Source organism: Paraburkholderia sp. GV068 (assembly GCF_003058125.1).
Lineage (GTDB): Bacteria > Pseudomonadota > Gammaproteobacteria > Burkholderiales > Burkholderiaceae > Paraburkholderia > Paraburkholderia graminis.
Genome location: NZ_QBUB01000003.1, coordinates 515,623 through 559,721 on the forward strand (window position 1 = coordinate 515,623; position 44,099 = coordinate 559,721).

The 44,099-nt window shown below is 64.2% G+C and carries 37 protein-coding genes (1 of these 37 running past the window's edge); 9 read left to right on the forward strand and 28 right to left on the reverse strand.

Annotated elements, in window-relative coordinates:
• From pdxA to C8K18_RS09870, 3 genes are all read right to left on the reverse strand, one after another.
• On the reverse strand, window positions 1-763 hold the 5' portion of the coding sequence (gene pdxA, locus C8K18_RS09860) for a 4-hydroxythreonine-4-phosphate dehydrogenase PdxA (protein ID WP_107707336.1). It extends 248 nt beyond the left edge of the window; 763 of the gene's 1,011 nt are visible here — the first part of the coding sequence; its start codon is at window positions 761-763; its stop codon lies beyond the left edge, outside the window.
• Window positions 764-768: 5 nt separating this feature from the next.
• Complete coding sequence (locus tag C8K18_RS09865) at window positions 769-2,130, reverse strand: peptidylprolyl isomerase (protein ID WP_181324842.1); 1,362 nt, start codon at window positions 2,128-2,130, stop codon at window positions 769-771.
• A 67-nt stretch (window positions 2,131-2,197) separates the two neighbouring features.
• Window positions 2,198-4,564 carry an LPS-assembly protein LptD gene (locus C8K18_RS09870; protein ID WP_029970463.1) on the reverse strand — a complete coding sequence of 789 codons (2,367 nt, stop codon included), beginning with the start codon at window positions 4,562-4,564 and terminating at the stop codon, window positions 2,198-2,200.
• A 220-nt stretch (window positions 4,565-4,784) separates the two neighbouring features.
• Here C8K18_RS09870 and C8K18_RS09875 point away from each other — a divergent pair, with 220 nt between their 5' ends.
• Together C8K18_RS09875 and murU are read left to right on the forward strand one after the other, a co-directional pair.
• Window positions 4,785-5,897 carry an aminoglycoside phosphotransferase family protein gene (locus C8K18_RS09875; protein ID WP_107707338.1) on the forward strand — a complete coding sequence of 371 codons (1,113 nt, stop codon included), beginning with the start codon at window positions 4,785-4,787 and terminating at the stop codon, window positions 5,895-5,897.
• 9 nt (window positions 5,898-5,906) lie between these two features.
• On the forward strand, window positions 5,907-6,614 hold the full coding sequence (gene murU, locus C8K18_RS09880; protein ID WP_107707339.1) for an N-acetylmuramate alpha-1-phosphate uridylyltransferase MurU: 708 nt from the start codon (window positions 5,907-5,909) through the stop codon (window positions 6,612-6,614).
• Between the two features lie 30 nt (window positions 6,615-6,644).
• On the opposite strand, the gene C8K18_RS09885 is transcribed toward murU, so the two are convergent.
• On the reverse strand, window positions 6,645-8,555 hold the full coding sequence (locus C8K18_RS09885) for an ABC transporter ATP-binding protein/permease (RefSeq protein ID WP_029970467.1): 1,911 nt from the start codon (window positions 8,553-8,555) through the stop codon (window positions 6,645-6,647).
• 294 nt (window positions 8,556-8,849) lie between these two features.
• Between C8K18_RS09885 and C8K18_RS09890 the strand changes: the two genes are divergently transcribed.
• Window positions 8,850-9,245: an acyl-CoA thioesterase gene (locus tag C8K18_RS09890; protein ID WP_107707340.1), complete on the forward strand. Its 396-nt coding sequence runs from the start codon at window positions 8,850-8,852 to the stop codon at window positions 9,243-9,245.
• 52 nt (window positions 9,246-9,297) lie between these two features.
• On the opposite strand, the gene C8K18_RS09895 is transcribed toward C8K18_RS09890, so the two are convergent.
• Window positions 9,298-10,218, reverse strand: a complete 921-nt coding sequence (locus C8K18_RS09895; protein ID WP_107707341.1) for a LysR substrate-binding domain-containing protein — start codon at window positions 10,216-10,218, stop codon at window positions 9,298-9,300.
• A 168-nt stretch (window positions 10,219-10,386) separates the two neighbouring features.
• On the opposite strand from C8K18_RS09895, the gene C8K18_RS09900 reads away from it, so the two are divergent.
• The gene (locus C8K18_RS09900) at window positions 10,387-11,001 is read left to right on the forward strand and encodes a glutathione S-transferase (protein ID WP_107707342.1); all 615 of its coding nucleotides are present in this window, start codon (window positions 10,387-10,389) and stop codon (window positions 10,999-11,001) included.
• A gap of 27 nt (window positions 11,002-11,028) precedes the next feature.
• On the opposite strand, the gene C8K18_RS09905 is transcribed toward C8K18_RS09900, so the two are convergent.
• Both C8K18_RS09905 and C8K18_RS09910 read right to left on the reverse strand, forming a co-directional pair.
• On the reverse strand, window positions 11,029-14,139 hold the full coding sequence (locus C8K18_RS09905) for an EAL domain-containing protein (protein ID WP_107707378.1): 3,111 nt from the start codon (window positions 14,137-14,139) through the stop codon (window positions 11,029-11,031).
• A gap of 172 nt (window positions 14,140-14,311) precedes the next feature.
• Complete coding sequence (locus C8K18_RS09910) at window positions 14,312-14,788, reverse strand: nitrate reductase associated protein (RefSeq protein ID WP_029970472.1); 477 nt, start codon at window positions 14,786-14,788, stop codon at window positions 14,312-14,314.
• A 123-nt stretch (window positions 14,789-14,911) separates the two neighbouring features.
• On the opposite strand from C8K18_RS09910, the gene fdhD reads away from it, so the two are divergent.
• Window positions 14,912-15,739 carry a formate dehydrogenase accessory sulfurtransferase FdhD gene (gene fdhD, locus C8K18_RS09915; protein ID WP_107707343.1) on the forward strand — a complete coding sequence of 276 codons (828 nt, stop codon included), beginning with the start codon at window positions 14,912-14,914 and terminating at the stop codon, window positions 15,737-15,739.
• A gap of 51 nt (window positions 15,740-15,790) precedes the next feature.
• Here the strand turns inward: fdhD and C8K18_RS09920 are convergent, their stop codons facing one another.
• From C8K18_RS09920 to C8K18_RS10025, 21 genes are all read right to left on the reverse strand, one after another.
• Entirely contained in the window at window positions 15,791-16,561 is a 771-nt protein-coding gene (locus C8K18_RS09920; RefSeq protein ID WP_107707344.1) for an enoyl-CoA hydratase, read from the reverse strand.
• Between the two features lie 123 nt (window positions 16,562-16,684).
• Window positions 16,685-17,884, reverse strand: coding sequence for an acetyl-CoA C-acyltransferase (locus tag C8K18_RS09925; protein WP_107707345.1), 1,200 nt, complete (start codon window positions 17,882-17,884; stop codon window positions 16,685-16,687).
• Window positions 17,885-17,914: 30 nt separating this feature from the next.
• Window positions 17,915-20,350, reverse strand: coding sequence for a 3-hydroxyacyl-CoA dehydrogenase/enoyl-CoA hydratase family protein (locus C8K18_RS09930; protein ID WP_107707346.1), 2,436 nt, complete (start codon window positions 20,348-20,350; stop codon window positions 17,915-17,917).
• Between the two features lie 127 nt (window positions 20,351-20,477).
• On the reverse strand, window positions 20,478-22,265 hold the full coding sequence (locus C8K18_RS09935) for an acyl-CoA dehydrogenase C-terminal domain-containing protein (protein ID WP_107707347.1): 1,788 nt from the start codon (window positions 22,263-22,265) through the stop codon (window positions 20,478-20,480).
• Between the two features lie 68 nt (window positions 22,266-22,333).
• Window positions 22,334-22,933 (reverse strand): TetR/AcrR family transcriptional regulator, encoded by a 600-nt coding sequence (locus C8K18_RS09940; RefSeq protein ID WP_006047961.1) that lies wholly within the window; start codon window positions 22,931-22,933, stop codon window positions 22,334-22,336.
• A 254-nt stretch (window positions 22,934-23,187) separates the two neighbouring features.
• Complete coding sequence (locus C8K18_RS09945; RefSeq protein ID WP_107707348.1) at window positions 23,188-24,753, reverse strand: tetratricopeptide repeat protein; 1,566 nt, start codon at window positions 24,751-24,753, stop codon at window positions 23,188-23,190.
• Between the two features lie 262 nt (window positions 24,754-25,015).
• Window positions 25,016-26,275, reverse strand: a complete 1,260-nt coding sequence (gene clsB / locus C8K18_RS09950) for a cardiolipin synthase ClsB (RefSeq protein WP_029970479.1) — start codon at window positions 26,273-26,275, stop codon at window positions 25,016-25,018.
• Window positions 26,272-26,757, reverse strand: a complete 486-nt coding sequence (nudB, locus tag C8K18_RS09955) for a dihydroneopterin triphosphate diphosphatase (RefSeq protein WP_029970480.1) — start codon at window positions 26,755-26,757, stop codon at window positions 26,272-26,274. The genes clsB and nudB overlap by 4 nt, the downstream gene beginning before the upstream one ends.
• A 176-nt stretch (window positions 26,758-26,933) precedes the next feature.
• Complete coding sequence (aspS, locus tag C8K18_RS09960) at window positions 26,934-28,733, reverse strand: aspartate--tRNA ligase (protein ID WP_006047965.1); 1,800 nt, start codon at window positions 28,731-28,733, stop codon at window positions 26,934-26,936.
• A gap of 76 nt (window positions 28,734-28,809) precedes the next feature.
• Window positions 28,810-29,463, reverse strand: coding sequence for a DUF502 domain-containing protein (locus C8K18_RS09965; protein ID WP_006047966.1), 654 nt, complete (start codon window positions 29,461-29,463; stop codon window positions 28,810-28,812).
• A gap of 72 nt (window positions 29,464-29,535) precedes the next feature.
• Entirely contained in the window at window positions 29,536-29,934 is a 399-nt protein-coding gene (locus C8K18_RS09970; protein WP_053857505.1) for an FmdB family zinc ribbon protein, read from the reverse strand.
• Window positions 29,935-30,161: 227 nt separating this feature from the next.
• Entirely contained in the window at window positions 30,162-30,785 is a 624-nt protein-coding gene (locus tag C8K18_RS09975) for a methyltransferase domain-containing protein (protein WP_107707349.1), read from the reverse strand.
• Window positions 30,786-30,824: 39 nt separating this feature from the next.
• Entirely contained in the window at window positions 30,825-32,402 is a 1,578-nt protein-coding gene (gene ubiB, locus C8K18_RS09980) for a ubiquinone biosynthesis regulatory protein kinase UbiB (RefSeq protein ID WP_029970485.1), read from the reverse strand.
• Window positions 32,403-32,417: 15 nt separating this feature from the next.
• A complete protein-coding gene (locus tag C8K18_RS09985; RefSeq protein WP_029970486.1) occupies window positions 32,418-33,062 on the reverse strand; it encodes an SCP2 domain-containing protein in 645 nt (214 codons plus the stop codon).
• A gap of 193 nt (window positions 33,063-33,255) precedes the next feature.
• The gene (locus C8K18_RS09990; protein ID WP_006047971.1) at window positions 33,256-34,254 is read right to left on the reverse strand and encodes a Tim44 domain-containing protein; all 999 of its coding nucleotides are present in this window, start codon (window positions 34,252-34,254) and stop codon (window positions 33,256-33,258) included.
• Window positions 34,255-34,292: 38 nt separating this feature from the next.
• A complete protein-coding gene (gene ubiE, locus C8K18_RS09995) occupies window positions 34,293-35,024 on the reverse strand; it encodes a bifunctional demethylmenaquinone methyltransferase/2-methoxy-6-polyprenyl-1,4-benzoquinol methylase UbiE (protein ID WP_006047972.1) in 732 nt (243 codons plus the stop codon).
• Between the two features lie 67 nt (window positions 35,025-35,091).
• Window positions 35,092-35,505 carry a gamma-butyrobetaine hydroxylase-like domain-containing protein gene (locus C8K18_RS10000; protein ID WP_006047973.1) on the reverse strand — a complete coding sequence of 138 codons (414 nt, stop codon included), beginning with the start codon at window positions 35,503-35,505 and terminating at the stop codon, window positions 35,092-35,094.
• Between the two features lie 84 nt (window positions 35,506-35,589).
• Complete coding sequence (locus C8K18_RS10005; RefSeq protein ID WP_006047974.1) at window positions 35,590-36,018, reverse strand: HIT family protein; 429 nt, start codon at window positions 36,016-36,018, stop codon at window positions 35,590-35,592.
• Between the two features lie 34 nt (window positions 36,019-36,052).
• Window positions 36,053-40,147: an FAD/FMN-binding oxidoreductase gene (locus C8K18_RS10010; protein ID WP_107707350.1), complete on the reverse strand. Its 4,095-nt coding sequence runs from the start codon at window positions 40,145-40,147 to the stop codon at window positions 36,053-36,055.
• Between the two features lie 380 nt (window positions 40,148-40,527).
• On the reverse strand, window positions 40,528-40,992 hold the full coding sequence (locus C8K18_RS10020) for a DUF2269 domain-containing protein (RefSeq protein WP_029970489.1): 465 nt from the start codon (window positions 40,990-40,992) through the stop codon (window positions 40,528-40,530).
• A 7-nt stretch (window positions 40,993-40,999) separates the two neighbouring features.
• On the reverse strand, window positions 41,000-42,376 hold the full coding sequence (locus C8K18_RS10025; RefSeq protein WP_044020513.1) for an SDR family oxidoreductase: 1,377 nt from the start codon (window positions 42,374-42,376) through the stop codon (window positions 41,000-41,002).
• Here C8K18_RS10025 and C8K18_RS10030 point away from each other — a divergent pair.
• From C8K18_RS10030 to C8K18_RS10040, 4 genes are all read left to right on the forward strand, one after another.
• A complete protein-coding gene (locus C8K18_RS10030) occupies window positions 42,375-42,917 on the forward strand; it encodes a hypothetical protein (protein ID WP_107707351.1) in 543 nt (180 codons plus the stop codon). The two genes, C8K18_RS10025 and C8K18_RS10030, sit on opposite strands and share 2 nt — an antisense overlap.
• Window positions 42,918-43,020: 103 nt before the next feature.
• Window positions 43,021-43,224: a hypothetical protein gene (locus C8K18_RS10035; RefSeq protein ID WP_006047979.1), complete on the forward strand. Its 204-nt coding sequence runs from the start codon at window positions 43,021-43,023 to the stop codon at window positions 43,222-43,224.
• A gap of 58 nt (window positions 43,225-43,282) precedes the next feature.
• Window positions 43,283-43,459, forward strand: a complete 177-nt coding sequence (locus C8K18_RS33270; protein ID WP_006047980.1) for a hypothetical protein — start codon at window positions 43,283-43,285, stop codon at window positions 43,457-43,459.
• A 44-nt stretch (window positions 43,460-43,503) separates the two neighbouring features.
• Window positions 43,504-43,875, forward strand: a complete 372-nt coding sequence (locus C8K18_RS10040) for a hypothetical protein (RefSeq protein ID WP_053857501.1) — start codon at window positions 43,504-43,506, stop codon at window positions 43,873-43,875.
• Window positions 43,876-44,099 lie beyond the last annotated feature (224 nt).

Sequence of the window (44,099 nt, forward strand, 5' to 3'; positions counted from 1 at the left end):
ACAGCGTGTCGGCCGGATAAGGACCGCGCGCGTCGATGCCTTCACCGTTCGCGAGCTTCAGCGCGGGCGAGATCACGTCGATTTCCTCGCGCCCGAGATAGCCGTTTTCGCCTGCATGCGGATTGAGCCCCGTCACGAGAATGCGCGGCGCGGGCAAGCCGAAGTGATGCCGCAAGTCGTGATCGACAATGCGCAACGTCTCGACGAGACCTTGCTGCGTCAACGCGGCGGAAACGTCTTTCAGCGGCAGATGCGTGGTCGCGAGCGCGACCCGCAACGGACGCTTGCCGGTGCCCGCCAGCATCATCACCACGCGCGGCGTGTGCGTGCGCTCGGCGAGATATTCGGTATGGCCGGTAAAGGGCACGCCGGCGTCGTTAATCGTGCTCTTTTGCAGCGGCGCGGTGACGATCGCGTCGAAGGTGCCGGCCATTGCGCCATCGATAGCGCTATCCAGCAGATCGAGCACGTAGCGCCCATTGGCCGCGTTCAGTTTGCCCGCGACCGCCGGCGCGCCGAGCGGCCGATGCTGCATGCGAATGCGCCCCGCCTGCGCGGCGAGCGCGCTCCAGTCGACACCTACCGCGCGCGCCCGTTCGGCGAGCAGCGCCGAATCGCCCAGCACCGTGAACTGTGCGCCGGGCCAATGCGTCGCCGCGCCCGCGAGCGCCTGCGCCGTCAGTTCGGGACCGACGCCGGCCGGCTCGCCGGTCGTGATCGCGATCTGCAACGGCAAGCTGGCGGACTGGGCGGCGGTGTTCATGACGATTACCGAATGCTCGACAGATCAGGCTTGACTTCGACGTACGCAGTATCGCGCAGTTCGCGCAGCCAGTCGGCGTAAGCCTGCTCGGCCTTGCGCTGACCGATCGCCTGGCGCGCAAGATCCATTTGCTGTGCAATCGAGCCTTGCGCTTCGCGGCGCTCCAGCACCTGAATCAGGTGATAACCGTATTCGCTGCGCACCGGGTCGCTGATCTGGCCGTCCTGCAGCGAGTTCATCGCGCGCTCGAATTCGGGCACCGTCTCACCGGGGCTGATCCAGCCCAGGTCGCCGCCTTGCGACGATGAACCGTCTTGCGAATAGGTGCTGGCGAACTTCGAGAAGTCGCCGCCCGCGGCGATTTCCTTCCTGATTTCGAGCAGCTTCTGACGCGCTTGCGGCTCCGACATGCCGTCGCCGACGCGCAGCAGAATGTGGCGCACATGCGTTTGCACGAGCTTGGGCGCATCCGAACTCGTGCCCTGACCGGCACGGCGATCGACGAGACGCACGACCTCGAAGCCGTCGCTGGTGCGGATCACTTCCGGATTGACCTGGCCCGGACGCAGTGCCGACACCGCCTTGACGAACTCCGGCGGCAGCTTCGACGGCGCCGCGTAGCCCATGTCGCCGCCCTTCGACGCATCCGGCGCCTGCGAATTCGACTTCGCGAGCTTTTCGAAGTTGGCGCCGCCCTTCGCTTCGGCGAGCAATGCCTCGGCCTTCTTCTGAGCCGCCTCGATGTCGGGTTGCGGCGCGTTCAGCGGCGCCTTTAGCAGAATGTGCTCCAGGTGCAGGTCGCTCGTCGCACCCGCGTTCGGGCCGCGCTGACTTGCGATGTAGTTCGCGACTTCCGCGTCCGACACCGTGACCTTGCTGTCCACTTCCTTCTCACGCAGACGCGAGAGCGTCAGTTCGGTACGCGCGTCGCTCGTGAACGTGGTCCAGGGCACGCCTTGCGCCTCGATACGCGCGCGGTAGACGTCGAGCGACAGGTTGTTCGCCTGCGCGAGCCGCTCGAGCGTTTTCTGCACGGCTGCGTCGTCGATATTGATGCCGTCTTCCTTCGCCTTCTGCAACTGGATGCGTTCCAGCACCATCTGGTTGAGCACCTGCTGACGCAACTGGTCGGCCGGCGGAATCGGCGCGTTTTGCTGGTTCAGGCGGCGCGTGATGAGGCTCACGCGTTCTTCGAGTTCACGCCGCGTGATGACACCGTTGTTGACCACTGCGGCGATCGTGTCGACCGTCTGGCCCCGGTTGCCGGCAAGCGCCTGCGCGTGCACCGGCGCCACCGACAGGAAAGACGCCACGGCGGCGAGACCTGCCGCGAGCGTTGCCAAGCGAAGCTTTTTCATGATTGCCACAGATACTCCAATGATGTCGGGCACGCCTGGCCCGTCTTTTCGCATTCGATGAACGACCGGGCGAGCGTCATTCGTAATTGATGAACCGCGACTCCGGCGGCGGCGGTGGCGGCAGCGGCGTATAGCCCGCCACGCTGCTGCGGAACGCGGCAATCAGCCCGTTGTCGACGCTCGACAAGCCCTTGAACGTCAACTGCGCGAGAAAGCGCGTGCTCGACTGGTGCTGCCCCGACGTATTCAGCCCGTTTGCGTAGCGCTGAAGACCCGCGCCGAGCGTCCAGCAATCTGCGTCGTACTGCAGACCAACGAGTCCGTCGACGATGCGATGTCCGCCCAGATCGTAATTGAAGCGCCCGACACCGAACACCCGATGCGCCAGCGGCCATTGCCCCGACACCAGCACCTGGTTGATAGGCTCGTTGTCGAGCGTGGTGTTCGCGCGCGTGTACCGATACGCGACGTTGAGCACCTTGCCGGTTGCCGGACTGAATCCGAAGCCGACGCTCGTCTTGACCAGCTGGTTGTTGTCCGCATTATATTGGAACGCAGTTTCCGACGCGAAACCGGCCCCGAGCTTGAGCGACGCGCCCACGATCAGGTCGGAATGGGTGGCCTGCGTGCTCGTCTGCGTCGGCGTCAGCGTGACGCGCTGATCGCGGAAATAGTACTGCTGCGCGATCACGAAGCGCGCGCGTTCGTCGCCCGTTGCCGGGTTGATGAAGCGCGTGGTGAGGGCCGCGGTCAGGCGGTTTGCATCCGCGATACGGTCGTTGCCGACGAACGTGTTCGGCGTGAAGATTTCGGCGAGCCCGAAGTCGGATTCGGCGGTATCGAAGAGCGGCGCTGACTGCTGGTTGCGATACGGCGTGTACACGTAGTACAGGCGCGGTTCCAGCGTCTGGATGTAATCCTCGCCGAAGAGCCGGACCGAGCGGTCGAAAATCAGACCGGTGTCGAACGTCAGCGTGGGGATCGATTCGGTGAAATTCTTCGGCGTGCCGGCGGGCACATCGTTGCTGATGTTGTTCAGGTTGTACGACGCGAAGTGCCACTGCACCTTCGGCGTGACGAAATAACCCGGCCCCACCACGGAGTACGAAATATACGGGTTGAACATCACCCGTTGACCCTGGGTCATGTCCGCGGTCGTGATGCGGAAATTCGTGTAGTCCGCTTCGGCGCCGAAGTCGAAGCCGCCCACGTTGTACTTCGCGTACCTCACGTTCAACTGCGGCTCGCGGCCATACGGCGCGACCGACGGCGTGAGCGTCTGCCAGTGCTGTTCGCGCGCGAGCACGGACCACGGGCCGTTGTTGTAGGTCAACCCGGCCTCCTGCTGATACAGGAGCTGGGTGCCGTTCATGAACTGATTCGACGACGACGACAGGTCTTCCGGATACGTATTGTCCGAAACCTTGTTGTAGTAGATGTAGCCGCCGAACCCGTTGCCGAAGTTCTGGTTGTGCTGGATATACAGCGCGTAGCGGTTGGTCTTCGTCAGCCGGTCGTTCGGCAGGTACTCGCCGGTAATCGAGCCCGAATACGTGGGCGACAGATAGCGGAAGGTGCTCTGCAACTGCACGCCGCGCTTCGAAATGATCCGCGGCGTGACCGTCAGATCGCGATTCGGCGCGATGTTGAAGTAATACGGCACCGACAGTTCGAAACCGTTCGTCGAACTGAGCGAGAAGGTGGGCGGCAAGATACCGCTGCGCCGCTCGCCCGACAGCGGAAACGACAGCCACGGCGACGCGAACACCGGCACGCCCTGGAAAAACAGCACGCTGTTGTAGGCCACGCCTTCGTCGGCGCCGGTATCGAAATCGAACTCGCTGCCCTTGATGTACCACGCCGGATTATCCGCGCACGCGCAGGCCGTGTAGGTGCCCTTCGTGAACACCGAGCGCTCGTTGTCGAGCAGATCGACGCGCTCCGCGCTGCCCGAACCGCCCGTCACGTTGAAGTGATACTTGGGCGCGGTCATGAAGCCTTCGCTCGAATCCACGCGCATGTGCGCCTCTGGCCCCGCGAAGGTTGTACCGTTGTTGCTGATGTGAACCTGGCCGTATGCATCGGCCATGTCCGAGTCCTGATCGTAATGCAGCGCGTCGGACTTGATGACGACCGTACCGCGGCGCACTTCGGCCGCGCCCTTGACGGCCATGTCCTGGTCCGTCGTGCCGTTGGTCGAATCGCCGAGCACGAACGTGGCCGGCTTCTGTCCCGGCTGCAGCACATGGTCTTCGAGTTGCGGAGCGAGTTGCATGCCCCACGGTGGATCGATTGGCTGCGGCTGCGCCGCCTCACCGACCAGTTGGGCGTGAGCAAGCGCGGGCACGAGGCCCGGTACGGCGATCAACGCCGCGACGAGCCGCCTTTTGCGCGGCATCGCGGCACAAGAGGGATTCGTTTGGGAAAGCTGTCTAGGCGGCATGTATCGTTTGGCGAATCGGCCCGTCCGTCAGCTTTTGCAGTCACGATCCACCGCCTGCACACCACGACCGTGACAGTCGGCTGCACACAATATTTACAATCTCCGAACGGTGAGGCGGGCGGTAAAGCGGAATACGCGAAAGCTGGCGTGAGTCGCGTCAAAAAAGTCGTGGGGTATTATATGGCAAGACGTTGTCCCTCTGAATTTGCCGCCGGTTTTCATGACGCTGCCCCCTTCCCAAGACTTCACACACCATCCCGCCGACAGCCGCCTCGAACGGCTCAAGGCCTGGCTGCAAGGCCACGCGGCCCGTTATGCACTCGACATCAGCACGCTCGCGCCCGCTTCGTCCGACGCGAGCTTTCGCCGCTATTTCCGGCTCGCCGGTAAGGCGGCGGAAGGCGAAAACGCCGGCACGCTGATCGCGGTCGACGCGCCGCCGCCCGAAAAATGCCGCGAGTTCGTGCAGGTCGCGCAGTTGCTCGAAGCGGCCAACGTGCATGTGCCGCGCATCCTCGAAGTGGATTTCGACGCGGGCTTGATGCTCGTCACCGATCTCGGCACCGCGTCGTACCTCGGCGCGCTCACGGCCGCGCAAAACGATAACGAGCCGCGCCGCGCACGCACGCTGATGCGCGACGCGCTCGACGCGCTGATCCGCTGGCAACTGACATCGCGCGAAGACGTGCTGCCGCCGTTCGACGAAGCGTTCCTGCGCCGCGAGATGGAGCTGATGCCGGAGTGGTTCATCGGCAGGCACCTGGGGCGCGAGGTCGACGACAATACGCGCGGCCTGCTCGACCGCACGTTCGCGCTGCTGATCGCGAGCGCGCGGGCGCAGCCGCAAGTGTTCATGCTGCGCGATTTCATGCCGCGCAATCTGATGGTGTGCGCAGCGCCAGGTGCGGCCGGCGAAGCAAGCCGCGCGGCCAACCCCGGCGTGCTCGACTTCCAGGACGCGGTATACGGTCCAATCACTTACGACGTCGCGTCCTTGTTGCGCGACGCCTTCCTCAGTTGGGACGAGGAGTTCGAGCTCGATTGCTTCGTGTACTACTGGGAACGCGCGAAGAAAGCCGGCCTGCCCGTCGATCCCGATTTCGGCGAGTTCTATCGGCAGATCGAATGGATGGGTCTGCAACGGCATATCAAGGTGCTGGGTCTCTTCTGCCGCATCAATTACCGCGACAGCAAGGCGCATTACATGAACGACTTGCCGCGCTTCATCGGCTATGCGCGCAAGGTGGCCGAACGTTATGCACCGCTGCGTCAGTTCGGCAAGCTGCTCGACGATCTCGAAGGCCGCGCGAATGAAATCGGCTACACGTTCTGAACAATCACAATGCCTCTGAAGAAAGCGATGATTTTCGCCGCGGGCCGCGGCGAGCGCATGCGTCCGTTGACGGACGCGTGTCCGAAGCCTTTACTCGAAGCGGGCGGCAAGCCGCTCATTGTCTGGCAGATCGAACGGCTCGCGCGCGCGGGCTTTGAAACCATCGTGATCAATCACGCGTGGCTCGGCGAGCAGATCGAAGCCGCGCTCGGCGACGGTTCACGCTGGCACGTCGAACTGCGCTATTCGCCCGAGCGTGAAGCACTCGAGACGGCGGGCGGCATCGTGCAGGCGCTGGCGCTGATCGAAGATAACGGGGCAAGCGAAGTGTTCGTCGCGGTGAGCGGCGACGTGTACGCGGACTTCGATTACAGCAGGTTGAGCGCGCGCGCCGACGCATTGAAGGCTTTGCCCGAGCCGGGCATGCATCTCGTCATGGTGCCGAATCCCCCGTTTCATCCGAACGGAGACTTTGCGCTCAAGGACGATGTGTTGTCGCTCGACGGCGCGCCGCGCTTCACGTTCGGCAATATCGGACTCTATGACACGCGCATGTTCCGCGATCTTCCGCGTGGCACGCGACGCGCGCTCACGCCGTATTACCGCGAAACGATCGCACGCGGTCTTGCGACCGGCGAGTTATACGAAGGCTTGTGGGAAAACGTCGGCACGCCGGCGCAGCTTCAGCAACTCGATGAGAGGTTGCGGTCGCGCTGAGATCGCGGTGCGGTCGCGCTGAGTTTGCGTTCAACGCGCCGGCAGTTCCGCGCTGTCAGGCATCGCCGCAGCGCCGGCACTCTCCACCACTTCCGACGTCTCGGCCGCGCGTTGCTGCTGCAACGCCCACATCTGCGCGAACAGGCCGTTTGCGCGCAACAGTTCGGCATGCGTGCCGCGCTCGACGATGCGCCCCTTGTCCATCACGATGATCTGCTGAGCGTGCACCACCGTCGACAGCCGGTGCGCGATGATCAGCGTCGTGCGTTCGCGCGCGATCTGATCGAGCTCGTGCTGGATCGCGCGTTCCGAACGTGAATCGAGTGCGGACGTGGCCTCGTCGAACAGTAGAATCGGCGGATTCTTCAGGATGGTCCGCGCAATCGCGACGCGCTGCTTCTCGCCGCCCGAGAGCTTCAGGCCGCGCTCGCCGACCGGCGTGTCATAGCCTTTCGGCAGTCCTTCGATGAACTCGTGGATATGCGCCGCGCGCGCCGCCGCGATCACTTCGTCGCGCGTCGCCGAAGGCCGCCCATAAGCGATGTTGTAGTAGATCGAATCGTTGAACAGCACCGTGTCCTGCGGCACCGTGCCGATCGACGCGCGCAACGACGCCTGCGCCACGTCGCGAATATCCTGACCGTCGATGGTGATTGCGCCGCCCGTCGCGCGGTCCAGATCGTAGAAGCGGAACATCAGCCGCGCGAGCGTCGACTTGCCCGAGCCGCTATGCCCGACCACGGCCGTCGTGGTGCCCGCCGCAATCGTAAAGCTCACATCGTGCAGAATCTGCCGCGCCGGCTCGTATGAAAAGTTGACGTGCTCGAAACGCACTTGCCCGCCGCTCACTCGCAGCGCGGGCGCGCCGGGCACATCGGGCACTTCCTGCGCGGCGCCGAGCAGCGTGAACATGCGGTCCATGTCGGTGAGACTTTGCTTCAGCTCGCGATACACGACGCCCAAGAAATTCAGCGGAATATAAAGCTGCAGCATGAACGTGTTGATCAGCACGAGATCGCCGAGCGTGAGGCGCCCGGCCATCACGCCTTCGGTCGCGCGCCACAGAATGAACACGAGCCCCGTGCCGATGATCGCCTGCTGCCCGAAGTTCAGCGCCGACAGCGAGCGCTGCGACTTGATCGCCGCGGTGCGATAGCGCTTCAGGTTCTCGTCGTAACGGCTCGCTTCCCACTCTTCATTGCCGAAGTATTTGACGGTTTCATAGTTGAGCAAGGAGTCGATCGCGCGCGAGTTCGCCTTCGAATCGAGCTCGTTCATCGTGCGGCGAAAATGCGTGCGCCACTCGGTTACCTTCACCGTGAAGACGATGTACACGGCCAGCGCCACGAACGTGACCGCGGCGTAATACGCCTCGTATTTGACGACGAAGAAGCCGAGCACGAGGCCGACTTCGACGAGCGTCGGCAGAATGCTGTACAGCGAATACGAAATGAGTTGCGTGATGCCGCGCGTGCCGCGTTCGATGTCGCGCGACATGCCGCCCGTTTGCCGCTCGAGATGAAAGCGCAACGACAGGCCATGCAGATGCCGGAACACCTTGAGCGCGAGTTGCCGCACGGCGCTTTCGGTGACTTTCGAAAAGAGGATTTCGCGCAACTCGGTGAAGAGCGACGTGGAGAGCCGCACCACCGCATAGGCGACCACCAGCAAGCCGACGCCGCCGAGCAGCACGATGCCCGGCGAATCGTGCGCGCGGCCAAGCGCCGTGAGATGCTGCACGGACGCGAGACTGTCGACGATCCGCTTCATCACGATCGGCACGCCGAGGTTGGCGATCTTCGCTCCGATCAGGCAGCTCAGCGCGAACGCGACACGCCATTTGTACGTGGCGAGATACGGCAGCAGAGACAGGATCGTCTGCCAGTCGTTGCGCGGCTGGGTGGAAATCGGCGAGGGTTCGGACGGAAGCGAGCGGCGCATGGATTGGGCTGGGGAGATATGGAAATGCCGGAGTTCGCAGCGGCCGCGACCGCCACGCGCGCGCCGCCAACTGCCGGCGCACGGGGCCTCGTCGCGACCTGACTGGGCGCTTTCCCGTACAATTCCTGATCGTTCTATTGTCGCAGAAGCCGGCTGGCGCCGCTTTTCATCGGCGAGGCGGCTCGTTATGGCTGGACGTTGGGCGCGGCTCTGCTGTTTGGCAATGTCCGCGGCTTGCGTCGTGAGCCGCGCCGGCCAGGCGAATCAAACCAACACGCGTTTCCAGGGTAACTGATGACCGATATTCTCGAACTCCCGCAAAAGCCTTGCGCGCTGCGCGTCATGCCGCAGCCGGCCGACGCCAATATCCACGGCGACGTGTTTGGCGGCTGGATCATGGCGCAGGTGGACATTGCCGGCTCGATCCCGGCAAGCCGGCGCGCGAACGGGCGAGTCGCCACCATTGCGGTCAATTCGTTCCTCTTCAAGCAGCCGGTGTTCGTCGGCGATCTGCTGAGCTTTTATGCGGACATCGTGAAGACGGGCAATACGTCCATCACCGTTTCCGTCGAGGTCTACGCGCAACGTATGAGCCTCGCGGAAGACATCGTCAAAGTGACGGAGGCCACGCTGACCTACGTCGCCACCGACAGCGACCGCCGTCCGCGCGCACTGCCCGCGCTCGACTGAAACGCGCCGAATCCGCCCCAACGCGCCGAACCCGCCTGACCGCAGCGCGGCGCTATTGATCCCCAAGCGCCGCATTCGCGCGCAGATACGCGTCGACCTGTCCTTCGATCCACTGCGCGAAATGCGCCTGCTGCGCAGTGAGCGTTTCGCGCTGCTGCCACACAAGCCAGTACGGATAGCGATAAGGCACGCGAACCCGCGTGATCTGCACCAGCTCGCCGCGCGCGAGCGCGTGCGCGACCAGGCTGCGCCGCTCGAGCGCAACGCCCTGGCCGAGCAATACCGCGCCGATCACCACGTTCGAATCGTTCGCGGACAACACCACGCGCGCGGCATCCGGTTGCGCGACTTTCGCCGCTTCGCACCAGTCGGCCCACGGCGCGTCGGGACTCGAAATCAGCGGACACGCGATCACCTCTTCGGCCGTCACCGGCAAGCGGCCACCTGGCGCGAGCGCGAAATGCGGCGCGGCGACCACGATCATTTCATCGTCGAATAGCTTTTGATGCGCGACGTCGGGCCAATGGCCCTGGCCCATGCGAATGCCGACATCGCTCGCACCGTGGCGCAAATCTTCAAGCTGCAAACTCGTCACGAGACGAACGCGGTAATACGGATGCGCGTCGCGAAAGTCGGGCAGACGCGGCACGAGCCAATGTTGCGCGAACGACGGCAATGTAGTGATCACCAGTTCGCTGTCGTGCGGACGCGCGAGCACGCGGCGCGTGGCCTGCGTGATGTCGCGCAGCGCAGCGCGGATTTCGAGCGCGTAGAGACGGCCTTCGTCGGTCGGACGCAGACCGCGCGCTTCGCGCACGAAAAGCGCGACGCCCATCGCCTCTTCGAGTACCTTGATCTGCTGGCTCACCGCCGAATGCGTGACGTGCAACTCGCGGGCCGCCTGCGTGACGCCGCCGAGGCGCGCGACGGCCTCGAAGCAGCGCAGAGCGGTCAAGGGCGGAATGCGTTTCATGTAAGAGATTCTGACGTAAACCGTCGCATAATTTCGCTTTTTCTGCCGCGCCGGGATGCTTAATCTATTGCGGTGAAGCGCGCCGCATCGACACGGCGGGACGCGGCGACACGCAACGAGCGCCGCGACCCCACGGCGCATGATGATAGAACGTCTAACGGGACAGACATGAAACTGATCGGAATGCTCGACTCGCCTTACGTGCGCCGGGTCGCTATCTGCATGAAGCTGCTCGGGCTCGAGTTCGAGCACGCGCCCATCTCGGTGTTCAGCACCTACGACCAGTTCGCGGCGATCAACCCGGTCGTCAAGGCGCCGACGCTCGTCGCCGATAACGGCAAGACGGTGATGGACTCGACGGTGATCCTGCAATATCTCGCGTCGCTGGCCGGTCCGAAGCAGCGGCTATTTCCGTCGCATCCGGACGACTGCCTGCGCGCCGCGCGCCTGACCGGCCTCTCGCTCGCCGCATGCGACAAGAGCGTGCAGATCGTCTACGAACGCAACCTGCGGCCGGCCGACAAGCAGCATGAACCGTGGATGGACCGTGTGCGTGCGCAAGTGCTCGCCGCCTACGCCGAGCTCGAACAGGAAGCCGCGGCGGCACCCTTGCCGACCGAGGCCGAGCGCTTCGGCGCGGCGGAAGTCACGGTCGCGGTCGCGTGGAATTTCACGCAGATGATGCTGCCGCAGATCGTCAGCGCAAGCGCGCACCCGCATTTGCAGGCGTTTTCGGCGGCGGCGGAACAGTTGCCGGTTTTCGTGAGTACGCCAGCGGTGTGAGCGCGAGGCGCAGGCGTTAGCCAGGCTTCAGGCCATCGCCGGTTCGTGCGCGGTGCCGCCTTTCATCAGCTCGGAGATCGCATCAGTCGACAAAGGCTTCGCGAAGTAGAAGCCTTGCATCTCGTCGCACGCGCGCTCTTTCAAAAAGTCGAGTTGCGCCGAGGTCTCGACGCCTTCGGCGATCACTTGCAACTTCAACGAATGCGCGAGTGCGATGATCGCCGACGTGATGGTCTCGTCGTCGCCCGAGATGCCGATGTCGGACACGAACGAGCGGTCGATCTTCAGCCGGTCCACCGGAAAGCGCTTCAGATAGCTGAGGCTCGAATAGCCGGTGCCGAAGTCGTCGATTGCGAGGCCGATGCCCAGCGCGCTCAGTTCGTTGAGCATCGACACGGCTTCTTCGGCATTGCGCATGATCGCGCTTTCGGTCAGTTCCAGTTCCAGATATCGCGGCTCGAGCCCGGTTTCGTCGAGCACCTGCATCACGAGCTTGGCAATGTCGCGCTGCTGGAACACGCGCGCCGACAGGTTCACGGAAACGCGCGCCGGCGGCAAGCCGAGGTCTTGCCACGCCTTGTTCTGACGGCACGCTTCGCGCAGCACCCATTCCGAGAGCGGCCCGATCAACCCGCTTTCTTCGGCAACGGGAATGAACGACGACGGCGGCACGAGCCCCACTTCGGGATCGCGCCAGCGCACCAGCGCCTCGGTGCCGACAATCCGCCCAGTGTGAATATCGACTTGCGGCTGGTAGTGCAGCAAGAACTGGTTGTCGCGCAGCGCGCGCCGCAGACGCCGCTCGAGGTTAAGGCGCGCGCCCGCGCTCGCGTTCATCTCGGGCTGATAGAACTGGAACGTGTTGCGCCCCATGTCCTTCGCGCGATACATCGCGAGATCGGCCTTTTTCATCAGCGTTTCGGCGTCGTCGCCGTCTTGCGGGAACAGGCTCGCGCCCAGGCTGCAGCCCACGTACAGTTCCGTTCCGTCGAGCCACACCGGTTCCGAGATCGACGCGCGCACGCGCTCCATCCACGCAATCAGCGATTGTTCGTCGACGGTATCGGTCATCACGACCACGAACTCGTCGCCGCCGTGACGCGCGACCGTATCGCTCGTGCGCGTGCAGCGCGCGAGCCGCTCGGCGACGACACCGAGCAGCCGGTCGCCGACGCTGTGGCCCAGGCTGTCGTTGACGTTCTTGAAGCCGTCGAGATCCATGAACACGACAGCCACGCCCTTGTGCTGCCGCTGCGCGACGATCAACGCATGCTGCAAGCGGTCGCGCAACAGGTTGCGATTCGGCAGGCGCGTGAGGCTGTCATAGTTGGCCTGATATTCGAGCTGTTCCTGATAGCGCATCAAGTCGGTGACATCGTTGATCACGCCGATGTGATGCGTGATGACGCCTTCGGCATCCGGCACCGGCGCGATGAAAAGCTGATTCCAGAACAGCGCGCCGTCCTTGCGATAGTTGCGCACCACCGCGCTCACTTCGCGATTCGCGGCGAGCGCCTCGCGGATCAGCGCGACGCCTTCCTGCTCGCGATCGTCGCGTTGCAGCACGCGGCAATCATGGCCGATCACCTCGGCGGGATCGTAGCCCGTGATCCGCATGAAGGCCGGGTTCACGTATTCGATCAGATTGCCCGCCGGCGAAGGCGCCGTGATCAGAATCGCGTTGACGCTCGCATCGAGCGCGCGGCTTTGCAGACGCAGCGCGAGATCCGCCCGCTTGCGCTCGGTGATGTCCGTGTACGAACCCAGCACGCCGATCACGCGGCCGTCGCCGTCGGTGAACGGCAGCTTGCTCGTGACGGTCGTGCGGTGCACGCCGTCTATCACCACGTCGACTTCGAAGTTCATCTTCGGCACGCCCGTGCCGACCACTTCCCTGTCGTGCGCGTTGAGCAATTCGGCGAACGCCCGCCACGGCATGTCGGCGTCGCTCTTGCCGACCACCTGCTCGGGATACGACAGACCCGCGTCGCGCGCGAACGCCATGTTGCAGCCGAGATAGCGCGACTCCAGGTCTTTCCAGAAAATGCGCTGCGGGATGTTGTCGATCACCGCTTCGAGCATCTGGTTCGAGCGCTGCGCCTCGGCTTCGGCGTTGATCTGCTCGGTGACGTCGTCGGCGAGAACGAAGAACGCGGCGCGGCCCATGAAGTTCAGCGCGTGATAGGAGATGTCCGCGCTTATCACCGAGCCGTCCTTGCGCCGGTGATGCCAGATGCCCGCCATCGTGCGGCCGCGCTCGGCGCTGTCGGCGCGCTGCAAATGCGACTCGAGCCGGCCGATCTCGCTATTGGGCCGGATCGCGCGAATCGTCATGTCGAGAAACTCGCTCTCCGAATAGCCGTACTGCTTGATCGCGGCCGAATTGACGGCGAGAAAGCGCAGCGTCTCGCGCTCGAAGATATACATCGGCACCGGATGATCGTCGAACAGGCTGCGAAAGCGCTCGTCGTTGCGGCCGAGCGCGCGCACGCTGTGCAGCTTCTTGCGCGCGCTGCTTTCGCGTGCGCCGAAGGTGAAGATCAGGAGCGCCGCGCCCGCCAGCATGGTCGCGATCAGAAACAGCGCCGCGTGCCGCCGCTCCTTCGACGACGCCGCGAGCGACGCCTGCAACGCGCGGCTCTCGGCTGCCCGCAGCGCGGCGAGGCCCGCTTCGACACGGTGCAGCCCGAGCCCGGCGTGCATGTACGACGCCGCCGTCCATGCGCGCGAGGCGGCCGGCTCGTCGGCGTCGCGCGTGAGCAGTGCATCGCCGATGTCGCGTTGCAGCGCGCGCCGGTCCGCGCCGACCTGGGCGAGCGTGGCGAGCATCGCGGGCTCGTCGGCCAGTTCGCCCTGCAACTTGCTTTCGAGACTCGCGAGCGTCGCGTTCATTGTCGCCGCCGCGTCGACGGGCGGCGGATCGCCCGCGGCCTCGAGGCGGCCGAGCGCGGCGAGGCCGCCGTCGAGCGCCGACTGGTACGCGTCGAGGCTCTGGCGAACGTGCGTCGAATGCAGCATGCGCGCGTCGGCCTCACGCTGGCCGGCGATCTGCAAGCATGCTGCGAACACGTTTGCGCCGAGCGCGACGGCCACGACCGCTATGTTGATCAGCAGCCGCTTCGAGATGAAAGGAGTCATGGGTTCCGAACGTCGATCGTTCTTCGGGCGGGAGCGCGAGGCCGCTTGCGATGCGTCCGGCGGCATCGATGCGAGTCTTTTACGCGCTAACCTTTGGATAACGGCAGCGTTCGGAACAGGTTGAGGGTGGGAGGTGAAAAAAAGTTGGTGGGGTGCGCCTAGCCGGCCGCACCTAGCCGGCCGCGCCAAACTCCTTCATCGCCGGGATGAAGTCGTGGTTGATCTCCTGCTTGCGCGACAACTTCGCCAGCACGTAGCGCTTGAACGGCTCGAGCTCCGCCCAGCGCGCGGCGCTCGGGCCCGCGAGGCCCGCCAGCTTCGCCTGACGCTCGACGCTTTCAGGCACGCTCGCCGTGTCGCGCCACGCGGGCGCTTCGTCCGGCGTGAACCACTCCGGTTCGACGTTCGCGTGAGTGCGCAGCATCTCGAACAGCGCGTGATCGAAGTTGGGCTCGATCTCCGCATCGTCTTCGACGGGAAAACGCGCGAGCAGCTTGCGGTCCTCCAGCGGCAGCATTTGCCATTGCGCGAGCGAAATGCGCAGCCCGAAACGATCGAGATTGAAGCGAACCGACATCGGGATATAGGTGAAATTCTCCGACGACTCCACCTCGAAGTTGAACAGCAGCGGTGCTTCGTTGAGTCCCATGACAGTTTCCTCTTGGATGACGGGCAACGCACAAGGCCAGCTTGAGGTATTTTAGAACCTTATTCGTGCGTCGGCGGCGCGGCATGGCCGGGCGCACGCACGGCATCAACGGAGTGAATCAGCGTGAACGAACTGCAAACAGGCCAGCCCGGCGCGGTGGAGCGTCAGGTGCACCGCCATCGCGGCGCGGCGGTGGAAACGGTCACTGACCACGTCGGCCAGGAGTGGCCGGTCGCGCTCGTCTTCAACGGCATCTCGCATGCGGTGATGATGTGCACGCCGCGCGATCTCGAAGCATTCGCCGTCGGCTTTGCGATTTCGGAAGGGATTGTCGAGCGCGGCAGCGACATTCAGGACATCGAGGTCGAACTGCACGACGACGGCGAATTGCCGCACGCCGAGGTGCAATTGCAGGTCGTGCAGCAGGCGTTCGTCGCACTGAAGGAAAAGCGCCGCGCGTTGGCCGGCCGCACCGGCTGCGGCGTGTGCGGCATCGAAAGCATCGATCTGCTCGATCTGAAGCCGGAACGCGTGCCCGACACCGGCTTTTTGCAGCGGCTCGCGCCCGACGCGATCGCGCGCGCGGCCCGCGATTTGCCCGTGCATCAGGCGTTGACGCGCCTCACCGGCGGTTTGCATGCGGCCGCGTGGTGCGACGCCGCGGGCGCGATCCGCTACGCGTTCGAAGACGTCGGCCGCCACAACGCGCTCGACAAACTGATCGGCCAGCTCGTGCTCGATCGCGCGGATACCAAAGAGGGCTTCGTGTTTCTGTCGAGCCGCGCGAGCTATGAACTCGTGCGCAAAGCCGCGCGCGTCGACGTGCCGATGCTCGCGACGATCTCCGCGCCGTCGTCGCTGGCGATTGCGATTGCCCGCAAGGCCGGCGTGCGGCTCGTCAGCTTCTGCCGCGAAACCAGCTACGTCGATTACGACACCGCCCAGCCCTGAGCGGCTCGTGTGAACAGGGCCAAGTGGGCGCTTTGCAGCCGCCCCGCTCGTTCAGTCGAATTGCCGGAAGTCCGGCTTGCGCTTCTCGAAGAACGCCTTGAACGCCTCACGCGCTTCGGGCGCGATCAGCATCTTGCCGAAGTGCAGCGCTTCCTCCGACATCTGCGTTTGCAGTTCCTGGTGGCTTGCGCGCTTCATCAGGCTCTTGGTCACGCGCAATGACGACGCCGGCAACGCGGCGAGCTTCGCGGCTTGCGATGCCGCGAACGCGTCGACTTCCGCAGCGGGCAACACGCGATTCACGAAGCCCATGCGGTGCGCTTCGGCGGCATCGAACGCCTCGCCGAGCAGCAGCTTTTCCGCCGCGGCCTGATAGCCCGCGACGCGTTGCAGCAGCAAACTCGACGCCGCTTCGGGACACAGCCCGAGTTGCGCGAACGGCAACGAGAAGCTCGCCGAATCGGCGGCATAGACCAGATCGCAATGCAGCAGCAGCGTCGTGCCGATGCCCACCGCCGGCCCCGCGACCGACGCCACCACCGGCTTTTCCGCCGAACTGATCGCGCGCAGGAACTGGAAGACGGGCGCGTTTTCGCCCATCGGCGGCGCCTTCATGAAGTCTTCGAGATCGTTGCCCGCGCTGAAAATGCCCGCGCTGCCGCGAAACAGAATGGCGCGCACGGACGCATCGGCTTGCGCGTCGACCAAAGTGTCGGCCATCGTCTGATACATCGCGGCCGTGATCGCGTTCTTCTTGTCCGGCCGGTTGAAGGCAATCGTCAGCACACCGTTGGCGCGCTCGACCAGAATGTCCGTCGTCATGTTCGTCTCCTTCATGTGCTACAGAATCTGCTGTAGTAAAAGCAAAAACGGTTCGCAAGCGCGAGGCCTGCGAACCGTTGCGAATGCCTTAACGGCATGCCGCGTGCAGCGAAGCGAGCCGTATCACAGCCGCTCGATGATGCCCGCCGCGCCCATCCCCGTGCCGACGCACATCGTCACCATGCCGTACTTGTAGTTGCGGCGGCGCAAGCCGTGCACGACCGTCGACGCACGAATCGCGCCCGTCGCGCCCAGCGGATGGCCAAGCGCGATCGCGCCGCCGAGCGGGTTGATCTTCGACGGATCGAGGCCCAGGTCCTGAATCACCGCGAGCGATTGCGCGGCGAACGCTTCGTTCAACTCGATCCAGTCGAGGTCGTCCTGCGTCAGACCCGCGGCCCTCAGCGCTGCCGGAATCGCTTCCTTCGGCCCGATGCCCATGATTTCCGGCGGCACGCCGCGCACCGCGAAGCTGACGAAGCGCGCGAGCGGCGTCAGGTTGAACTGCTTGAGGATTTTCTCCGACACGACGATCAGTGCGCCCGCGCCGTCCGAGGTCTGCGAGCTGTTGCCGGCCGTCACCGAGCCCTTGTTCGCGAACACCGTGCGCAGTTTCGCGAGACCTTCGAGCGACGTGTCGGCGCGCGGGCCTTCGTCGAGCGAGACTTCGCGCGTTTTAACGCGCACTTCGCCCGTGGCGAGATCGGGGAAGCGCTCAGTGACCGTGTACGCGGCGATCTCGTCGTTGAACTCGCCGGACTGCTGCGCGGCGATCGCGCGGCGATGCGATTCGACCGAGAATGCGTCTTGCGCTTCGCGGCTGATCTTCCAGCGCTCGGCGACCTTCTCGGCGGTCAGGCCCATGCCGTACGCAATGCCAACATCTTCATTGCGATCGAAGATATGCGGCGACAGCGACGGCTTGTTGCCCATCATCGGCACCATGCTCATCGACTCGCAGCCGCCCGCGATCAGCGCGTCCGATTCGCCGACACGGATGCGGTCCGCGGCCATCGCCAACGCGGTCAGGCCCGACGCGCAGAAGCGGTTCACCGTCACGCCGCCGACCGACTGCGGCAGGCCCGCGAGCAGCGCGCCCATGCGGGCCACGTTCAGGCCTTGCTCGGCCTCGGGAATCGCGCAGCCGACAATCGCGTCTTCGATCACCTTCGTGTCGAGGCCGGGCACTTGCGCCACGGCGGATCGGATTGCATGCACCAGCAGTTCGTCGGGGCGCGTGTTCTTGAACACGCCGCGCGGCGCCTTGCCGATCGGCGTGCGGCTCGCGGCGACGATATATGCGTCTTGCAATTGCTTGCTCATTTGTTTCTCCGAAATTTGCGCGCGTCGCTATTAGTTCCGCACCGGCTTGCCGGTTTGCAGCATGCCCATGATCCGCTCCTGCGTCTTCTGCGTGCCGAGCAGATCGACGAACGCGCGGCGCTCGAGTTGCAGCAACCATTCTTCGTCGACGAGACTGCCGCCTTCCACGTCGCCGCCGCACACGGCTTCGGCGATGCGGCTCGCGATCAGGAAATCGTGCTCGCTGATGAAGCGGCCGTCGCGCATGTTCACGAGCGATGCCTTGATGGTCGAGATCGCCGAGCGTCCGGCAACCGGCACTTGCGTGACGCGCAGCGGCGGACGATAGCCCGCGCCGGCGAGTGCGCGCGCTTCCTTCTTCGCGACGTCGAGCAACTCGAACACGTTGAACACAATCGTGTCCGACGGCTTCAGATAACCCATCGCGCGGGCGTCGAGCGCGGACGCCGACACCTTCGCCATCGCCGCGTTTTCGAACGACTTCTGCACGAACTTCAGCAGATCGTTGGTCGCGCCGACTTGCGTCGCGGCCTCGGCCGCGCGCAACGCCGCTTCCTTCAGGCCGCCGCCAGCAGGCACGAGACCCACGCCGACTTCCACGAGACCGATATAGCTTTCGATGTGCGCAACGCGCTTCGCGCTATGCAGCAGCAACTCGCAGCCGCCGCCGAGCGCAATGCCCGACACTGCGGCCACAACCGGCACGCTCGCGTACTTCACGCGCAGCATGCCTTGCTGGAACTTCTTCACGAACGGCTCGATGCCTTTCGCGCCGCCCATCATGAACGCGGGCATCGCTTCTTCGAGGTTCGCGCCCGCCGAGAACGGGCCGCCCGGCGCGCCGAGTTTCAGCGACGTCGGCTGCCAGATCACGAGACCCTTGTAGTCCTTCTCGGCCAGTTCGATGGCCTGCGTCAAACCGTCGATCACCGACGGTCCGATCGTGTTCATCTTGCTCTTGAACGACACGATCAGAACATCGTTCTCGCCGGCGCGGTCGTCGACCCATGCGCGCACCGCGTCCGTTTCGAATAGCGTCTTGCCGTAAGTCTTCGGGTCCGCAGCCGTTTCGCCGACGAGTGGTGCGCGGAACACCTGGCGCTCATACACGCCAAGCGACGAGCGCGGCACGAACGTCTTCGAAGCCGGCGACCACGAACCTTCGTTCGTATGCACGCCGCCCTTTTCGGCGACGGGACCGTCGAGCACCCACGAAGGCAATGGCACAGTCGAAAGCGCCTTGCCCGCCGCGATGTCTTCCTGCACCCATTCGGCGACCTGCTTCCAGCCGGCCGTCTGCCAGCCTTCGAACGGACCTTCGTTCCAGCCGAAACCCCAGCGGATGGCGAGGTCGACGTCGCGCGCGTTATCGGCGATGGATTCCAGATGCACGCCGATGTAGTGGAACACGTCGCGGAAAATGGACCACAGGAACTGCGCCTGCGGGTGCTCCGATTCGCGCAGCAGTTTCAGCCGCTCGGCCGGCGGACGCTTCAGAATGCGGCCGACCAGTTCGTCGGCCTTCGCGCCGCCATCCACGTACTCGCCCGTTTTCGGGTCGAGCACCTTGATCGCCTTGCCTTCTTTTTTATAGAAGCCGACGCCCGTCTTCTGACCGAGCGCGCCCTTCTTCACGAGTTCGGCGAGCACGGCCGGCGTTTCGTAGACCGGGAAGAACGGGTCGTCCTTCAGATTGTCCTGCATCGTCTTGATGACGTGCGCCATCGTGTCGAGACCGACGACATCAGCAGTACGGAACGTGGCCGACTTCGCACGGCCGAGACGCGAGCCGGTCAGGTCGTCCACTTCGTCGAAACGCAGGCCGAATTTTGCGGCCTCGGTAATCACGGCGAGAATCGAGAAAATGCCGACGCGATTCGCGATGAAGTTCGGCGTGTCTTTCGCGCGCACGACGCCCTTGCCGACCACGCTCGTCAGGAACGTTTCGAGTTGATCGAGAATTTCCGGGCGCGTGGTCGCGGTCGGAATCAGTTCGACCAGATGCATGTAGCGCGGCGGATTGAAGAAATGCACGCCGCAAAAGCGCGCCTTGAGTTCGTCCGCGAAACCTTGCGACAACTCGGTGATGGACAGGCCCGATGTATTGGTCGCGAAGATCGCGTTCGGCGCGATGTGCGGCGACACCTTCTTGTACAGGTCGTGCTTCCAGTCCATGCGCTCGGCGATCGCTTCGATCACGAGGTCGCATTCGGCGAGCTTCTCGATGTCGTCGTCGTAATTCGCGGGCTGAATGTACTGCGCGTCGTCCTTCACGCCGAACGGCGCGGGCGACAGCTTCTTCAGATTCTCGATCGCCTTCAACGCGATGGCGTTCTTCGGACCTTCCTTTGCGGGCAGGTCGAACAGCAGCACCGGCACCTTGGCGTTGATCAGGTGCGCGGCGATCTGCGCGCCCATCACGCCGGCGCCGAGCACGGCTACCTTGCGAATGATCAGATTGCTCACGTTGTTCCTCCGGGGAGTTATGCGGTGTCGCGAATGTGTCGCGAGTTTGTCGACTACTTCGCGATGAATGTGGCCGGCAAAATCGCCGCGTCGTTGGAACCCGCGCGGCGACTTTCCGTGAGTTGATTTAGAACAGCGCTTCTTCGTAGTCCATCAGCGGCTTGGAACCGGCGCGCGCCTGGCGAATCGTCATGGCCGTTTCGGGCAGCAGCTTCGCGAAGTAAAAGCGCGCGGTGGCGAGCTTGGCCTTGTAGAACGGATCGCCCGATGCTTCGTTATCCAGCGCGACGCGCGCCATGCGTGCCCAGAAGTACGAGAACACGAGATGGCCTACAGTGCGCAGATACGGCACGGCCGCGGCACCCACTTCGTCCGGGTTCTGCATGGCCTTCATGCCGATTTCCATCGTCAGCTTCTGCACCTTTTCGCCGATGTCGGCGAGCGGGTTGATGAACTCCTGCATCTCCGGCTTGATGCCTTCGGCTTCGACAAACTCGGTCACGAGCTTGCCGAACTTCTTCATCTTCGCGCCCATGTCGCCGAGAATCTTGCGGCCGAGCAGGTCGAGCGCCTGAATCGCGTTCGTGCCTTCGTAGATCATGTTGATGCGCGCGTCGCGCACGTACTGCTCCATGCCCCACTCGGCGATAAAGCCGTGGCCGCCGTAAATCTGCATCGCGTGATTCGTGCCTTCGAACGCGTTGTCCGACAGGAACGCTTTCAGGATCGGCGTGAGCAGCGCGACGAGATCGGCGGCTTCCTTGCGCACGGATTCGTCGGCGTGCGACAGTTCCTTGTCGATATGCAGCGCGGACCAGTACGAGAATGCGCGCGCGCCTTCCGCATAGGCCTTTTGCGTGAGCAGCATGCGGCGCACGTCGGGATGCACGATGATCGGATCAGCGGCTTTGTCCGGGGCCTTCGGACCGGTCAGCGAGCGCATCTGCAGACGTTCTTTCGCATACGTCAGCGAGTTCTGGTACGCGACTTCGGTCAAGCCCAAACTCTGCATGCCGACGCCCAGACGCGCAGCGTTCATCATCACAAACATCGCGTTCAAGCCTTTGTTCGGCTCGCCGACGAGCCAGCCCTTCGCGTTGTCGAGATTGATCACGCAGGTCGCGTTGCCGTGAATGCCCATCTTGTGTTCGATGGAACCGCACTTCACGCCGTTGCGCTCACCAGGCTCGCCTGCTTCGTTCGGCACGAACTTCGGCACGATGAAAAGCGAAATGCCCTTGGTGCCCTTGGGCGCGTCCGGCAGACGCGCGAGCACGAGGTGAACGATGTTCTCCGCAAGATCATGCTCGCCGCTGGAGATGAAAATCTTCGTGCCGCTGATCGCATACGAGCCGTCGCTATTCGGCTCGGCCTTGGTGCGCAGAATGCCGAGATCGGTGCCGCAATGCGGCTCGGTCAGACACATGGTGCCGGTCCATACGCCCGACACCAGCTTCGGCAGATACACCTTTTGCAGCTCCGGCGTGCCGTGCGCGTGCAGGCATTCGTACGCGCCGTGCGAGAGGCCGGGGTACATCGTCCACGCCTGGTTCGCCGAATTCAGCATTTCGTAGAGCGCGTTGTTGACGAACGCGGGCAGCCCCTGGCCGCCGTACTCGGGATCGCAACCGAGCGCGGGCCAGCCGGCTTCAACGTACTGTTGATAGGCTTCCTTGAAACCCTTCGGCGTGGTCACGACGCCGTCGCCGACGTACGTGCAGCCTTCCTGGTCGCCGCTGTGATTCAGCGGAAACAGCACTTCGGAGCAGAACTTGCCGGCCTCTTCGAGCACGGCGTTGATCGTCCCGGCGTCGAGATCCGCGTGCTTCGGCATCTGCTTGATCTCGGCTTCGACGTTAAGCAGCTCGTGCAACACGAATTGCATGTCGCGCAGCGGCGCGGCGTACTGTCCCATGAGTCTCTCCAAAGTTTAAACATGAAGCCAGGCCGTTAGCTGCACGCGCGACGCGGATCGGCTCTCTGCTAACGGCTTTCGCTTTGATACGAAACAATCAGTTTTTCCAACGCGGCCCACGTCAGACGCACTGCATCCGGCAGATGCAGAAAACGCGCGTCGTGATGCAGACCCAGCGTGAAGCTGTACAGTTCGAACAGCATCAATTGCGGATCGGTGTCCGCGCGCAGATGCCCTTCTTCCATTGCCTGCGAAATCGCGCGAGTGAGCGCCGCGCGCCACATCGTCACGCTCGACACCAGTTGTTCGCGCACCTGGCTGTCCGCGCGGTCGTCGTATTCAACGGCGCCGCTGATGTAGATGCACCCGGTGGTCACTTCCTGAATGCGCTTCTCGATCCAGCGCGAGATCATCGCGCGCAAACGCGGCAATCCGCGAGGCTCGCGCAGGCTCGGGAAAAACACCTCGTCTTCGAAACGACGGTGATATTCGCGCACGACTTCCACCTGCAAGTCCTCGCGCGACCCGAAATGCGCGAACACACCGCTTTTGCTCATCTGCATGCGCTCGGCCAGGAGGCCAATCGTCAGACCTTCGAGTCCGTCGCGGCTTGCAAGATCAAGTGCTGCATCGAGAATTGCGGCTCGCGTTTGTTCGCCTTTTCGCATAGCTTTTACCGTTCTAATGTGACCGAAAGAAAATCGAACGGCCGTACTATTATTGAGTGGCGCCGTCCGCGAAACAAGGACTTTATTAGAAACCGGTTTCTAACCTGGCTTCAATTTTGGGGCATGTAGCAATCAGAGGAATCGGATTTTTTAGAGGGGTTTGTCGTCAGGCAGTTTTGCATTGACCCATCCGCTTCCTCGAACTGCGCAGCCGGCTGACATGATGCAGCAGCGCAAGCGAATCTAGAACACGTTTAAGCTCCGATTGCGTAGCGCTGCTTGAGTGCCTCGCATGTCCGCGCGAGCACGTCGTCCCAGTCGTCGCGCTGAGTTTGCGTGAAAAGACGCAAGCCCGGATACCACGGGCTGTCGTCCCGTCCGCGCAGCCAACGCCAGCAACCGGCGAAACGGTTCAGCAGCCATACCGGCTTGCCTAGGGCCGCGGCGAGATGCGCGACCGAGGTATCGACGGAAATCACCAGATCGAGGTTGGCGATCAGCGCGGCGGTATCCGCGAAGTCCGTGAGGTCGGCGGTCCAGTCCGTTAGGCGCGCCTGGCTGGCCGGATCGGCCAGCTTGGCGGGATCGTCGGTCTTTTGCAGACTGATCCAGCGGATCTGATCCAGCGCGAAGAGCGGCGCAAGCTGAGCTGCGCTGAGGCTGCGCCGGCGATCCACGGCGATGCCCGAATGGCCGCCCGCCCATACCACGCCGATGCGCGGCAAATGCGCGTCCGGCAACGCGTCGAGCCGCGCGCGCCAGGCGGCGGCACGCGTCATATCGGCGTGGAGATACGGCGTGTCCGCCGGGATGGTCGCGACTTGCGTGCCGAACGCCATCGGCAACGACATCAGCGGGCAATAGCGATCCCAGCTCGCAAAATCGGACGCCGGCTCGTCGAGCAGCACGAGCCCCGGCCAACGCGAACACAGCGATTCTGCGTACAGGCGACGCAGCGGCGCCGGGCATACATAGCCGACCTGCGCGAACAGTTCGAGCGCCATTGGCAGATAGCGCACGAATTGCAGACTGTCGCCGTAGCCTTGCTCGTCGAGCACGAGCAGACGTTCGCTGCGCATACGTTTCGGCTCCGCTGCGCCGACCACGGCGGGGCTTTCGCCCCACCAGCGCGGCAACGGCGCCTGGATGGGCACTCGCGCGGGACTTCCGTCGGCGTGACGGAAGCTGACCCAGCGGTCTTCGAAATAGGGCCACGCTTCCTGATAGCGGCCGGTGGCGAGCAGCAGCATCGACAGGTTATTGCGCGCGACGAGATTGGCCGGCGCGAGTTCGAGCGCGCGCCGGTAGTGATGCTCGGCTTCCTGCAGAGCGCCCAGGTCCGCGAAGATGCGGCCGACGTTGTTGTGCGCGGCGGAGTGGCTCGGCTCAATCTCGATCGTTCGACGGTAACTGACTGCCGCGTCTTCCGGACGGTCGAGATGTTGCAGCGTCAACGCCAGGTTGTAGTGAAGCGCGGTGAACTCCGGCTGCAGTGCGAGCCCCTTGCGCAAACTGTCGACGGCTCCGTCGTGATCGCCCAGTCTGAGCTGAATCGCGTACAGCGTGTTGTAGAGGTTCGCTTCCGGGCCGAGCTGGATCGCCCGCTCGAGCCAGTGTCGCGCCACTTCAGGCTGGCCGGTGGCAAGCGCGAGCAGGCCCTCGAGATGCATGGCGCCGGTGTGCTCGCCGTCCAGCGTCAGGATTTGCGCGGCGAGCGCGTGGACGGTGTCGTGGCGACCGGCCCGGTACGCTGCCAGAGCCTGGTCATGCAGGCTTGATATGTTGCTGTTATCGGATGCGGCTTCGGAATGCGCTGGCATGGGACGGACGGACCTCGATGACTGGCCGGTGGCTTCGCGCCGCTCACGGTGCGCGGTGCGGTGCCATCGGCGCACGCTGCTTGATGGCAGAGGTCTTTGACGCCGACGCATGGGCTCGCATGGGCTCGCATCTTCTCGCGTCGGGCGCTTGACCGCTGGTGAGCGGCGATTATGGTTTCGGGGTCCGCGAAGGGGCTGCGCGAAAAGTCTGAAAGACATCGGGAAATGGTTGAGCGTGCTTCTGAAGCGTCGGCCTTATCCGCTAATCGTAGCCGCCCACCGTCAGCACCTTCATCGCCAGCCGATACGTCGTGTAGGCGAGCCAGTTAAGCAGCCGTTCGCCGGCCGGACGCGCGTCGTAGTGCGCTTCGTCGATGCGCCGCGAGTCCTTGAACGCGACGAGGATCGCTTCGCGAAGCGCGTCGATCGACGGATCGTTCACCAGCACGACGTTGGCCTCGTTATTCAGCATGAGGCTGAGCGCGTCGAGATTGGACGAACCCACGGTCGCCCAGTTCGAGTCGACCACCGCGACCTTGCCGTGCAGCATGGTCTTCTCGTACTCCGCGATCTGCACGCCCGCCCGCAGCAACGCGCGATAGAGAAAAGGCACCGCGTAGTCGAGCGCCTTGAACTCCTTGCGGCCGATAATCAGCTTCACCACGACGCCGCGCCGCGCCGCATACACGAGCGCGCGACGCAGCTTGCGGCCAGGCATGAAGTACGGATTCGCGAGCAGCACCTCGTTGCGCGCCTGGCCGATCGCCGTCAGATACGCCTTTTCGATGGCGCGCCGATTGATCAGGTTGTCGCGCGCGACGAACGCCACGCACGGTTCGCCGCCCGCCCACAGTTCTTCGTTGCGGCGCCGGCGGCGCCGGCGCAGACTGCCGAGCGACGCGGACGTCTTCGGACTGAGATCGGGCTCGAGCGACTCCACCGGCCGATGCCCGACGCGAATCCGCCGCCATTGCACTTCGAACGCCTGGCGCACGTCGCTCACCACCGGCCCATGCAATTCGACCGCGAAATCCCAGCGCCGATACGGCAGCGTCTCGCCGTTGTTTTCATAATCGTCGACGATGTTGATGCCGCCGCAATACGCAAACGCGTCGTCGATCACGGCCAGCTTGCGGTGCGTGCGCGAGAAACCGAAGCGCCCGAAAATGTGCGGGTTGTAGATGCGATGCTCGATGCCCGCGCCGGTCCACTCGTCGAACATCGGCAGGCGGGCGGTGCCGACACCGTCGGTGATCACGCGCACACGCACGCCGCGCGCCGCAGCGCGCAGCAGCGCCGCGTTGACCATCTGCCCGGCCTCGTCGTAGCAAAAGATATAGGTTTCGAGAACCACGTCGCGCTCGGCGGCATCCACACGCTGCACGAGCGCGCTGAAGAACTCGTCGCCGGAGCGCAGCAGCTTGACGTCGTTGCCGCTCGTGAAGCGGTAGCGCTGCCAATAGCGGCGGCCGAGCAGCGATTGCCGCAGACGGGCGAAACGGCGTGCGCCGCCGACGCTCATCGGCGAGACTCCGAACGCTTGCGCAGCCTGCTCGGCAACTGCAGGATCGCATCCGCATTCGACGACGAAAAGCAGCGCGACGCCGCCTCTTCATGCGGCAGCCAAAGAAACGCGGTGTGCTCGCGCGGCGCGAGCGTGACTTCGAGGCGCTCGGGCACTTCCACGCTGAACCAGTGCTCGGTGTTGTGGATCACGCCTTCGGCATAGCGATGCAGGAACTGCGGATAGATTTCGTATTCGATCGAGTATTGCCAGTCGAACAGCGCGCTTTGCGGCACAGCAGCGCTGCCGATCACGATGCCGGTTTCCTCGGCCACTTCGCGCATGGCCGTTTCGGCGAGCGGTTCGTCGAGCCGGTCTTTCGAACCCGTCACCGACTGCCAGAACCCCGGCATATCGGCGCGCTCGATCAGCAGCACATCGAGCGAGGGCGTATGAATGACGACGAGTACGGACTGCGGGATCTTCGGCGGTTTCGGCATGATGTGAAAACTGGGCGCAATGCTTGCGCGATACATGTCGGCGGGTGGTCCAATGAACAGTCGAAAGCTGTTGCATCGACTGTAACGCAAAAAACGAAAAAGGCGCCGGAGTTTGCTCCCGCGCCTTTTCGTTTTGCTTCTGCTGTCGTTTTCAGACAGCACCCGGCATCAAATCGTCATGCCTTCGGTTCCGGCGTGCGCAGACGGATGTGCAACTCGCGCAACTGGCGCTCGTCCACTTCGCTCGGCGCCTGCGTGAGCAGATCTTGCGCGCGCTGCGTCTTCGGGAACGCGATCACGTCGCGGATCGAATCGGCGCCGGCCATCATCGTGACGATGCGGTCCAGACCGAACGCGATGCCGCCATGCGGAGGCGCGCCGTACTGCAACGCGTCGAGCAGGAAGCCGAATTTGGCTTGCGCTTCTTCGGCGTTGATCTTGAGCGCGCGGAACACCTTGCTCTGCACTTCCTCGCGATGGATACGCACCGAGCCGCCGCCGATTTCCCAGCCGTTCAGCACCATGTCGTAGGCCTTCGCGAGGCAGCGCGCCGGGTCCGATTCCAGGTACTCGAGGTGCTCGTCTTTCGGGCTCGTGAACGGATGATGCGCGGCGACGTAGCGGTTGTCTTCCTCGTCGTATTCGAACATCGGGAAGTCGACCACCCACAGCGGCTTCCAGCCGGACTCGACGAGGCCATTGGCCTTGCCGAATTCCGAATGGCCGATCTTCAGACGCAGCGCGCCCAGGCTGTCGTTCACCACCTTCGCGCGATCCGCCGCGAAGAAGATGATGTCGCCGTCTTGCGCGCCGGTGCGCTCGATAATCGCCTTGACCGCTTCGTCATGCAGGTTCTTGACGATCGGGCTTTGCAGACCGTCGCGGCCCTTCGCCACTTCGTTGACCTTGATCCACGCGAGGCCCTTCGCGCCGTAAATGCGCACGAATTCCGTGTAGCTGTCGATGTCGCCGCGCGAAAGCTCGCCGCCCTTCGGCACGCGGATCGCCGCGACGCGGCCGTCTTTCGAGTTGGCCGGCGTGCTGAACACCTTGAATTCGACGTCTTTAACCGCGTCGGTCAGGTCGGTGAATTCGAGCTTCACGCGCAGGTCCGGCTTGTCCGAACCGAAGCGGCGCATGGCTTCCGAATACTCCATGACCGGGAACTTCTCGTCGAGCGAAACGCCGATCGTTTCCTTGAACACGTGACGGATCATCGCCTCGAACAGATCGCGAATTTCCTGTTCCGACAGGAACGAGGTTTCACAGTCGATCTGCGTGAATTCCGGTTGACGGTCGGCGCGCAGGTCTTCGTCGCGGAAGCACTTGGTGATCTGGTAGTAGCGGTCGAAGTTCGCCACCATCAAGAGCTGCTTGAAGAGCTGCGGCGACTGCGGCAGCGCGAAGAACTGACCGGGGTTCGTACGCGACGGCACCAGGTAGTCGCGCGCGCCTTCCGGCGTGCTCTTGGTCAGCATCGGCGTTTCGATGTCGATGAAGCCGAGCGTGTCGAGGTACTTGCGCACTTCGATCGCGACGCGGTAACGCAGACGCAGGTTGTGCTGCATCTGCGGACGGCGCAGATCGAGCACGCGATGCGTGAGGCGCGTGGTTTCCGACAGGTTGTCGTCGTCGAGCTGGAACGGCGGCGTGACCGACGCGTTCAGCACGATCAGCTCGTGGCACAGCACTTCGATCTTGCCGCTCTTGAGCGCGGCGTTCGTCGTGCCTTCGGGACGCGCGCGCACCACGCCCTTGATCTGCAGACAGAACTCGTTGCGCACGTCTTCGGCCGCCTTGAACATCTCCGCGCGATCCGGGTCGCAGACGACCTGAACGAGGCCTTCGCGGTCACGCAGGTCGATGAAGATAACGCCGCCGTGGTCGCGGCGGCGGCTGACCCAGCCGCACAGCGAGACGGTTTGGCCCAGTAGTTCTTCGGTCACCAGACCGCAGTATTCAGATCTCATCGACATGATGTTTGACTTTCGTTTTGCATTGGTTGATCGGCGCGCCGCAGTTCGACACTGCGTGAAACGTTGCGCGCCGGCATTACAGCGGAGGCTCGACTGTCGTGCGGCGCACCGGCGCCGGAGGCGCGGACGGCGCCACGACGCCCATCGAGACGATGTACTTGAGCGCGGCGTCGACCGTCATGTCGAGTTCGATCACTTCGCTCTTGGGCACCATCAGGAAGAAGCCGGACGTTGGATTCGGCGTGGTCGGCACATAAACGCTGACGTGATCTTCTTTCAGGTGATTGATCACGTCGCCGCCCGGAATGCCGGTCAGAAACGCAATCGTATAGCAGCCGCGGCGCGGGTATTCGATGAGCAGCGCCTTGCGAAACGCGTTGCCGCTGCTCGACAGCAGCGTGTCGGACACCTGCTTGACGCTCGTGTAGATCGGCCCGACCACGGGAATGTGCGCGACCACGACTTCCCACCACTTCACGAGCTTCTGCCCGACGAAGTTCTGAGTCAACAGCCCGACGACAAAGATGAATGCCAGTGTCAGCACCGCGCCGAGGCCGGGCAGGCGGAAACCGAACACGCGCTCGGGCTGCCATGCGCGCGGCAGCAGCAACAGCGTCTGATCCATCGTGCCGATGATCAGACCGAGCACCCACAGCGTGATGGCCAAAGGCACCAGCACCAGGAGGCCAGTCAGAAACACCGATTTGAGCGTCGTTTTTTTCGTCGTCATGTGTACCGCCAGAAAGCCGCGCCGCCGAAGCAATGCGCGGCGTGTGCGCCGCCCGCGAGGGCGGCAGTGCTACTAGACGCTGCTGGAGCCGCTTGCGGGCGTGCTGGCCGCCGGCGTTGCAGCCGGTGCTGCCGGCGCCGCGGCTGAACTGCTGGCTGCGGCTGTGTCGGATTTGGCGGCGCCGTTGCTGGCAGCCGCGGCGTTCTCGCCCGAGGCGCCGTTGGCAGCGCCATTAGCAGCGCCGTTCGACGCGCCATTGGCGTCGGCCTTCGCGGGCGCGCCGCTGTTGCCGCCGCGGAAGTCGGTCACGTACCAGCCGGAGCCCTTCAACTGGAAGCCCGCGGCCGTGACCTGTTTGCGAAAAGTGTCTTTCCCGCACTCGGGACATTGCGTCAACTGGGGGTCGCTCATCTTCTGAAGGACGTCCTTCCCAAAGCCGCATGACTCGCAACGATAAGCGTAGATCGGCATGACCTGTTCCCTACTGAAATCTTGTAAACGCTTGCAAAGCCTTGAATTATAGCCGCAAACCGTAACGCTCCCCGGCATTTTGGGGATGAGCGTCCGGCGCAGCCGCCGTCGCGCCAGATGGGGGCGCTTGCATGAAAAATCAAGGGCCGCGCGAGCGATGCGTAGGCGCGGCGGCGCTCGAACCGGCAGCGGCGGCGGCCCCGGCCTCGGTGGGCGATGCTCGACGTTCAGCCTCGGCGGCGCCACGTCAGCCAACGCTCGCGTCCCGCAAACACCGCGATCGAATCGCTGACCGCCTCGTCTTCGATCAGCTCGAAATGCGGCGTGAGCAGCGTCTCGAGTTCAGCGCGCTCGATGCCGAACGGCGGCCCTTTCGGCGTCGCTCCGATAAAAAAGAAGCCGGCGAGCAGCGCGCCTGGCGGCAACAGTTCGGCCATGCGGCGCGCATAGTCGTCGCGGCGCGCAGGCGGCAACGCGCACAAAAACGCGCGCTCGTAGATCCATGCGGGCGCAAACGGCGGCTCGTAGCTGAAGAAATCCGCCTGTTCGACGAGCTCTGCATGCTGTTCGCCCAACTGCGCGCGCGCCGCCGCGACCGCTGCGTGCGAAAAGTCGATGGCGCGCACCGGACTGCCATGCGCGGCGAGCCAGGCCGCTTCGTAGGCGCTGCCGCAGCCGGGAATCAGCACCGCCTCGCCGGCATGACGCCCAGCAAACGACTGAAACGCCGATGGCACGCCCGCCTGGTCCCACGGCGTGAAATGACGCTCGAAACGCTCGTCCCAGAACGCCGGCGAATTCGGATCGCGGCTCTCGAAATCGGGCATCGGGGATTGGGTCGGATCGCTCATCGTTCGCCTCGCATTCGGGCCGCTTAGGCTTCGCTTGGATCAGGCGCCGTACGCCAGCGCGAGGAACACTCGCGCAAGCGCCGCGCCGACACCGACTGCCACGCCGAACAGCAGCAAGCCTTGCAGCAGCCGGTTCGTGCGTTTCTGCTCGAGCAGGATCTGCCGGATCATGTCGTCGTTGCCGACGCGCCCATGATCGTGCCGCTCGGCCAATACATGATGGATCAGCCGCGGCAATTGCGGCAGCGTCTTGCTCCACTGCGGCGCCTCGATCTTCAACCGCTCGTACCAGCCGCGCAGCCCGATCTGCTCGTTCATCCAGCGTTCGAGATAGGGCTTCGCCGTCTTCCACAAATCGAGTTCGGGATCGAGCGAGCGGCCGAGCCCCTCGACGTTGAGCATGGTTTTTTGCAGGAGCACAAGCTGCGGCTGAATTTCGACGTTGAAGCGGCGCGACGTCGAGAACAGGCGCATCAGCACCTGACCGAGCGAAATGTCCTTCAGCGCGCGGTCGAAATACGGCTCGCATACCGCGCGAATCGCGCTTTCCAGTTCCTCGACGCGCGTGGTCGGCGGCACCCAGCCCGACTCCAGATGCAGCGTCGCGACGCGATGGTAGTCGCGCTTGAAAAAGGCGAGGAAATTCTGCGCGAGGTAATTTTTGTCGAAGTCCGACAGCGCCCCGATGATGCCGAAATCCAGCGCGATATAGCGGCCGAAGTGCGCCGGATCGAGGCTCACCTGGATGTTGCCGGGGTGCATGTCCGCATGGAAAAAGCCGTCGCGGAACACCTGCGTGAAGAAAATCTCCACACCTTCGCGCGCGAGCTTCGGAATATCCACGCCCGCCGCGCGCAGCGTATCGACCTGGCTGATCGGCACGCCGACCATGCGCTCCATCACGAGCACGGTGGGCGTGCAAAATTCCCAATACATTTCGGGCACGAGCAGCAAGTCGAGCCCGGCAAAATTGCGGCGCAACTGGCTGCCGTTGGCGGCCTCGCGCATTAGATCGAGTTCGTCGTGCAGATACTTGTCGAACTCGGCGACTACCTCGCGCGGCTTCAGGCGCTTGCCGTCGGCCCACAAGCGCTCGGCCCATACGGCGATGTCGCGCAGCAACGCGAGGTCTGAATCAATCACCGGCAGCATGTTCGGGCGCAGCACTTTCACGGCGACAGCCTTGCCCGCGTGCTGCCCGGCCTTCACGGTCGCGAAGTGCACCTGCGCGATCGAGGCGCTCGCCACCGGCACGCGCTCGAAATCGTCGAACAAGACATCGACCGGTGCGCCAAGCGACTTCTCGACGAGCCCGATGGCCACCGCCGAATCGAACGGCGGCACTTGATCCTGGAGCTTCGCGAGTTCGTTCGCGATGTCGACGGGCAACAGATCGCGCCGCGTCGACAGCACCTGCCCGAACTTGACGAAGATCGGCCCGAGGCTTTCAAGCGCGAGCCGCAAGCGGACGCCAGGCGGCGCGTCGAAATTCCGCCCGAGCGTGGTGATACGCAGCAGCATGCGCACGCGCCGGTCGTTGATGCGGCCGAGCATCATCTCGTCGAGACCGAAGCGGATAACCGTGAAAAAGATCTTGAGGAAACGCAGAAAACGCATAGTGGTGCCCGGTGACTAGCGCGTGCCGCGCAACGTGGCGGCGCTGCCCGGCGCGGCGGCGCCGCGGGCTTCGACCTTCTGTTCAAGACGCTGGATGCGTTTTTCGACTCGCGCGAGCGCGTCGCGCGCTTGCGCCAGCTCGACGTTGAAGTCGTCGAGCGCGGTGCGGCGCACGAGTTGCGGATTTTCGTCCAGCAGATATTCGGCGGCCGTGTCGAGCAGATTGCGACCGGTGCGCTGCACATGTTCGCCGACCGTGCGCGCAATCGACGCGACCCGCCACGCGGGGCCGTCGCCGATCAGCTTCGCCAGATCTTCTTCCGGCTCCCAGCGCAAATGCTCCGCCAGTTTGGCGATGACGGTCGCGAACTCGGCGTCGCCGTCGATCTTCACGTGCTTCATGACCGCGGCCTGGCCACCCTGGACGAACGCCGGCAACGCATCCGACGGCACCGAAAGCGTCACGTCGAACTGTTGCGCGTCGGTTTCGCCGAGCGCGCCCAGATAGCCGTCCGGCTGCACGACGAGCGCCAGCACGACCGGCGGCGACGACAGTCGCGCGGTCTTGCCCGCGTAAGGGGCGAGGCGCTCGCGAGCCCACGATTCGCGGGCGAGCAGATGATTGACGGCAGCGACAAAGGGCTTGGCGGCGAGGGTCATTGAAGGTGGCAAGAAAAAACCCGCGGGAGCGACTGCTCGCGCGGGTTCCTATTGTAACGTCCGTTCGCTTCGCGGCCTGCCTGGCTGAACGGCTAAACGCGGGCGACGGTGATCAACCGCGGATCAGCGTCGGGCGACATGCGCGCACGTTGCAAGCGAGCCACCAGACGGACGGCCGGGACGCTCTCGCGTCTCAGTGCTGCGCGACCTGCTGGATGCCGGCGAGCAGCCAGCCTTCGCCCGGACGGTTCGCCTTGGACAGATTCCACACTTCGACGAACGGCTCGGCCGCCGCACCCGGCGCCTCGCGGATCAGCCCGGAGAAGCGCACGCTCGCGAAGTATTCGTTCGCGCGTTCTTCGACGCCGAGCAAATCGGCGTTCAACTGCACGACATCCGTCTGATTCGTTCCGGCGCCGCGCGAAGACAGGTCGACGCGAACCTCGGCGAACATTTCCGGCGTGGTGAACTCGCGAATGTCGTCGATATTGCCGACGTCCCATGCGGCTTGCAGTCGCACGAAATACACCTTCGCGTTGCGCAGGAACGCTTCGGAATCGAAGCCGGCCGGCACGCTCGGCGTTGCGTTCACCGACGGCGTGGTCAGCGGATTGCCTTGCGGCTCAAGATACGAACCGGTAGGCGGCGCCGTGTAGCGCGGCTCTTGCGGCTCCTGCGTATAGCCCGTGGCGCCGGAATTCAGCGACGGCGAATGCCCCGCGTAAGCCGGTTGCGACGTATCGCGCTTGCGGCCCAGGAAGCGGCGGATCAGCCAGATGCCGATCATCGCGAGCAATGCGATCACGATGATGTTGGCCATGGCGCCCGCGAACGCGCCGCCCAGACCGAAGTGCGACAGCAACGCGGCGATGCCGAGACCGGCCGCGAGACCGGCGATAGGCCCAAGCCAGCGCGAGCGGTTAGGCTGTGCGGCCGGCGCGGGCGTAGGAGCCGGCGCGGGTTGCGCCCGCTGCTGCATGGCCGGATTGGTCGGCGAAGGTTGCGGCGCAGCCTGCTGCTGAACGGTATTCGATTGACGGCCGATGCTGCGGCCGCCGCCCATGCGGCGCGCTTCAGCGTCGAGCGAGGCGACGGAGCCGGCCACGATCAGACCGACCATTGCGATCAGTCCGATTCTTCTCGCCAGCGACCGCTTGACCTTACGGGGAGATAACAGCATTGAATCGGACATTTCGGTGCATTCCTTTAAAAATCGACGGGTTAGGAACCCTAGTATTTGGTCCCCACATGCAAAGCTACCACGCCGGCTGACAAATTGTAATATTTGACGCTGTCGAGGCCCGCTTGTTCCATCATTGTTTTCAAAGTTTCCTGGTCCGGGTGCATGCGGATCGATTCGGCCAGGTAGCGGTAGCTCTCCGCGTCTTTCGCAAAACGCTCGCCGAGCCACGGCAAGACCTTGAACGAATAGACGTCGTAGGCCTTTTTCAGCGGGTCCCAGACCTTCGAGAATTCCAGCACGAGCAGACGCCCGCCCGGCTTCAGCACGCGGCGCATTTCCGCCAGCGCGATGTCCTTATGCGTCATGTTGCGCAAGCCGAATGCCACGGTGACCACATCGAAGTAGTTGTCCGGGAAGGGAATCTTCTCGGCGTCGCAGAGCAGCGCCGGCGTAATCACGCCCTTGTCGAGCAGACGGTCGCGGCCGACACGCAGCATCGACTCGTTGATGTCCGTGTGCCAGACCTCACCGGTTTCGCCCGCCTGCTTCGCGAACGCCTTCGACAGATCGCCCGTGCCGCCCGCGATGTCGAGCACCTTGTAGCCCGGCCGCACGTGGGCCTGCGCGATCGTGAACATCTTCCACGCACGGTGCAACCCGCCCGACATCAGGTCGTTCATCAAGTCGTAGTTGGCGGCCACCGAGTGGAACACGCCCGCCACCTTCTGCGCCTTTTCCTGTTCGTCGACCGATTGAAAGCCGAAGTGGGTTTTGCTCATCGCGCTTGTCCTTTCCGCGTATTCTGAAAATATTGCGCCGCAGGTGCGGCAGTTCTGGCGAATCGTATCAGTGACGGTGGCCGTGCGCAGCGCCCGGCGGGGCCATCGGCGTATCGCGGTCGACGCCGGCCGCAGCCAGTTTGTCGAGATACGCGCGCCACAGTTCATCCTGGCGCCGTGCCAGATCGTAGAGCAGGTCCCACGAATAGATGCCGGTGGAGTGCCCGTCGGAGAACGTCGGCTGAATGGCGTAGTTGCCGACGCCTTCGATCATCGTGATCGTGACGTCGCGCTTGCCGGTTTGCAGCGTTTCCTGGCCGGGACCGTGGCCCTGTACTTCCGCCGACGGCGAATACACGCGCAGCAGCTCGAACGGCAGCCGGTACGATTCGCCGCTCGCGTACTGCAATTCGAGCACGCGCGACTTCGAATGCACGACGACGCCGGTCGGCACCGGAGTATCGGGAGTCAGTCCGCTCATGATGGCCTCGATATGTCGATATGAAAGCGCCGCCGCGCCCGATGCGCCCCATGAGCGCGGCGCGAAGCGGCGAGTGAATGGCGCTCAGGCGAGAGCGTGTTCGATTTCCTGCCGCACCGCTTCGCGCAGCAGCGTGGCCTGCGCGCGGCGCGACGACAGCATCGCTTCGGACACCGTGCGCTGGCGCGGCGCCCAGATGGGCAGCGGGAAATGAGCGTCGTTCGAGAAACGCGGAATGACGTGCCAATGCACATGCGGCACCTGGTTGCCGAGGCTCGCGAGATTCACCTTCGCGGGCTGAAGAATGCGCCGCATCGCGCGCTCGACCGCATACACCGCCTTCATCACGCGATCGCGGCCCGCCGCGTCGAGATCCGAAAACTCCGCTACGTGCTCGTTCCAGATCACGCGGCAAAAGCCCGGGTAATCGTGTTCGTCGGCGAGGACGACGCGCAAGGTGTCGTCCTGCCACAGCACATCGCCGCCATCTTCACGGCAAAAAACGCAATCCATCGTCGTCCTCAGGCAAAAATCGTCAGTCGTGCCATTAAACCAGCACGCGCTCGATTCCGCCATTGTTCGCACGCTGCACGTAGTCGACCATCCAGTCTTCACCGAGCACATGACGCGCCATTTCGACGACGATGTAATCCGCCTCGATGCCCGCGTCTTCGTTGTAGCGCGACAGACCTTGCAGGCAAGACGGGCAGCTCGTGAGAATCTTGACGTCGGTAGCGCCCTTCGGCTGCGGACCGTCGCCGGCCTTCAGCACGGAGCCGTTCGCCGCACCCGCGGTGCCGGCCGATGCATTGGCCGGATTGATCGCGTTCGCGCCGGCTTCGGCGACGAGCGGAATACCGCGCAGCTTGGCCGCGCCCTTGCGGATTTCCTCTTCCTTGCGAAAGCGCACCTGCGTCGAAATGTCGGGACGCGTGACCGCGAGCGTGCCCGATTCGCCGCAGCAACGATCGTTCTTTTCGATCTTGTAGCCGTCCTTCTCGGAACCCATCAGCGCGTTCACCAGCTTGACCGGGTCCATCGTCTTGATCGGCGTGTGGCACGGGTCGTGGTACATGTAGCGCGTGCCTGTGACGCCGTCGAGCTTCATGCCTTTTTCAAGCAGAAACTCGTGAATGTCGATGATCCGGCAGCCCGGGAAAATCTTGTCGAATTCATAACCGGCGAGCTGGTCGTAGCAGGTGCCGCACGACACCACCACCGTTTTGATGTCGAGATAGTTCAGCGTATTCGCGACGCGATGGAACAGCACGCGGTTGTCGGTGACGATCTGCTCGGCCTTGTCGAACTGACCCGAGCCGCGCTGCGGATAGCCGCAGCACAGATAGCCCGGCGGCAGCACCGTTTGCACGCCCGCTTCCCACAGCATCGCCTGAGTCGCTAGGCCGACCTGCGAGAAAAGCCGCTCGGAACCACAGCCGGGGAAGTAGAACACCGCTTCCGTATCGGCCGTGGTCGTCTTCGGATTGCGGATGATCGGGACGATCTTGTTGTCCTCGATATCGAGCAGCGCGCGCGCGGTTTTCTTCGGCAGATTGCCCGGCATCTTCTTGTTCATGAAGTGGATCACCTGCTGCGTGACCGGCGGCTTGCCGACCGTTGCCGGCGGGTGCGCCGTCTGCTTCTTCGCGAACTTCTTCAGCACTTCGTTGCCGAGGCGCTGCGCCTTGTAGCCGATGCCCATCATCGCCGCGCGCGCGAGGTTGATGGTCTGCGGATTCGTCGCGTTGAGGAAGAACATGCCGGCTGCGTTGCCCGGATTGAACTTCTTCTTGCCCATTTTGCGCAGCAGGTTGCGCATGTTCATGGTGACGTCGCCGAAGTCGATCTTCACCGGGCACGGCGTCACGCATTTGTGGCACACGGTGCAGTGATCGGCGACATCGCCGAACTCGTCCCAATGCTTGATCGACACGCCGCGGCGCGTCTGCTCTTCGTACAGGAACGCCTCGACCAGCAGCGAGGTCGCGAGAATCTTGTTGCGCGGGCTGTACAGCAGGTTCGCGCGCGGCACGTGGGTCGCGCACACCGGCTTGCACTTGCCGCAACGCAAACAGTCCTTGATCGACTCCGAAATCGCGCCGATATCCGACTGCTGCATGATCAGCGATTCATAGCCCATCAAACCGAAGCTCGGCGTGTAGGCGTTGCGCAAGTCCGCGCCTTCGAGCAGCTTGCCCGCGTTGAAGCGGCCATGCGGATCGACGCGCTGCTTATACGCGCGGAATTCGCCGATCTCGTCGTCGGTGAGAAATTCGAGCTTCGTGATGCCGATGCCGTGCTCGCCGGAAATCACGCCGTCGAGCGAACGCGCGAGCTTCATGATGCGCGCGACCGCCGTATGGGCGTCTTGCAGCATCTCGTAGTTGTCGGAGTTCACCGGCAGGTTCGTGTGCACATTGCCGTCGCCCGCGTGCATGTGCAGCGCGACGAACACGCGGCCGCGCAGCACCTGCTTGTGGATCGCCTGCGCTTCGTCGAGGATCGGCTTGAACTCGCCGCCGTTGAAAATCTGCCGCAATTCAGCGCGGATTTCCTGCTTCCACGACACGCGGATCGTTCGGTCCTGCGTGACATGGAACACGGTCGCATCAGCTTGTGCGTCGACGCGATCGGCGAATTTTTCGGCGAGCGCTTCGTAGCCGAGTCCGACGAGATAATGCTGCGCCTCGCGCAACGACAGGTCGAGCTTGTCGCGCAAGAACTCCCAACGCGTGCGCACGCGCTTGAGCAGATCCAGCGCCTGCTGCACACGGTCTTCGAGCAGTTCGGCGCTCGGAATTTCATTGGCGTCGTCGCTCTTGCCGAGCGGCAGCTTGCCTGCCTTGAAGAACGCTTCGAGCGCGTCGACAAGTTGCAGCTTGTTCTTGATCGACAGCTCGATGTTGATCCGCTCGATGCCGTCCGTGTACTCGCCCATGCGGTCGAGCGGAATCACCACGTCTTCGTTGATCTTGAACGCGTTGGTGTGCTTCGCGATCGCGGCGGTGCGGCTGCGGTCGAGCCAGAAGCGCTTGCGCGCCTCGGCGCTGACCGCGACGAAACCTTCGCCGCTCTTGCCGTTGGCCATGCGCACGACTTCAGACGTCGCCTGCGCCACCGCATCCGCGTCATTGCCGACGATGTCGCCGATCAGCACCATCTTCGGAAAGCCGTTGCGCTTGCTCTTGGTCGCGTAGCCGACCGCGCGCAGATAGCGCTCGTCGAGGTGTTCGAGGCCGGCCAGAATCGCGCCGCCCTGCTTCGACGTTTCGAACAGATAGTCCTTGATTTCGACGATGCTCGGAATCGCCTCGCGCGCCTGGCCGAAGAATTCGAGGCACACAGTGCGCGTATGCGCGGGCATCTTGTGCAGCACCCAGCGCGCGGACGTGATGAGTCCGTCGCAGCCTTCCTTCTGCACGCCAGGCAAACCGGCGAGGAATTTGTCGGTGACGTCTTTACCCAGACCTTCCTTGCGGAACACGCGGCCCTTGATGTCGAGCGCTTCCGTGCGCAGCAGCTTCTCGCCCGGCGCATAGTTGCCGTCGAACCATTTCAGCTCGAAACGCGCAACTTCGATATCGTGAATCTTGCCGAGGTTGTGATCCAGACGCGTGACTTCGAGCCAGTTGCCTTCCGGATCGACCATGCGCCACCAGGCGAGGTTGTCGAGCGCCGTGCCCCACAGCACGGCTTTCTTGCCGCCGGCGTTCATCGCGACGTTGCCGCCGACGCACGATGCGTCGAGCGAAGTCGGATCGACGGCGAACACGAAGCCCGCCTGCTCGGCCGCCTCGGTCACGCGGCGCGTGACGACGCCCGCGCCGGAGAAAATGGTCGGCACTTTGCGATCGACGCCCGGCAGTTCGGTCATTTCCACTGCGCCGAGCTGTTCGAGCTTTTCGGTATTGATGACGGCCGAGAACGGCGTGAGCGGCACCGCGCCGCCCGTGTAGCCGGTGCCGCCGCCGCGCGGAATCACCGTCAGCCCGAGCTCGAAGCACGCCTTGATCATGCCGGCGATCTCGGCTTCGGTATCCGGCGTCAGCACGACGAACGGATACTCGACGCGCCAGTCGGTCGCGTCGGTCACGTGCGACACGCGCGACAAACCGTCGAACTTGATGTTGTCCTTTTCGGTGACGCGACCGAGCACCTTCGTCGCGCGGCGGCGCAGATCGTAGGTCTTCTGAAATTCGCTTTCGAATTCGTCGACGGCGCGGCGCGCGGCCTGCACCAGCGTTTCCACGCGCGCGGCGCGGTCGACGCCCGCTTCGTCGCCGTGCTCGGTGAGATCGGCGCGGCGGCGCTTCTCGATCTCCGACAGCCGGTGATGCAGCGCCTCGATCAGCATCGCGCGGCGCTTGGGGTTGTCGAGCAAGTCGTCCTGCAGATACGGGTTACGGCGCACCACCCAGATGTCGCCGAGCACTTCGTACAGCATGCGCGCGGAGCGGCCGGTGCGGCGCTCAGCGCGCAGTTCGGCCAGCGCGGCCCAGGCGTCGTCGCCTAGCAGACGAATGACGATTTCCCGGTCGGAAAACGACGTGTAGTTGTAGGGAATTTCGCGCAGGCGCGCTTCGGGATCGGCGGCGACCGCAGTGGCGGCTCCGTGCGGATCGAATACTTGAGGTGCGTTCATGTGTGGACGACTCGGTGGATCAGCCCGACGCTCTCGTGGCGAGGCGCCGGCTGACTGTGCGCGTGGGGCGCAATGCTTGGAAATCTTCTTGGGAGCGAAGCGCCACCGACGGCCTACTCACGTCGGACGCTTCGCGGCGCTCAGATACTGCTACACGATCGTGCCTGGCGGACGTGACGCTCCGCCGCGGGGCGAGACTCACGCGGGACGGGCATCAAATGGGCGATCCGAGGCTGCCAGTGCATCTTCCGATCCTTATTCCAAAATGGAATTCTACCGCATCGGCCAACGCCGCGTTGAGGGCGGAAAAGGAGGCGGCGGCGGGGCTGAGGGCCAGGCAGTGCACCGCAGTCCGCGCTATGAGCCGCCCCATTCCGCGCTCAGGCGCCCTTCGTCACCATCAGCCAGAAGATGCCGACAAAGGCAAAGAATGCGATTGCGCCGAGCGCGACCCAGATCCACAGCATTCGCCAGTAGGCGGCGCTCAACGGAGTCCCGGTTTCAGCGCTCACGCGGGCCGACGCGGCGAGGCGCATCTGCAGGAACACCACGGGCAGCCAGCAGCCGATGGCCAGCACATACAGCCCAATCGACCACGCGAGCCAGCCGCTTGCCAACTGCATGTTCGCCAGATGCGCGAGGTAAAGCCCGGTGGCCGGTTGCAGGATCGCGGTGGGCGTGGTGAACAGCCAGTCGGCGATCACCACGAGCCGGGTGACGCGCGCGACGGTCCTCGCATCGCGGCCGAGGCTGGTCAGCAGCATGTAAAAGGCGGAGCCGATGCCGGTGCCGAACAGAATCGTCGATGAAAGCACGTGCAGCCATTTGATGACGAGGTAGGTCATGGGTAATTCAGGGGTTAGCGACAGCTTTACCGGCGCAGGCGGATCGCTCACCGCCGCCGCCGTCGAACTGGATCAGCAGAATCAGCAGCGCGATCATCGGCAGATTCTTCGAGAGCGGCCCATACGGATGCAGCCAGAATTCGGGCAAGCGCCAACTGATCAGCGCCGTATAAAGCACGATCAGCACGATCTGCAATGTCCAAAGCCGAGCGCGCGGACCCAGGCGCCGCGGCCAAACCAGCGAGAGCACCCCGAACGCAAGGTCGAGTAACGCCGCGCCGTAGAGCAGCAATGGCGCGAGCGCCGCCGGCGCCCCGACCCGCGCCAGAAGTTCCAGGCTCGACGCACGCGGGTACAGCCACGCCGACACGATCGCCGTCCATATCCACACCGCCGCGATCGATACGCGCAGCAACGGCAACAGCCACATCAGACGCGCGGGCGTCCCAAAGCTCTCGCGCTCGACGGGCATCTCCGACAGCGCGCGCGGCGCCCTTCCGAGCAGCCGCTCGAAACGGTCGGTCGGCGCGACGTTGCCGCGCTCGAGCATCGCGAGCGCGTCGGCGCTCATCAGCGAGCCCGGCAGCAGCGCGCCCAGCCGCGTTGCCAGCCTGACGAGCGGCATCGGCACCGGCAGGAACCAGCCACGCGGGCTGCCGGCTACCCGTCGCAAGACGGCCAGGTATTCCCTCAGCGTCATCGGCTCCCGGCCGACGGCCGCGACACGACGCGTCGTCGGCGTCGTCGGCGTCGTCGGTGCGGCTGCGTTGGGCGTGTCGCCGGCCGGCGGGGCCAGCGCGCCTGCCACGACCAGCTCGACGACATCGTCGATATGAACCGGCTGAATGCGCTGCGCGCCCGCTCCGGGCAGCGGCACGACCGGCAGCGTCGCCCACGCGGCGAAAAAGCGCGTGCTGCGGCCCTCGGGTGCGAACACCAGCGACGGCTGCACGATCAACGACGAAACCGGCAGCGCGAGCAGCGCTTCGTCGGCGGCGAGCTTGCTGCGGTGATACGGGCTTTGCGCGAGCGCATCGGCGCCGAGCGCGGAAATCTGCACGATGCGCCGCACGCCCGCGGCGACCGCGGCCTTGAACAGCGCGATCGGCGCTTCGGTGTGCAAGCGCCGGAAGTCGTTGCCGGTCGCGTCGCTAAAAATGCCGACCGCGTTGACCACTACGTCGACGCCCGCGAGCAGCGGCATCAACTTTGCTGCATCGCCGAGGCCCGCGAAGTCCAGATGGACCAGCCGGCAGCCGCGCAAGCGCTGCGCGGCACGGACGGGATCGCGCACGCCGCACACGACGGAGTGGCCCGCCGCCACCAGCGCGTTCGCGACTCGCGCGCCAATCATGCCGGTAGCACCTGCAAGGAAAATCACCATGACTCTGGACGTTCGACCATTAGAAGACATCGTGCTGCCCGGCCTCGTTGCCGGCGCGCTTTCGACGCTGGCGCTCGGCGCGTGCGCGCGCCTCATCGGCAAGCGCGCGACCGCGCCTGTCAGCGCCGTAAGCCACTGGGTCTGGCCGCAAGAAGTGAACCAGACCGCCCGCCCGCGCCCGCGCCATTTGGTGACGGGGCTGGCGATTCATCATCTGATGTCGGTGGGATGGGCGGCCGTCAATGCGTACACGCTCGCAGCCGTTCAGGAGTCCGCCGGGTTATGCGGCGACTCGCGCCCAGAACACGGTCGACGCGTCGCGCTCGCGAGCGCGTTGACGGTCGTCGCCGCCTTCAGCGACTACGTGATCGCGCCCAAGCGCTTTACGCCGGGCTTCGAGTTTCATTTGCGGGTGCCGCACATCGCCGCCGTGTACGTCGCATTCGGCGCGGGGCTGGTTGCGCCGTTTGTCGTCGAGGATTTTTGCCGGAGAAGGCGGGTCGCGGCGTTGCCCGCTAACGAGGCGATAACCAGGCGATAACGGCGCAATCACGCGGCACTGCCCGCGCCTTCACGAACCGCAAACCGCCCGGCACGCGGCATGCTGACCCAAACGACGAACCACCAACTCACGGAGGCTGAGCATGGCAGATCCCGAATCGAAAACCGGGCACATCGAGCAGCAACCGGTGCCCGGCCACACCGAGAACATTCCAACCGACGGCTCGGACAACCGACGCGATGACCACCGTCAGGAAACCGCCGCACCGACGGCCAGCCCCGACACGAAACCCGGCAACCCGCCTGGCTCACAAAGCGACGCCGACCGCACGCGCTCGCCGGACTGAGCCGATACCGCAACCGACGCACCAATCGACACCGCAATCCACACGACAAGGACTTCCCATGACAAGCGAATCCGCCAGCCCGACGCCGCCGCGCCAGTCGCCGAACGATCCGACGGCCGGCGACCGCCGTCTGTCCGACGAACAGAAGCAGTCGGCGAGGAACGAACCCGCGCCGCCCGAACCGGGCCGCGGCGCCGACCTGCCCGATCCAAACGAAGTCGGCGAGGACGGCTAGGCCGCATCGACAACGCCAGACTACAAGGTACAAGGAGAATCGCGATGGCAAGCAAGCAACCCGCCGCGTCCGCGGCGCTAAAGGCCACTTTCAGGCTGTTCGCGGACGGCGATCGCGTCCTTGCGCAGAACGTCGACGGCAAAGTCATCGACATCGGCGCGCTGGAAACGAAAGGCGATCGCTACATCGTGCGGCTCGACGTCGACCCGCCCGCGCTCGAACCGTCGCATTCGGTCGAAGCGGCGCTGCGCGCGGTCTCTTCGCAATTGAACTTCGACTACCTGGACGGGCTTTTCACGAGCGAAGGACCGATCGACTTTCACGGCGACCTGTTTGCGTTGCCGCACGTCGAATGGCAGCTCGACGAACCGTTGCCGCGCGAACTCACCGACGGCAAGCCGCCGCATATTTTCTAGTCCGCTTGCAGTACGCGCGGGGTTGGGCCTTCGCGGCGCCAACCCCGGCCGGCCAGTGCTCGCACCGTTGGCGCTATCATTGATGCTTTTCCGCCTTCCAGAGCGCATCGCGCCCCTCGCATGGCCTCCCACGACTACCTGAAAAAAACCCTCACCGCGCGCGTCTACGACGTGGCCCGCGAGACCGAGCTCGAACGCGCGCCGCATCTGTCGGCGCGTCTGCG

Excerpts from the sequence above, each read along its gene's own strand:
- C8K18_RS09870 (WP_029970463.1), bottom strand. The coding sequence starts at position 4,564 with ATGCCGCCTAGACAGCTTTCCCAAACGAATCCCTCTTGTGCCGCGATG.
- C8K18_RS09875 (WP_107707338.1), top strand. The coding sequence starts at position 4,785 with ATGACGCTGCCCCCTTCCCAAGACTTCACACACCATCCCGCCGACAGC.
- murU (WP_107707339.1), top strand. The coding sequence starts at position 5,907 with ATGCCTCTGAAGAAAGCGATGATTTTCGCCGCGGGCCGCGGCGAGCGC.
- C8K18_RS09885 (WP_029970467.1), bottom strand. The coding sequence starts at position 8,555 with ATGCGCCGCTCGCTTCCGTCCGAACCCTCGCCGATTTCCACCCAGCCG.
- C8K18_RS09890 (WP_107707340.1), top strand. The coding sequence starts at position 8,850 with ATGACCGATATTCTCGAACTCCCGCAAAAGCCTTGCGCGCTGCGCGTC.
- C8K18_RS09895 (WP_107707341.1), bottom strand. The coding sequence starts at position 10,218 with ATGAAACGCATTCCGCCCTTGACCGCTCTGCGCTGCTTCGAGGCCGTC.
- C8K18_RS09900 (WP_107707342.1), top strand. The coding sequence starts at position 10,387 with ATGAAACTGATCGGAATGCTCGACTCGCCTTACGTGCGCCGGGTCGCT.
- C8K18_RS09905 (WP_107707378.1), bottom strand. The coding sequence starts at position 14,139 with ATGACTCCTTTCATCTCGAAGCGGCTGCTGATCAACATAGCGGTCGTG.
- C8K18_RS09910 (WP_029970472.1), bottom strand. The coding sequence starts at position 14,788 with ATGGGACTCAACGAAGCACCGCTGCTGTTCAACTTCGAGGTGGAGTCG.
- C8K18_RS09920 (WP_107707344.1), bottom strand. The coding sequence starts at position 16,561 with ATGACGACGGACATTCTGGTCGAGCGCGCCAACGGTGTGCTGACGATT.
- C8K18_RS09925 (WP_107707345.1), bottom strand. The coding sequence starts at position 17,884 with ATGAGCAAGCAATTGCAAGACGCATATATCGTCGCCGCGAGCCGCACG.
- C8K18_RS09935 (WP_107707347.1), bottom strand. The coding sequence starts at position 22,265 with ATGGGACAGTACGCCGCGCCGCTGCGCGACATGCAATTCGTGTTGCAC.
- C8K18_RS09940 (WP_006047961.1), bottom strand. The coding sequence starts at position 22,933 with ATGCGAAAAGGCGAACAAACGCGAGCCGCAATTCTCGATGCAGCACTT.
- C8K18_RS09945 (WP_107707348.1), bottom strand. The coding sequence starts at position 24,753 with ATGCCAGCGCATTCCGAAGCCGCATCCGATAACAGCAACATATCAAGC.
- clsB (WP_029970479.1), bottom strand. The coding sequence starts at position 26,275 with ATGAGCGTCGGCGGCGCACGCCGTTTCGCCCGTCTGCGGCAATCGCTG.
- nudB (WP_029970480.1), bottom strand. The coding sequence starts at position 26,757 with ATGCCGAAACCGCCGAAGATCCCGCAGTCCGTACTCGTCGTCATTCAT.
- aspS (WP_006047965.1), bottom strand. The coding sequence starts at position 28,733 with ATGTCGATGAGATCTGAATACTGCGGTCTGGTGACCGAAGAACTACTG.
- C8K18_RS09965 (WP_006047966.1), bottom strand. The coding sequence starts at position 29,463 with ATGACGACGAAAAAAACGACGCTCAAATCGGTGTTTCTGACTGGCCTC.
- C8K18_RS09970 (WP_053857505.1), bottom strand. The coding sequence starts at position 29,934 with ATGCCGATCTACGCTTATCGTTGCGAGTCATGCGGCTTTGGGAAGGAC.
- C8K18_RS09975 (WP_107707349.1), bottom strand. The coding sequence starts at position 30,785 with ATGAGCGATCCGACCCAATCCCCGATGCCCGATTTCGAGAGCCGCGAT.
- ubiB (WP_029970485.1), bottom strand. The coding sequence starts at position 32,402 with ATGCGTTTTCTGCGTTTCCTCAAGATCTTTTTCACGGTTATCCGCTTC.
- C8K18_RS09985 (WP_029970486.1), bottom strand. The coding sequence starts at position 33,062 with ATGACCCTCGCCGCCAAGCCCTTTGTCGCTGCCGTCAATCATCTGCTC.
- C8K18_RS09990 (WP_006047971.1), bottom strand. The coding sequence starts at position 34,254 with ATGTCCGATTCAATGCTGTTATCTCCCCGTAAGGTCAAGCGGTCGCTG.
- ubiE (WP_006047972.1), bottom strand. The coding sequence starts at position 35,024 with ATGAGCAAAACCCACTTCGGCTTTCAATCGGTCGACGAACAGGAAAAG.
- C8K18_RS10000 (WP_006047973.1), bottom strand. The coding sequence starts at position 35,505 with ATGAGCGGACTGACTCCCGATACTCCGGTGCCGACCGGCGTCGTCGTG.
- C8K18_RS10005 (WP_006047974.1), bottom strand. The coding sequence starts at position 36,018 with ATGGATTGCGTTTTTTGCCGTGAAGATGGCGGCGATGTGCTGTGGCAG.
- C8K18_RS10010 (WP_107707350.1), bottom strand. The coding sequence starts at position 40,147 with ATGAACGCACCTCAAGTATTCGATCCGCACGGAGCCGCCACTGCGGTC.
- C8K18_RS10020 (WP_029970489.1), bottom strand. The coding sequence starts at position 40,992 with ATGACCTACCTCGTCATCAAATGGCTGCACGTGCTTTCATCGACGATT.
- C8K18_RS10030 (WP_107707351.1), top strand. The coding sequence starts at position 42,375 with ATGACTCTGGACGTTCGACCATTAGAAGACATCGTGCTGCCCGGCCTC.
- C8K18_RS10025 (WP_044020513.1), bottom strand. The coding sequence starts at position 42,376 with ATGGTGATTTTCCTTGCAGGTGCTACCGGCATGATTGGCGCGCGAGTC.
- C8K18_RS10035 (WP_006047979.1), top strand. The coding sequence starts at position 43,021 with ATGGCAGATCCCGAATCGAAAACCGGGCACATCGAGCAGCAACCGGTG.
- C8K18_RS33270 (WP_006047980.1), top strand. The coding sequence starts at position 43,283 with ATGACAAGCGAATCCGCCAGCCCGACGCCGCCGCGCCAGTCGCCGAAC.
- C8K18_RS10040 (WP_053857501.1), top strand. The coding sequence starts at position 43,504 with ATGGCAAGCAAGCAACCCGCCGCGTCCGCGGCGCTAAAGGCCACTTTC.